The sequence below is a fragment of the Paenarthrobacter aurescens genome, from assembly GCF_041549525.1.
Taxonomy (GTDB): Bacteria; Actinomycetota; Actinomycetes; order Actinomycetales; family Micrococcaceae; genus Arthrobacter; species Arthrobacter aurescens.
Map to the genome: position 1 here is coordinate 4291292 of NZ_CP157456.1, position 57671 is coordinate 4348962.

Here is a 57671-nt window from a genome sequence, read left to right on the forward strand (position 1 = left end):
TACCTTGCTCGATGACCTCGACGGTACGGATGCGGAGGAGACCGTGGTGTTTTCCGTTGACGGAAATGACTACGAAATTGATCTCAACAGTTCCCACACCAATGAACTCAGGGATGCCCTGCGACCCTTCATTGCCGCAGCCCGAACCGTAAAGCGGACCAGAAGATCCCGTGGTGGGACCAATTCTCTCCGGGGAACCGTCCACCGCTGAGCCTGGCCCGATGGCACCCATCCCGCCGGTAGGGTTGCCTCATGGGGACAGTCTTGGAGGCCGAAGGCCTGTTGGTTGGCTACGCCGGGGCTCCGGTGTGCGGAGAAGTTTCCGCGTCCGTTGAAGCCGGTGAAGTCCTGGGAATCGTGGGAGTGAACGGCGCCGGAAAATCCACGGTAGCCCGAACCATTGCAGGACGCCAGGCTGCCCTTTCCGGTGATGTGAAGGTCCACGGCCTCCTCATCGATCCGGACGCCGTGCCCTTCCGCCGGCAGGTCTCTGCCGTCTTTGACGATGACCTCTTCTTCCCGTCCCTCACCGTCCGTGAGCACCTGCTCCTCATCGCCCGCGGGCACTCCTTGGAGCACCCCGAAGCCCGCGTTGAGGAAGAGTTGGAATTCTTCGGGCTATTAGGCAGGGCCCACGCCATCCCCGATGCATTGTCTTCCGGCCAGCGCCGCAGGCTGCTGCTTGCCGCCGGACTCATCCGCCCGTCGTCGCTCCTGATCCTGGACGAGCCGGAACAGCGGCTCGATCCCCGGATGCGCGCAGCGATGGGTGAGCGGATCGCAGCGCACGCACAGGACGGTGGCGCCGTTGTCCTGGTGACCCACGATCCTCAACTGCTGTTGGCCACAGCCTCCACATGTTTGGTCATTGATGAAGAAGTCCAGGCGTTCGATCCGGAGCAGGGGGCCTCGATCATTGCCGGCTCCTGACATGCTCACCGCAGCACACTCCGCGCAGGACCGGCAGCTGGCCTCCGAAATTGTCCGCTTCACCCGCCAATCCGCCAAGCGCTACAAACGCAGCAGGATTTCGTGGGGAACCCGCTTTGTTGACGCCTACAGTTGGGGACTGGGCATCGGGGTTTCCCTGACCATCGCGGCCTCGTTCGTCCTGGCGTTGCGCAATGAAATTGCGGACAGGGCATCCACACAGAAAAGCATCATCGGGGCACAGTGGCTGGTACTCCCGGAACCACTGCTGTGGACGTCCATCACGTTTGCTGCCCTCCTGGCCGTCAACAACCTCGCCCGGAAACTTGGACCGGTATCCACGAATGGAGCAGAGAGCTCCTGGTGGCTGGCCCTCCCCATCGACCGCCGGCCGATGGTCCTCCCGCCCTTCATCCGTAAAGCCGCCTTCACAGCAGCTGGCTCAGCCGTGATCTATCTGCCCTTCAGCATGGTTACAGCTGTTGACCGGGCTCCCCTCGAACACCTTCTTGCCTCACTCACCTTCGGCGCCGCAGGAGCCATCGCGCTGGTTCTGGCAGCCCTGCAGCAACTTGCCCTCTTAGGTCCGCGCTGGGGGACGGTAACAACTGCTGCAGCACTCCTGGCATGCTCTGTCCTGCCGATGTTCTCATCTGCACCTTGGGCCACCGCAGTGGTGACCGTTGCCGCCGTCGGACTCCTTGCTGTGGTGGTGCCGCGCGCCGGACAGGTGCGCGGCACCGAACTGGCCAGAGGCGGTGCCGTGGCGGGGCACGCCGGTGCCTCGCTGTTCATGATGGACGCCAACGAGGTGCTTCGAGCTCTCGGCGGCAATCGAAAAAGGATCGACGGCGGCCGCGCAGCCCGCTTGTACGCCCGCCCGGTCCGAGGGCCCCTGGCTGCGCTGATCCGTGCTGATGTGGTGGCCTTCATCAGGCTCAATCCGCCGCTGCTGCCATCCATTCTTTGGCTCGCCTCCTGCGTGGCCATATTGCTTGTGGAAGGTGGCCTTCCCGAGTTCGCCCAGTTGGCGGTGATCGTGATCTGCGGCTGTGCCACGGCGTCGGGTCTGGGCGGTGTTGCCCGCAAAACCGCGTTGGTCCCCGAGCTCGACGCTCTGTTGCCACTGCATCCGGCCCTGGTAAGGACCAGCCGCACGCTCATGCCGTGCCTGGCCATGGCTGTGTGGATGGCCATGCTCTGCAGTCTGTTGGCGCTGCTCGGGGCGGCGAACCCTGCCTTAATAGGCGTTGGTGCCCTGGCCGGGGTCGGCATGGGTGCCGGGACTCTCCGCGCAGCCACCAGGACCCCGCCGGACTGGACCGCGCCACCGGTTGAAACCCCGTTCGGTCCGGTCCCGCGGGCCCAACTGGGTTCCCTCATGCGCGGGCTGGACGTGACTATCCTGGCCATGGTTCCCCTGCTGGTGGCGCTGTACCTTGGCTACGTGCCGATGTCCGTTATCGCTGTGCAGGCGGCCTTCAGTGCCGGCATCTTCTTGCTGGTTATCCTCACCCGCCCCAAGCGCTCCTAATCGGCGTTTAGAGCAGCACCGTGCCTTCGATGCACGTGGCTGAGGCTCCGCCCACCCATATTTCGCCATCCTCCGCTTTGACGTGAATACGCCCACTCCTGCCCAGGACAGTTCCCTGAGCAACTAGGTACTCCTTGGGAGCCCTTCCGCTGCCAATCAGCCACTGAGCAGCACCGGCATTGAAACTTCCCGTCACAGGGTCCTCCACCATGGCGTCCCCGGGGATGAAGGTACGGACTTCAAAGTCGACGCCGGATCCCGGCTCATGGGGGCCAATCACCCCGACCTTGAGGTCACCCATCGCCACGAGGTCAGGCTCGATGGCCAGCACTTGTTCCGCAGAGCCGAGCAGCACGCCAATCCACGTGGGGCCGTTGACCAGCCACGACGCGTCCAGCAGGGCATCCTCCGGAAGCTGCAGGCCAGCCGCGAGCTGGGTTCGGATAGCGTCATCCACCGGGCCGAAGCGAGTCAGTGGCGGGGCAGCGAAAGCCAAGCGGCCGGCGTCGTGCTTAACGCTCACCAAACCCGCGCCGCATTCCTGGACCAGGACGCCTTCAGTCTTGGGCACTCCCCCGGCCTGCAACCACGTATGCGCCGAACCAAGCGTGGGGTGACCGGCGAACGGAAACTCCTCACTGCCGGTGAAAATGCGAACCCTGTAGTCCGCTTCGGCATGGGTGGGCGGCAACAAGAACGTGGTCTCCGAGAGGTTGGTCCAGTTGGCAAAGTGCTGCATGGCCTCCGTGCTGAGGCCTTCAGCATCAACCACAACAGCAAGCGGGTTGCCGAGGTAAGGCACCTCGGAGAAGACGTCCACTTGGTGGAACGGACGGGTGCGCAGGGGTTCTGAGGTCACCGCTGAAGGCTATCACCGGGCGCTGGCAGGCCTGTCCCGCGTCTGCCAAACTACCCCTATGGCAGAGAACAAGACCCAGCCCACGGACGTTTCCGTGGAAGAATTCCTGGCTGCAGTGGAGCATCCCACCCGGCGCGCAGACGGCTTTGAATTACTGGATATGATGCGTCAGGCAACCGGCCAGGAACCCGTCATGTGGGGGCCATCGATTATTGGTTTCGGCCGGTACCACTACAAGTACGAGACCGGACGCGAAGGTGATTCGGCCGCCGTCGGATTCTCTCCCCGGAAGGCCAACCTGGCCCTGTATGGACTGACCTACGGGCCGGATGCCGATCGTTTGCTTCCCGAGCTCGGCAAACACAAAACCGGTGCTGCGTGCCTCTACGTCAACAATCTTGACGACGTGGACCGCGGCATCCTGGCCGAGATGATCCGCACCGGCTACAAGCACATCATGGAGGAGCTCCACTCGCAGTAAGTCCCGCACCGAGCTTGAGGGTGGGGGAAAGCAAAAGGCCCCCACCACCGGAATCCGGTAGCGGGGGCCTTCTTTGCAGTCAGAGACTACTTGCTTGCAACGACCTCGAGGTCGATGACAGCAGAAACATCCTCGTGCAGGCGAACGTTGGCCGTGTACGAACCGACAGACTTGATGTGGTTCGGCAGTTCAACGTTGCGCTTGTCGATTGCGCCGAGGCCAGCGGCCTCAACAGCAGCAGCGACATCAGCAGGCTTGACGGTGCCGAAGAGACGACCGGACTCGCCGGCCTTCACCTCGAGCTTGACCTTCTTGGAGGACAGAGCCTGGGCCTGTGCCTGTGCAGCTTCAACAGAAGCGTGCGCACGAGCGGCGCGGGCAGCCTTGATGGACTCAACCTGCTTCTCGCCACCCTTGGACCAGGTCAGAGCGAAGCCGCGGGGGAGCAGGAAGTTACGTGCGTAACCGTCCTTGACCTCCACAACATCGCCAGCAGCACCGAGACCGGTTACTTCGTGGGTCAGAATGAGCTTTGCCATGTTAGTTAATCCCTTCCCTTAGCCGCGGCCAGCGCCGGAGTAAGGCAGCAGAGCAACTTCGCGGGCGTTCTTGATTGCCTGGGCGATCTTGCGCTGTTCCTGAACGGTAACGCCAGTGACGCGACGAGCGCGGATCTTTCCGCGGTCGGAGATGAACTTGCGCAGCAGTGCTACGTCCTTGTAGTCGATGACAGTGATGTCAGCGGCCTTCAAGGGGTTGGACTTTGGTTTGGGCTTACGGAGTTCAGCCTTAGCCATCGTGGAGCTCCTTTTCTATGGAGCCCGTGGATATTGATCCACGGGATGGTGGTGTTCGACGGCGGTTGTCACCATGGTGCCTTGCGGCAGTTCCGGTGGGTGTCCGGCGTCGGACGTTTATTTGGTGTTTAGAAGGGAGGTTCGGAATCCGGGCCGTTGCCCCAACCGCCAGCATTGCTGACACCGGGCGTAGCCCAGGGGTCATCCTGCTGTTGTGCGGGCTGGTTGCCGCCCCAGGTTCCACCGGAGTTGCCGCCGCCCTGGTTTCCACCAGGAGCGCCACCTCCGAAGCCACCGGAATTACCGGCGTTACCGCCACCGAAGCCACCCTGGCCACCGCCGGAGCGCTGGGTACGGTTGACCTTGGCGTTGGCGTAACGCAGGCTCGGGCCGATTTCATCGACCTCAAGCTCGATTACGGTGCGCTTTTCGCCTTCTTTTGTTTCGTAAGAACGGCTCTTCAAACGGCCGGAAACGATGACGCGCATGCCCTTGGTGAGGGACTCGGCCACGTTCTCGGCTGCTTCGCGCCATACCGATGCGCGGAGGAACAGGGTTTCCCCGTCCTTCCACTCATTGGACTGGCGGTCAAAGGTCCGGGGAGTAGAAGCGATGGTGAAGTTCGCTACTGCTGAGCCAGACGGGGTGAACCGCAGCTCGGGGTCATTGGTGAGATTACCGATGACCGTAATAGTGGTTTCGCCTGCCATCTACTGCCTCCTTGTTCGTTCCTTCGGGGTAAAGACTTGGAAGGGGCTGATTACTCAGCAACGACCTTCTGGTCTTCAGGGCGGATGATCTTGGTGCGCATGATCGTCTCGTTGAGAGACAGCTGGCGATCAAGTTCCTTGGCGGTAGCCGGAGCTGCGGTGAAGTTCACCACGGCGTAGATACCTTCGGACTTCTTCTTGATGTCGTACGCCAGACGGCGACGGCCCCAGATGTCAACCTTTTCGATGGTTCCACCATCGGTGGTGATGACATTGAGGAACTTCTGAAGCGACGACTCTACGGTACGCTCTTCGACCTCGGGGTCGATGATTACCATCAATTCGTAAGGACGCATATGTGAACCCACCTCCTTTGGGCTAAGCGGTTACGGTATTTCCGTAACAGGAGGTTCATTTGCGATGCTGCGTTGGCGCTCCCCGGCCTAAAACACGGCAAGAGGGCGTAACACAGACTTCAATATCTTAGTGCATCTCCTGCACCCAAAGCTATTCGGCGGAATCTCCGGCCGGAACCCGCCACATTGCGTATGTGGATAACCCGGGTCCACAGCACGCGATACTGAGGTTATGACTGTGCTGAAGTCCATCATTCTCTTCGTTTTCGCCGCCATCGCAGAGATCGGCGGAGCCTGGCTGATCTGGCAGTCCGTCCGCGAAGGCAAAGCCTGGTGGTGGGCAGGACTGGGCATCATTGCATTGGGTATCTACGGATTCTTCGCAGCCTTCCAACCCGAGGCCCATTTTGGCCGGGTCCTGGCGGCCTACGGCGGCGTGTTCATCGCGGGCTCGCTTGCGTGGGGAATGCTGATGGACGGGTTCCGCCCGGACCGTTGGGATGTGATCGGCGCGGCAATCTGCATTGTGGGCGTTGGCGTCATCATGTTCGCGCCGCGCACCGGCAGCTGAGGCCCGCGTAGCTTCACACCACGCCTGGACACGACAAAACCCCCGGAAGTTCAACTTCCGGGGGTTTCTTTGTGCGCGGAGGGGGACTTGAACCCCCACCCCCTTTCGAGGACTAGCACCTCAAGCTAGCGCGTCTGCCATTCCGCCACCCGCGCAAGGTGATCAGGAGAAACAATGTTTCTTTTTTCTCCTTGACAGCGTCAAAGACACTAACACGAAGAAGGGCAATCTGTGGATTCCTGTTGCCTCGCGAGTGGCCCGGGTGACTCGCCGCTAGGGTTGGGGCCATGGATGCCACACCTATAAGTGCCTTGGTTCTGACCGTTGTGTTCTCAGCAATCGCCCTCTATTTCCTGTACTACGTGGTCCGAGCAGGAGTACGCGACGGCATTTTGCAAGCGGACGAGAAGCGCAGCAAGCAATCGGAAGCGTCACGCCATACACACTCTTGAGCTCCCCCGGTTCGGCCACCCCTTGGAATCCAAGGGTTTCAGCCCCGGCGCACGGTAAACATTGCAGGGCGTGACGCCGCACGCCATCACGCACCATAAATGGAAACGGAACAGCCGCCGTCGAATATTGACGGCGGCTGTTCCGCATTGAGAAGTGACGACGCCGGTCAGGAACCGATCTTGCTCCGCTCGGCGTCTCCGCCAAGCACCGGAGTGGAAGGCGTCTGCGCCTTCTTGCGGTAGCGGAGCACACCGATTCCCACCACAACGGCGGCCAGCGCCAGCGAAAGGAACAGCGATTCGCGGGTGGACTCGATGATGACCATGCCGATGATCAACGCCACAATGGCGCCGATGGTGACCCAGGTGAGGGCGGGGAAGAGCCACATCTTGAGCTCAAGATCCTTGGCGGCCGCCCCCATTCGCTTGCGGAGGATCAACTGCGAGGTGGCAATGACCAACCAGACAAACAGTGCGATGGCACCCGAGGTGTTCACAAGGAACAGGAACACTGTGTCCGGGGCGATGTAGTTGGCTCCTACGGTGAGGAATCCCACCACGGTGGATGCGAGTACTGCCGCAGCCGGAACGCCGCGCTTGGAGATCTTCATCCAGGCCCGGGGTGCGTCGCCGCGCTGCGAGAGCGAGAAGAGCATGCGGCTGGCGGTGTAGAGGCCTGAGTTCAGGCAGGAGAGCACCGAGGTGAGGACAACGATGTCCATGATGGTGCCGGCGCCCGGGATTCCGTAGAGCTCAATAACAGCAACGTAAGGGCTCTTGGCCACCGAAGCATCGTTCCAAGGCAGCAGGGTTACCACAATCGCAATGGAGCCGATGTAGAAGATGAGGATGCGCCACACAGTGGACTTCACGGCCTTCTTGACCGCATCAACGGGATTCTCGGATTCGCCGGCGGCAATGGTGGCGATTTCAGCGCCGAAGAAGGAGAAGACCACCACGAGAATGCCTGCAAGAACAGCGCCCGGACCGTTGGGCATGAAGCCGCCCTGATCCAGGAGGTTGACCACGCCGGGGGCGGAAACACCCGGCATGAAGCCGAGGATGGCAACGATGCCTGCCAACAGGAAGATGACAATTGCCGCTACTTTGATGGAGGCGAACCAGAATTCGAATTCACCGTAGGACTTCACGGATCCCAGGTTGGTCAGAGTGAGGAGCACCATGAGGATGAGCGCCCATACCCACTGATCCACGCCGGGAACCCAGCGGTGCATGATGGCGGCACCGGCCGTGGCTTCAATGCCCAGGACGATGATCCAGAACCAGGCGTAGAGCCAGCCAATGCTGAATCCGGCCCAGCGGCCAAGTGCTTTGTCCGCATAGGTGGAGAACGAACCCGTTTCGGGGTTGGCCGCGGCCATCTCACCAAGCATGCGCATGACGAGGATGACCACGAGGCCGGCCGCAAGATAGGCCACGAGAATTCCGGGGCCCGCCTGCTGGATGGCTGCCCCGGAGCCAACGAACAGGCCAGCTCCAATGACGCCGGCGATGGCGATCATGGAGAGGTGTCGGGGCTTGAGGGACTTGGAAAGCTGTTGGTCAGCGTGCATGGTTCTGCGCCGTCCTTTATTTTGGGGTTGGCCACAGTGGTGTGCCACGGGCCACATGACTACATCACGCTAACCCGCCCCGGGACCCGCTTGGCTATGCAGATGGACAGTTTGAGCACCTCAGATCAGGGACAATGCACAAAATGTAACCCGTAGAGCATCCGATGTTTCCTATAGGAAACTTTTATTACAGCCCTGAAATGAGTGCTTGAGGCTTCTTCTACGCTGCGGTGCTGAAGAAGTGCTCAATCACCGAGCTTAGGCTCCTCGCATCCGCCACTCCGCACAGCTCGCGCGCAGAGTGCATGGACAGCAGCGGGATGCCCACATCCACAGTCCGGATCCCCAGCCGCGTGGCAGTCAGAGGCCCAATGGTGGAACCGCAGGGAAGATCGTTGTTGGAAACGTACTCTTGGTACGGAACGCCGGACTCATCGCATAGCCGTGCCCAGAATGCGGCCCCCGTAGCATCCGTGGCGTAGCGCTGGTTGGCGTTGATCTTGAGCAGCGGGCCACCGTTCAGCACCGGTTTGTTGGCGGGATCGTGCTTCTCGGCGTAGTTCGGGTGGACGGCGTGGCCGGCGTCCGCGGAAACACAGAACGACGCCGCCAACGCCTGCCGCCTTTGGCTCACCGAAGCACCAAGGCCATCGGAGATACGCACCAGGACGTCCTCGAGGATGGGGCCGCAGGCTCCCGAGCGGGAGTTTGAACCGATCTCTTCATGATCGAACGCCGCTAGGACGGCGATGGGACCCGTTGCCGGAGCAGCCGCTGCGTGGGCAATCAAAGCCACCAGGCCTGCATGTGTGGAGGACAGATTGTCCAGGCGGCCGGAGGCGAAGAACTCCCCCTTGGCACCGAAAACTGCAGGTTCCTGCGTGTCCGCAATGACGACGTCGTACCCGCCGATGTCCTCAGCATCAACGGCGGCGCCTTCCACGCGGGAGGCGAGCAGGGCCAGAAGATCCTCACCGGCAGGATCACCCTGACCAAAGATGGGATTCATGTGCTGCTGCTTGGACAGGTGCAGCCCGTTGTCGTTGACCCCCCGATCCAGATGAATGGCAAGTTGCGGGAAGCGAAGGAGCGGACCCGTTGCGGTCAAGTGCTCAGTACCGTCGCGCAGCACCAGTCGGCCGGCCAGTTGCAGCTCGCGGTCCAGCCAGGAGTTCAGCAACGGCCCGCCATAAACCTCGACGCCGGCCTGCAGCCAACCGAATTTGCCGGTGGTGGGCTTCGGTTTCAGTTTGAACGACGGAGAGTCCGTGTGCGCACCCAGGATGTTGAAAGCAGTGGTGGGGCCGGCGCCTTCCGGCGTTACCCACGCTATGAGTGCGCCGTCCCGGATCACGTAAAACTTGCCCGCTCCGCCATCCCAAGGCTGCAGTTCGTCCAATCCCGTGAAGCCTGCAGCATCCAATCGCCGCGCGGCCTCGTGGACCGCGTGGAAGCTGGAGGGGGACGCCGACACGTAGGCGCCAAGGTCCTTGATGTGGTCAATTGCGGCGGAGGCATTCGAAGGCATGCCCCCGAGTCTAGCCCCGCTTTATGTGCCGGCCGGGCTAAACAGTCACGTTCAGCGCAGCCGTGTAGCCACCAGCCACGGAGCCGGACATAGTCGCCAATTGGTATATTCCCCCGTCGCCCCCAAAGACGTTGTCCGAGGTCAGCGTGGTGTTGGGGAAGTTCCGGGCACTGGACTCGTACCCTTGGCTCGCGTAAACCTCCTTGCAGGCAGACTCAGTCAGGGCGATCTGCGAGACGGCGAGGACCTGGCCGGCGGCCGTGGTGTTGCTCATGGATTCAAATACCTCAAAGTGAATATGTGGCCAGCGGCCGTTGTACGCACCGGGGTAGATGGTGCTGAACGTGAGTTGCCCGTTGGCATCGGCCTCCTGCACACCACGGAGGTAGTTTTCATTCTCCAGGCCGGAATCGTAGAGCGAGTATTTACCGTCCTGATCGCAATGCCAGGCGTACACAGCGGCGCCGGCCAACGGAGCGCAACCGTTGGAATTGTCCAACAGCGTTAACGTAACCGTCAGGGGCACCCCTTCGGCCTTGGTAGTGGACCCGCCAAAGCTGGACCTGATATCCCGACGAACCACGCCGCTTGCCTCCAGCACATTGGGGCCATTGGAACCGTCCGCCGGATAGGGCCCCAGTGTCTCCTCCGGGATTTCCACTCCGCATTCCGCGAAGGCGCGGGTCACCGTGCTGGTGGCGGACGCGGAAGGTGATGCGGCCGCCGTCGTGCTCTCCGTAACTGCAGCGGAAGCGCTGGAAGTGCCCGACGGCGATGCGCCGCCGCCTCCGCCGGTTGGCGTACACGCCGCGAGGGCGGCGGCCGTGCCTGCACCGAACAGGATCCCCAGGCTGCGGCGCCGGCTAAGGAGGGTGGAGAGATCGAACTCGAGGCCGCGGTCATGGTTGGGGTGTGGAGTAGTCATGCATCCATGAAACGCGGCACGCCTATGGGTTGTATATGGGGAAACTGTGTCCTGGCTTAGAGATTCTTTACCTAGCGTGCAATATAAACATTTCCATATGCTTGTTATGCTCATCACATCATGGCACGATGTCTCGAAGACAACTGACGGAAGGGTCGCTGATATGAACATTGAACTCAAGACGGTGCGCAAGCTCCGCATCCACTGGCCCATTCCCACGGAAACCATGACTCGACTGGCCGCCGGCGACCTCCAGGCGTTGCACTCCGACGCCGGCATCAGCGTCCTGCTGAATACCCTCCAGGCCACGCCGGAACTGGGCGGTTTCGGCAACTATCACCACGTCTTCGAATCCTCGGCCGGCTACGAAGGGTTCACTGTGGCGGAAGGGGCCAACCCCACCCTCGGCACTGTGGGCCAGCGGACCATCTCACCCACGTTCGTGTTCACCACCTACTTTGACGACTCCCTGGATCACGGCACCGTCCAACGCCTTGTTCAACGGATTGTGGACATCCATCCGTGGGAAGTGCCGGTCATTGAAGTTTCAGGACCACTCAGCGTTTCCAGCAGTGCCGTAGCCGCTCACACCGAATCAAGGATGGCATCATGAGCTCTCCGCTGTGGCCGGACCTGGCGCCACTTCTCCTCAACAGAACATTCACGGACCTGACCCACGCCTTTCATCCAGGCCAGCCGCACTTTCCCGCCTTTCCCAATGAGACCAGGGAAACTCTCTTCGACCTCGAAAAAGGGGATGGATTTACTGCACACAGGTATTCGATTGTGGGCCAGTGGGGCACCCACGTGGATCCGCCGTCGCACTTTGTCCGCGGCGGGCGGACCCTTGATCAGCTCCCCGTTGAGGAGATGGTTTTGCCGCTGGTGGTCCTGGACATCAGCAGCCGGGTCTCTGCCGATCCGGACGCTACACCCCGTCTCAACGACGTCCTCGAGTGGGAATCGCGCAACGGAGAAATCCCGGCGGGTTCATTCGTGGCCCTTCGCACCGGGTGGAGCCGCAGGTGGCCGGATTCCGCAGCCATGGCCAACCGCGACGACGCCGGAATAAGCCACACCCCGGGATGGTCCCGCGAAGTGTTGGAGTACTTGATCGAAAAACGCGAAGTCACTGCCGTTGGGCACGAACAAACGGACACGGACCCAGGCATGGCCACCTCGCGGAACGATTTCAGCCTGGAAAGCTACGTTCTGGCACAGGACAAATGGCAGATCGAGCTGATGGCCAATCTGGAGCACGTTCCCGAGTCCGGAGCTGCGCTGATGGCAACATGGGCCAAGCCGTTGGAGGGCAGCGGCTTTCCGGCACGGGTCTTCTCCATCCACTAGGCCTGCATGGCACCAACGGGTGGCTAGAATCGACCCATGTCAAAGACCTCCAGCATGGGCCGCGGAATGCTGGCCCTCCTTGCCGTCGGGGAGCGTCACGCAGAAAATTTCGACGGCGGCACGGTGGCGGACATTTCCGCCAGGCTGGGCAAAGACCGCAGTCAAGTCTCCCGAAGCCTGAAAGGGGCCCAGCAGGAAGGTTTCCTGAGGCGGACCGGGCAGCGTGAGTACAGCCTGGACTGGTCAATCCTGACGGACGCTCAACTGGTGACTGAGCAGCGGCTGAAGACCGATGGCCTCACTGCTTTGGAGGGTTTGGCCTCCGAAACCAACGAGGCCTGCTTCCTGGGGGTGCTCAGCGGAAACAGCACCGTGACGATCGGGGAGCAGGTACCCGATAGCGCCAATCTTGTGGGTTCCTGGCTGGGCCGCCCCTACCCCGCCTACTGCAGCGATGCCGGCCAAGCACTCCTCTGGGATGCTTCGGACGAGGAGATCCGCAAGATCCTGGGTGACGTTGAATTCATCAACCACGGACCCAACACCCCGGTTTCAGTGGAAGATTTTCTGGACCGGCTCAACAGGGCGCGGGCGCGCGGATACTCAATAGTGGATGAGGAAGCCGAACCCGGGCTCTACTCCTTGGCAGCGCCCATCAGGGACTTTAAGGGAGAAGTTGCAGCCGCCCTGCAGATTGTTGGCCCCAAGGCCAGGATTGACCCCCAGCGGGAGGCATTTGCCGTAGCTCTGGGCTCATGGCGAGAGTGGCTGGAGGCCCAAGTGGGCGGGCGACCCCAGGCGCAGTGACGTTGCGTGGAGAACCGCGGCAATCTCCGGGGCAGACTCCTCAAGGCTTGACCGGCTTCCCAGGACGCTGAGGGCCGCCACAATCCCGCCGCCAGCCTCGCGCACAGGAACAGCCAACTCCCAAACACCGTGCTCGAACTCTTCGGCAGCCAACACAAAGCCCTGGCGACGGTCGCGTTCCATGAATTCAGCCACCTCCGCGGCCGAATGCGCGGCAGCCGGACCGCCGACGCCGATGAAGTTGACGTCGGCCAGCAGCGACTCAATGTCAGCGGCGGAAGAATCCCACAACAGCGCCCTGCCCGAGCCCGTGCACCACACCGGCGTCACCATGCCCGGCTTGGCGAATCCGCCCAGCACTGAGTTGTTGGTTGACGAGCGCACCAAGAGAACCCGGACGCCGTCGAGCACTGAAAGCCGGGCCCTCAGCCCGAAGGCTGACACCAGCTCCTCCAACTCCGCGCGTGACTGACGCACCCATCCCGCGTTGAGTGAGGCAGCCAGAGCGAAAAACCGCGGCCCGGTACGGAAGGGCCCCCGGTCCACACGCTCGAGCAGGCCCAGATCACACAGTTCCTGAGCCAGGCGGGACACTCGGCTTTGCTCCATGTCCAACTCGGCGGCCAGCTGCGAAACTCCCAGAAGTTGACGGCCCTGCTTCTCACGGTCCGTTACCAAGCGAACAAGACGAAGGCCCTGAGATAGGGACGACGCCTCAGGTGACATATCCACGGATCCGCTCCTTCCACCAAGCGCTCACGCAATTCTCACATGCCGGCGTGAGCGCAGGTCATCAGGGAGTCCTGACACAGCAAGTTCCGCGGCCGGACAGCAAGCCCGGCCGCGGAACTGATGGAAGCCCGGATCAGAGCTGGTTGGCTGCCGCAGACTTCCTGCCATACCGGAAGTGGAAGTACAGGTAACAGGCCGCCACAAAAGGAACACCGAAGTACAGTGCAGCAATCTGGGATGGGTCCAGGGCTATGCCAACGAGGGAGACCAGACAGAGCACAAAGGCCAGGATAGGCACCAAAGGATAGAGCGGTGCTTTGTAGGCAAGATCCGCCACCCGCCCGCCATTGCGGACGAATGCCCTGCGATGGAAGAAGTGGGATGCGGTGATGGACATCCACACACCCACCACGGCAAAACCTGCGATCGAAACGAGGGCCAGATACACAATCTCCGGTGCGGCCACACTGCTGACCAACGATGCCAAGCCGCCAACCATGCTCACGGAAAGGGCTATCAGGGGTATCCCCCGCCGGGTGAGTCGCCTGAAGGCCTTGGGCGCGTGCCCTTCGTCAGCCAATGAATAGAGCATGCGTGCGCACGAGAACAAACCGCTGTTTCCGGCGGACAGAAGCGCTGTGATGATGACGAAGTTCATGATGTCAGCTGCGAACGGGATACCTACGGAAGCAAAGACCGTGACGAAAGGGCTCTCGTCCAAACCCACCTGATCAAACGGTACGGTTGCGGCGATCACGGCGATGGCACCCACAAAGAAGATCAGGAGCCGGATCACCGTGCTGCGCATGGCCTTGGGGATGCTCCGGGCGGGATCCTTGGTTTCTCCGGCTGCCACACCAATAAGTTCCGAGCCGGAGAAGGCATAGAACACTGCCAGCGCCGTCACCAGGACGCCGGAGAATCCATGAGGGAACAGCCCGTCCGGAGTATTGAAGTTCTCAAAGAGGAACGGGTGGCTGGTGGATTCGGACATGGGGTGGAAGCCAAAGAGGGCGGCCCCGCCAAAGATGATCAGGGCGATGATGGCCCCCACCTTGACTATGGAGAACCAGAACTCGGATTCTCCGAAGAACTTGGAGGAAAAGGCGTTGAAGGCGAACAACATGGCAGCGAAGACGAGGCACCACACCCACACTTCAACATCCGGAAACCACCGCTGCATGAGCAATCCGGAGGCTGTGAACTCAGATCCGATTGCTACAGCCCAACAGAGCCAATAAAGCCAGGCCGTGGTAAAGCCGGTTGCCGGACCGATGGAGCGGGAAGCGTAGATGTGAAAAGCGCCGGACACAGGGTAGGCAATGGCCAGTTCACCGAGGCAGGCCATCACCAGGTAGACCACAAAGGCGCCCACCAGATAGGCAAGGACTGCTCCGAGCGGGCCTGCTTGGGAGATGGTGTAGCCGGAGCTGAGGAAGAGCCCTGAACCGATCACCCCGCCCATCGCGATCATGATCAGGTGCCGAGGGCCCATTGACCGGCGCAGCCCGGATTCTGCGGCGATGGGTAGGGCGTCCGAGGGGTGGTCCAGTTTGAGCGGTGCGGAAGATTCCATGTCTTGTCTCCGTTACGTGACAAATGCGAACGGTACGCCGCGGCTGCTGGAGGGAACCACGGCGCTTGTAGTGACGAAGGTAACACAGGATTCGCACTTTGTGAGCGTTAAATGCATTTATGAATGCATATAACGCACACCTCGCTGAAGCCGGTTTCAGTCCCTCCCATCCTGCGCGAGAACCCGCTTGAGTTCTTTCCGGGCCCTGGAATAGCGGGTCCGGGACGCTGTAGGCGAGAGTCCAAGGATCTTCCCAGCCTCGGCCACCCCGAACCCGTCCCAGATGATCAACATGACGAGTTCCCTGTCCATAGGACGAAGCCGGGAAAGCGCTCCGGAGATTGCGTCATCCTGATGATCGGGCGCCTGCGGCTCATGAACCAGCCCCTGACGCAGCTTCTCGGACAATGCTCCCCGGCGGATTTTTCCCCGCCGGTAATTGGCCAGCACGCCTTTGGCCACACCAAAGCTCCAGGCCCGGATTTCTGCAGGCTCCGCGGGCAAGCGGTCACGTTGCCGCCACAGGACCATGAGTAACTCAGAAACACAATCGGCTGCATCCTCCGCAGGGTCAACCCGGCGCACGAAGTAGGCCATGAGCGCCGGAGTCAGGGTGCGGACACAGTCCTCGAATCGGTCTTCCACGGCCACCGGCATTGCAATGTCCTCGCGGGCAGGGAACGGAGTCACTGCTTCAGACCTTTGATCAAGTCCAGGCAGCCCAAAGTCCGGTGGTACTCCTCAACGGTTTCAGCATCACCTGATTCGGCAGCCGCAACGGAGACTTTCATTCGTACCACCACGCCACCTCCGTCAGTGGCTACCGTGGCAGGCCAACTGAGTGACTTCTGGAGAACGGAAACCGCGGCGACTTGTCCTGGCTGATCGCCTTCGGAGTGCCGGTCCAGCCATTCCTCTTCCCAAAGGCACCGGACCACCCACTCATACCGGACAGTTGGCGCTATGTCCTGGGTGATAGTGCCGCTGCCCTGATTATTCTCCTGATACATCTCTGCTTCCTTCAGGGCAGAAGCATCCTTGAGCCGCTCTTCGTCATAGCCCGGAGGCAACGGCAGCGAACCGTACTTGGTTTTGGCGAAGCGCGCGTAGTCAGAAGCAAGCGGGTTGATCCATCGTGAATCCGGGATGTCCAGGTTCCCGGTGGTGCCATCCCCGCTTGATGAAGGAACGGGTGGCGCGTTCTCCACTTCTTCGGTTACGAACCCCATGAACTGCGCTACGGCCGGGGAAGCCACTCCCGCGCCGGCCACAGCTACGGCCCCGGCCACCAGCAGCGAAATCCACCTCCGCCGCCCCTTGTTCATCGACTGACCCTCATCTGCGGCCCGTAAATGCCTTAGGACGTTGTGGGCTGTCTCGGGCTCAAAAGCCCACTTGTTTGCTGGATCTGCCCGGCGCAGCTGCGCATCCAGTTGCTCATCGTCCATCATTCGCCCAACAGTGCGTTCCCGTCCCTAACACCCAATACATGTCCGGACAGGCAGCAAACGTGGCAAGGAAATAAGGACGGGTTGGTTCAGCGTCAGTAATCCGGGTTGCTGGGCACCACGAGCCCGGTTTCGTAGGCGTAAACCACTACCTGCACCCTGTCCCTCAGTTGGAGCTTGCTCAGGATCCGCCGCACGTGCGTCTTCACCGTAGCCTCCGAAAGGAAGAACTTATGCGCTATCTCAGCGTTGGAAAGACCCTCGGCAATGGTGGTGAGGATTTCCGTTTCACGCGGTGTGAGTTCATCCAGAAGCGGGTCGCGGTGCGGAGCAGGCGAATTCCCCGGGACCACGCCGCCGCGAACATACGTTTCCAGCAGACGTTGAGTGACACGCGGTGCCACCACCGCGTCTCCGCTGGCTACAAGGCGCACAGCATGCACCAGTTCGGAAGGGGCAACGTCCTTCAGGAGGAACGCCGATGCCCCGGCCTGCAAGCCGCTGAAGGCGTACTCATCCAAGTCAAAGGTGGTCAGGATGATGACCCTGGCATCGGAGCCTGAATCCGAAATTCGCCGCGTAGCCTCAATGCCGTCCATGCCCGGCATGCGGACGTCCATCAAAACAACGTCCGGTTGCAAGGCCTCCGTTTGGCGAACGGCCTCTATGCCGTCCGAAGCCTCTCCCACAACGTGGAAGTCGTCTTCGCCTTCAAGAATGAGCCGGAAGCCCATCCGCAAGAGCGGCTGATCGTCTACGAGCAGCACTTTGATGGTCTCTTCGGTCATGATTCCCCCTTTTCGCCGTTCCAGCGGAGCTCAGCGTGGACCGCCCAGCCTCCCCTTTTTGCCGGACCGGCAGTAACGATTCCAGCATAAATTCCAGCACGTTCATTCATTCCGGCAATGCCCTGCCCGGTCCCCAGGCTGCCCACGGGTTCACTGCCGCCCTCACGGGTTCCCCGGCCGTCGTCGTAAACGTCAATGGTGACCAAATCGCCGTCGCGAGCCACTTGAACGTCAACGCGGCTGAGCGAGCGCCCGTACCGCAGGACGTTTGTCAGCGACTCCTGGACAATCCGGTAAACGGTCAGTTCAAAGGCCGGATCAGCCGGGAGACCCGGCCCCGTGTGCGCGTAGTGCAGGGGCAGGCCGGCGGTTCGGAAACCGTCCAGAAGTTTGGCCAGGTTTTGCCCGGATTCGAGCGGCGTCAGGGGAGCCGGCCTGCCTGAATCGTCCCGCAGAACGCCGAGTACCCTGCGCATGTCTGCCAAGGCGGCCCTGCCAGTTCTGGACAATTCGCCCAGAACGTCCCCGGCCCGCTGCGGATCCTTCCTCACCACCACTGCGGCACCGTCCGAGAGGCTGATCATCACCGTTAGCGAGTGAGCAACGACGTCGTGCATCTCGCGGGCTATCCTGTTGCGTTCGGTGACCTTGCCCAGCTGCGTTGTCCGCGCCGCCCACGCCGCGATCTCCGCTTCATGCTCCCTGCGTTGGCGCACGGAGATGCCGATGCCCGTTGCAAGGAGATTGGAAAGCATGATGGTCACCGAAGTGGCGATGTTGTTGATGAGGTGGAAGTTCTCCGGAACGTCCTGAAGGGTGTCCATCTGGCTGGGACTCGTCCACATGAACAAGTACAAGAGGCTCAGCGGCAGGCTGGCTGCGGCAAAGACCATCAGTGTCAGAGCGCGCTTCCTGAGCGATGCCACTGCGTAGAGCGCGAACCAAAGACCTGCGGAAACGTTCGAACCCCAGGGGTTGAGGATGGTGGCCGAAATTTCCAGAAGTGCCACCGCAAGAACTACCTGAAGCGGGAATTGCCGCCTGAAGAACAAAGCGGCGGCAATCATCAGGAGTATGGCCACCACAAACCATTTGCCATCAATGGCCGAAGTGATGATGGTGGGCAGCGCCAACAGAACGTAGCAAAGGATCACCACCGCATCCATTGCGCGGGGTCGCTTGTAGAAGTAGCGCCGGATCCGGCCTCTGCGACGCTGGGCGATTTCAGCAAAGGACGCATCGGCCGTGGTGGCCGATGCGTCCCTCATCTGTGGAGCTTCAGTCATGAATTGAGCCTAGACGGCACCCCGTCCTAGACGTCCCGCTTCTGGAGCAAAATCATGGCCAGTGCAACCGGGACAACTACCCAGGCTCCCAGGACCAAGCCTGCCTGCCACGCTTCCAGCGTTTCCGGGACATGCTCGACGGCGGTCAGCGGGCTGATGGTGTTACCGGGAAGGTACTTGCTGGCTTCCTTGAAGAAGTCGCCCGGAATGAGCTGGAAAGCAATCGGTGCCACGAAGAACAGCCCAACGAGGCTCATGATTCCGCCCGCTGAATTGCGAACGATGGTTCCCAGGGCCATACCAATGGCGGCCACGGCTGCTACATAGATGCTGTTGACCAGGAGAAGCTTGACTGATTGGGAGCTGCCCAGATCCAGTTTGAGGTCATAGTTGTCAAGGATGGGCAATGCAACCAAACCTGCGATGTAAGTAGACAAAGCAGTGAGGATGAATGCGCTGACCATGACCACAATGAGCTTGGCCAGGAACGGGATCACTCGCTTGGGAACGGCAGCAAAAGTGGAACGTGCCATGCCCGTAGTGAACTCGGAGCTCATCAGGAGGACGCCCAAGGAGCCGAGGATGAGCTGGGCAAAGACGATGCCTGAGGTTGGAATGGAGACCGCGAGGTCACCACCCTGGGCTGCCACGGCGGCCGCGGCTTCAGGATCGGAGGCCACCTGCTCAGCGAATGACCCTGTGCCCCACGCCCCGAGGGCCGCAAAGCCCACCATCACAAGAGCGGTGCAGGCCAGGAGGATCACGGTGGACATCAGCGTGCGGAACTTGATGAATTCGGAGTTGAGTACGCGGTGGAATGCCGGTCCGGGACCGACGGAGTTACGGATGGACTTGCGGTCCAAAGTGGTGGTGCTCATGTCTATTTCCCTCCGGCCTGAGCGGGTACCGAGGCCCCGGTGGTGATGTGCGAGTGGTATTCGACCTCGTCCTTGGTCAGTTCCATGTAAGCCTCTTCCAGGCTTGCCTGGAGCGGGGTCAGCTCATAGACCATGACCTGGTTCTCCAAGGCCGTCCGGGCAATGCCGCGCGGATCGATCCCCGAGACCTCCAGCAGTTCGCGCTCGTGTGCCTCCACGGAAACGCCGGTTCCGGCAAGGAGCTGCATGAGGCGTTCCGGCTGATCGGTCCGGACGCGGGTGCGTGCCTGTCCCTTGCCGGTGATGATTTCCGCTATGGGCGCGTCTGCGATGATCCGGCCGCGGCCGATCACGATCAGGTGGTCTGCCGTCAGCGCCATCTCGCTCATGAGGTGGCTGGACAGGAACACCGTGCGGCCTTCAGAAGCCAGGTACTTGACGAGGTTGCGGACCCACACCACGCCTTCGGGATCAAGCCCGTTGACCGGCTCATCAAGGATGATGGTTTGCGGATCGCCCAGCAGCGCGGCGGCGATTCCGAGGCGTTGGCCCATTCCAAGTGAGAAGCCCTTGACCTTCTTCTTGGCGACGTCGCCCAGGCCGGTCATCTCGATGACTTCCCGGACACGGCTCTTGGGGATGCTGTGCGTTGCTGCCATGGCAAGAAGATGGTTGTACGCGGTGCGGCTCGTGTGGACAGCCTTTGCATCCAGGAGGGCACCGATCTCCCGCAGTGGCGCCTTGTGTTGCGCGAAAGGCTCACCGTTCACGGTTACCGAGCCCGATGTAGGAGCGTCCAGCCCCATGATCATGCGCATGGTGGTTGACTTGCCGGCACCGTTCGGACCCAGGAAGCCCGTCACCCGTCCAGCTTGGACTGTGAAACTGACGCCGCCCACGGCGGTCTTCTCGCCGTAGACCTTGGTCAGGCCTTTTGCTTCGATCATGGAAGCGTTCCCTCCTCGGAGCACATGTGTGTGCAAGTGAGTTTCGAATGTACTGACAACGCTACTCACGGAAGGGACGCAAATCGCCTGTCTCAGGGATGATTCAGGGTTCAGTCAGGGTAGTCCTAGCGGATGATCCGCGGTGCTCAGGCCTCCGGCAGCGGCGAGTACACCGTGAGCTCCCGGGGCTTTACCGTGAACGTGGCACGACGCACCCCTGGCTTCGGCTCCCCATCGACCGCCAGAACCAACGGCTGCCCTATCGCTTCCACGGTGACCGTAGTGGCCTCGGTCAGATGGGTGACCTTGGACGCGGCAACGGTGCCGGTCACCACTGCCCAGAGCAACCGGGCCCGTGCGAACGGCTCATCCGCAGTGATCATACGGAGATCGAAAACGCCGTCGTCCAGTACCGGCCTGCGCAGAGGTGCATGGTCACTGGGATAGAACCGGCCCCGCCCCATGTAAAGAATCCAGAGCTTGTGCTTCACCCCATCCACCAGGAGCGTGGTGGGGGAGTTCACTCCGAAGGTGCGCAGCGATGCCACAACGCCGGCCAACGGCTTACCCATGGCCGGCTGAAGCCGTTCACGCCGGCGGACCATGTTGGGATAGACGCCCACGCTGGCTGTATTGAGCATCGCCATCTCGCTGGTTTCCGGCGTCTCAGGCAGTCCGCGTTGAACCTCCACATGCCCCAGGTCAACGGAGGCAGCGTGTCCCTTGGTCACGGCATCAATGGCATCCTCGATCGAGCTGGTGCCGAGGTCGCGGGCGAAGTGGTTAAGGGTCCCGCCCGGAAGAACCACGAGCGGCAGTGAATGTTCGACGGCGGCAGCCGCCGCAGAGCCAACCGTTCCGTCACCGCCCCAAACACCTAGCGCCACGGTCCCCGCCCGGGTGGCTGCGGCCTCAATCTCCGCGGCAACGTCTTCCCCTTCGGCTATTTCACGAATATACGCCTTAGGGAATATCTCCTTCAGCAGCTCACCGGTTTCGGGAGTGTAAGAACCGCCCAGGGTGTTCACCGCGATACTCAGCCCCTCGCCGTCGTGAATCGCGGGAGCGTCCGCCGGCGTCCGGCGCGGCTTTGGCTCTGCGGGCCTCGCGGGCCACCATTTACGGGTAAGGAATGCCGCGCCGGCACCCAGGGCCGAGCCGAAGAAGACATCCGAAGGCCAATGGGCACCAGTATGGACGCGGGAGTACGCCACGCCAGCCGCAACGGGGGCCAAAGCCACGCCGGACGCCGGCGAAACTATTCCAGCCCCGACGGCGAATGCCACAGCGGAGGCCGAATGACCCGAGGGCATGGATGAACTGGTGGGCTGTGGATCCACAAAGCGGAACAGCGGCAGATGTTCCGGAAGGGGCCGGGCCCGCGGAAGAGCCTTCTTGAAGATCAGGTTGGTAACCGCCGAGGCTACGCCTAAGGCCAGCACACCATGAAGGGCCGCCCTGCGGGGTTTACCGGGAAAGGTTGCCATAATCCCGGCTATGCCAAACCACAGCTTCCCCTTGGTAGCGGCCGCGGAGAGTCTGCGGAAAAACACATCGTGGTCACCCTGGGGTTGCCGGGATACGGCACGAACCAGGAAATGATCGAATCTGGCAACCCGTTTGGGGCCTTTACCCAAGAAGCCTCGCATCCCATCACCCTAGCGCCTGGCGTTGCCTCTCATCTGCCATGGCTACCATGAATGGATGATTCGCGTACTCCGTCCACAACCACGGCCCGGTTGGCAGTTGATCACGCCTGGAATACTCCTGCTGTGTGCCTTCGCGGTTCCAGGGGCACTGATCATGGCGGGCCAGGGCGAGCCGGCTTTCAACCGGGTGGACACCGGCTGGCAGTCCTACGTCTTCAGCATGCGCTCCACTTTCTGGGACGGAGTAAACGTAGTCCTCAACTGGGCCGGCTATGCGGGGATGCTTGCCTTCCACGCTGTGCTCGCGGTTTCCCTGGTCATCTGGCAGCGACCTAAAGCAGCAATTTTTGCCGCCACAAGCGGCATTCTGGTGCTGGCGTTGACGCAACTCGCCAAAGCCGTGGTGGGCAGAGACAGGCCGGAGGGGGCCAGGGTACTCAGCGACACAGGCTCATACCCCTCGGGGCATGTATCTGCTACCACGGCTTTCTTGTTGGTGCTGGCACTGCTGATGGGTCGTTGGTGGATGGGGCTCATAGCTGCGGTGGGTGTGGTGTCCATGATGATCAGCCGCACCTATCTCTCCGCTCACTGGTTGAGCGACGTCCTGGGAGGTGCCTGCCTTGCCGCCGGGGTTGTTCTCCTGATGTGGTGGCGCTTTCGCGATATATGCATCAAGGAGAATGACTTGGCCGGGGGTCAAACTATTTGGTCGGCAAAGGCTTTGCGACGCCGGCAAGCAGCAGAGCAAGCAAAATAGGCGCTCCAATGGCCAGCAATGCCATGTGGATTCCGGTGTGGTCGCCAAGGTAGCCCAGGAGGGGCGGCCCTGCCAGGAAGGCGACATAACCGATGGTGGAAACCACGGATACGCGGGCTGCAGCATGCTTGGGATCGTCCGCTGCGGCTGACATTCCCATGGGGAAGGCCAACGCCGCGCCGACGCCCCACAGTGCGGCGCCGATGCCCGCCAGCACCACGTTCCCGGCAAAGACGAACAACGCCAGTCCCATGGCAGCTGCGGCCATGCTGGCCCGGAGGACGTTTACACGCCCGAACTTGTCAATCGCTTTGCCACCGAGGAACCGCATGACAGTCATGGCAAGGACGAACAACGCAAACAGCAACGCTCCGGTGGACTCGGAGGCACCAAGTCCGTCCACTGCCGCCTTCGCGATCCAGTCATTGCCCGCGCCTTCGGTGAGCGTGGCGCCGAGGACAACCACGCCGATGAGCAGCGTCCTGCCATCCCGCCAAGCTGTGGGGCCCTTCTCAGCCGCCACCCCGCCGTCGTGAATTTCTTCTACCTGGTGCGGCAGGAAGTATTTGGGAACCGTCAGCGCCAAGACGACAGCAATGGCTGCGATGACCAACAAGTGCTCCGGCAAGCCCACGCCCAGCTGTGATAGGCCGGCGCCGATCAGCGCGCCCAGGAACGCGCCACCACTGAAGGCGGCGTGGAACTGCGGCATGATGGTGCGCTTGAGCCGGTGCTCAACATCCGCGCCCTCGATGTTCTGTGCGACATCCCATAGGCCGATGCCGATGCCGAAGAAGAACAGGGCAATGGCCGTGGCCGGAACCGAGGCAGCCATGAGCGAGAAGGCAATGGCTGCTCCTGCGGCACCCGCCACGATGCCGGCAAGGCGGACCGTGTTGGCTGTACCGATCCGGCCCACAACCCATCCGGCTGATGGCAGTGCCAGCAGGGAGCCCACGGCGGTGCAGAGCAGCAGGGTGCCCATCTGGCCGGACGTGAGACTCAGCGCTTCCGTCACGGCAGGGATGCGGGCGGCCCAGCTGGCGAACACCAAACCGTTCATGCCGAAGATCAGGAACGTTGCCACGGCTGCGGCGTTGACGCTGGTGGTGCTTCTGGTGCTGGTGGTCATGCAATCACAACTTCCACAGAGAGTTTGTTGAGCCGGGCGAGATCTTCGGGGGAGGGTTCCTGGTCTGTCACTATGGTGTCCACGGCGTCCAAGGCTGCAACCAGGGCTACTGCGCTGGCGTGCCACTTGCTGCCTGCCGATGCCACGATCACCCGCGCTGCGGACTCCAGCCCGGCGCGTTTGACTGCCGCGTCTTCAAGATCGTGGGCCAAGAGGCCATCCTTGAGGTTGAGCGCGCAGGGGGTTACGACGGCGGCGTCGAACCTCAGCGACCGAACGTTGGCTTCAGTCATGGGTCCCCTGAAGGACTGTTCTCCAGCGATGAGCCGACCTCCGGGGAGAATGAGCTCCGGCGCGCGGCCGTCCTTCGCTTGAGCCAGAGCATCAACGGCATGAAGTGACATGGGCATCACCGTCAGTTCCCGGTTGCCCAGGCGGCGTGCGATTTCGGTTGCCGTGGAACCACTGTCCAACCACACGTATTCGCGGTCCTTGATCAGCTGGTCCACAGCTTTGGCGATGCGGACCTTGACCTCGTGGTCCTCGAGTTCGCGCTGGCCGTAGCCCGGATTGTCTCCCCGCGCCAGCAAGCTGCGGGCACCGCCGTGGATGCGCTTCAGCACTCCGTTGGCCGCGAGGATTTCCAGATCCCGCCGGACAGTGGCCCCGGAGGCGCCCGTAGCGTGGACGAGCTCGTCCACTGTTGCTTCCTCGCGGGCGCGCAGCAGCTCGCCAATGAGCCGGTGGCGGTCAGCAGTTCCCATGCCACAACCCTAGCAACATTTGAGCAAATAATCACGTGGCGTGATCATTTGATCACCATCCCTCTCTCGCGTCCCGCGCCCTTAAACCAAACGCTCTTCCAGTGAGTGGAAGAGCGTTGGCCGAAAGGGGCGGTTATGTGAGAGAGCGTTTGGGGTTAGCGGGCGCGCTCCACGCGCTTCTCGTCCCAGACTGGTTCCTCGGACTCGTAGACCTTGCCGTCAGAACCAAAGATGAGGAAGCGGTCAAAGGACTTGGCGAACCAGCGGTCGTGCGTGACAGCAAGGACAGTGCCTTCGAAAGAGTCGATGGCACGCTCCAATGCCTCGCCCGAGTGAAGGTCCAAGTTGTCCGTGGGCTCGTCCAGCAACAAGAGGGTAGCGCCGGACAGCTGCAGGAGCAGGATTTGGAAACGTGCCTGTTGGCCACCGGACAGCGACTCGTACTTCTGCTCGGACTGACCGGCCAGGCCATAGGAATCAAGGGCGCCGGCTGCGGCCTCACGGGCGAGCCCGGACCGGTGCTCGTCGCCTCGATGCAGGATCTCCAGCAGGGTTCGGCCCAGGAGGTCGGGACGGACGTGGGTCTGCGCGAAGAACCCAGGCCGGATGCGGGCGCCCAGTTTCACAGTCCCTTCGTGCGGTACTTCCGCGATCACGACGTCGGACACCGGCAGGTGCTCCCGCTCGGGATCGGTGCCACCGGTGGCGAGCAGGCGCAGGAAGTGGCTCTTCCCTGAACCGTTGGAACCCAGTACGCCAACGCGGTCGCCAAACCAGATTTCCGTAGAGAATGGCTTCATAAGCCCTGTCAGTTCAAGCTTCTGGGCCACGACAGCCCGCTTGGCGGTACGTCCACCCTTGAGCCGCATCTTGACGTTCTGCTCGATCGGCAGTGCCTCAGGCGGACCAACTTCCAAGAACTTGGCAAGGCGGGTCTGCGCTGCCTGGTACCTGTTAGCCATGTCGGAGCGGAACGCAGCCTTGTTCTTGTACATATTGACGAGTTCCTTGAGCTTGATGTGCTCCTCGTCCCAGCGTTTCCGGAGTTCCTCAAAACGGGCGTTGCGGTCGGCACGCGCCTCGACGTATGTGCCGAAGCCGCCACCATGGATCCATGCTGAAGCGCCATTGATACCGGGCTCGAGTGTGACGATACGGCTGGCCGCGTTGTTGAGCAGCTCGCGGTCGTGGCTGATGAACAGGACGGTCTTTTTGGACTCGTTGAGCTTGCTTTCCAGCCAGCGCTTGCCGGGAACGTCCAGGTAGTTGTCCGGTTCGTCGAGCAGGAGGAGCTCGTCCGGGCCGGCGAACAGGGCTTCCAGGACCAGGCGCTTCTGCTCGCCACCGGACAGGGTGGAGGCGCGGCGGAACTGCGCTTTGTCGAACGAAATCCCCAAGGCTGCCATGCACACCTCGTCCCAGACCGTCTCGAGGTCATAGCCGCCGGCGTCTCCCCAATCCACAATCGCCTGCGCGTACTTCATCTGGGTTGGTTCGTCGTCGTGCTCCATCATGGCCAGCTCGGTTTCTTCCACCGCCTTGGCAGCTGCCGCGAGGCCTGCCTGGGCCGTGGACACCAAGAGATCGCGGACCGTGGATTCATCGCGGACCTGGCCCACGAACTGCCGCATGATGCCCATGTTTCCGGACCGGCCCACTACTCCTTCGTCGGGAGTGAGATCGCCGGAAATGATCTTGAACAGGGTGGTCTTGCCCGTTCCGTTGGGCCCGATCAGCGCCGTCTTGGTGCCGTCGGGGACCTTGAAGGTCACCCCGTTGAGCAGCTGGGTGCCGTCGGAGAGGAAGTAGTCGATGCCGGAAACGTCAATATGGGCCACGTTTCAATCCTCCCACGGCGGCGTTACTGGTCAGCCCGCCGCGGCAGTAAGGAACGTCTTCAGCAGCGGCCCACTGACCGTTGCACCCAGGCCGCCTTCTTCCACGAACACGGCAACAGCCAGATCCCCATGCGTTGCGACGATCCAGGCGTGGGTCTTGGGCGGATTGTCATTGCCGAATTCCGCGGTGCCGGTCTTGGCGCCAACCGGTGTGCCCGGGACTTCGGCCAGGAAGCCTGCGTGGCCTGACGTCACCACGGCCCGCATCATGTCAGCCAGGGATGCAGCCTCTTCCTTGGTAATGGGCTTGGTGGATGCCGGTGAGGCGGGAAGCGCTGAAGCAGAAGCGGACGACGGCGGCGCGCTGCCACTTTCGGTGGGCGTGGCACCGGCGCTGGGGTTCTGGGTGGCCCCGGACCCCTGTGCGGCGTCGGCGTTCAGCACGAGCTGCGGAGAGACGGGCGCACCATTGGCGACGGAAGCAGCCATGACCGCGGCCGAGAGCGGGGAAAAGAGCACCTTGCCCTGGCCAATCATGGAAGCTGCGTGCTCAGTGCCTTCGGCAGCACCGGGAACCGAACCAAGGAATGCATCAGCGCCAAGCTTGGGAGCCTCAACCGCCACGCCCAGGGCTTGGGCTGCGGATTCGAGCTGGTCCTGGCTAACGGCATCGCGGGCGTTGATGAAGGCCGTGTTGCAGGAGTGTGCAAAAGCGTCGCGGAGGGCCACCGAGCCAAGGGAGCTTTCCGGGTAGCCCTCGGCATTTTTGAACGTGCGGCCGTCCACCGTCAGCGTTGAGGGGCACTCAACCTTCGAGTCCGGGGTGGCACCATTGCGGAACATCGCCAGGGAATCAACAATTTTGAACGTGGAACCTGGAGCGTACTGACCCAGCAAGGCGGTGTTGTAACCGTTGCTGCCTGGTCCGGAGGCGGCAGCAAGGACGGCCCCGGTTGAAGGTTTGAGGGCAACAATGGCCGACGCTGGCCCCACCTTCGCCAGCGTCTCTTCCGCCAGCTGCTGCAGCTTGAGGTCCAGCGTGGTTTTGAGCGTAGTGCCGGGGGACGGCAGGGAAGAGAAGAACACCTTGGTACCGGGTGTCTCGCCTTCGGACTTCACCTCAGGGGTGGCGAGAACTTCCACACCGTCTTTACCGCGGAGCAAAGAGTCGTACTTCTGCTGCAGACCGCCAGTACCCGTGGTGTCCCCGGCGCGCAGGGCACCATTGGAGTTCTCAATTTGTTCAGCACTGGCTTGGCCAACGCTGCCGAGCAATGCCCGCGCGAAGGTGCGGGTGGGGGCCAAAGCCATGGAGTCCAGGATGCTCGATCCGCCCGGGATGGCCTCAATCTTCGCTTCAGTGATTTCCGGAGTGTAGGCCCGCAGCACAAGGCCCTCCACAAAAGCCTGCGGACCTGAGGCGGCAACCTGCTTGGCGTACTCTTCCGCATCCAGTCCGAGCAACGCAGCCATGGCACGCGCAGAAGCGTCCGCTTGCTCAGCCGGAACCTTGGTTTTGTCGATGCCTACCCGGAAGACCGGACGGTCCTCAACAATGGGAGCGTCTCCGGCGCCCAGGATCTGACCCCGCTGGGCAGGAACGGTTTTGACGGAGAGGGTCTCGCCTTCGGAGAGTTCCGGGGCGAGGAGGGCAGGGGTCCATTGGACAGCCCATTTGTCGCCGGACTTCTTCAGTGTGGCTTCGGAGCTGTATTCCCACTTGGCCGAGCCGATGTTCCAGCTGTAGTTCAGGGGGAAAGTTGCGGTGTCGCCGTCGAGCTTCACATCGCCGGACTCCACCGCAGGCTTGGCGTCCAGTCCCTCGAACACTGCTTTGAGTTGTTCGTTGGCCGCGGCAGCGTCCTTACCCTCAACGGCGATCTGGCCGACGTCGAGCGCCGCAAGCGAGGAGGCCAGCTGCTTCGCTGCCCCTTCCGCACCCGCGCGGCCGTCATCGCAGGCGGTCAGTGAACCCGCCATCACCAGCGACACGAGACCAAGGACAAGACGATGCTTTTTCAATTTCCCCATTTGCGACATTATGCCCGGTTCCCCTGACAGTTTCTTCCGATGCCCGTTAAACGGACAGCCGCCGCCCGCCACCCCTGGGGAGTTGGCGGGCGACGGCCGTCTGCCAACTTACGCTACGGAGCGCAGGTGAACTTCGCATCACCCCAAACACCGTGAGCGCCGTTGATGGAGCCGGAGGGGTCAACCACCAATTCCACGTATGCGGCACCAGTGAGGTCCACGGATACCGACTCCGGCGCGAAGCCCGGCGTGTAGGTGCGGGACTGATACTTGTTCACGCCATCGGCATTGACCTTGAAGATGATGTTGCCGCCGAAGCCACTCTCAAGGCCCACCTGGGAAGTGAATGAGCTGCACTTTCCACCCAGGTAATAGGTGATCTTTGAGGGAGCGTGGACGCCAAGGCCCTTGCTGAACACAGGCTGCTGACCGGTGGCGGGATCGGTGTAGTTGATGGCCAGCGCCTTGTCCGGGGACGATGCCGAGTCCTTGTTTGCCACGTTTTTGCCGATCACGCCGTAGCCGTTCAATGCCTGGACCCACGGAGTTTCAGAGGCGTACACCGAGCCAACCGGCACCTCGGGCAAGGGCTGAGTGGTCACCTTCCAGTCGAAGAACTTCACCCGGGTGTCAGTGGGCAGGGTGACCGATGCCAGCTCTTTGGTGGGATTGAGCCGGACCGTATTGGAGAAGGCCTGGTACTTGTACTGCGTGTACTCCGGCGACGGTCCGTTGGCGTTGTTCCTGCCCTGCTCCGAAACGGCCACCACTGCCCCGTTGAGGACGGAGGGCTGCAACCAGTTGGGGAAGAAGATGGATTGCTGCTCGGTGGTCCCGTCCGCGTAGCTCAGCGTCAAAACCGGGCTGGTTCCATTGCCTACCGCGGCGGATCCGAGCACAGCCAAGTGCGTTCCCTTGCCCTGGACGGCGATGGTCTGAGCGGAGAGTGCCACGGAGTTGGGAACGTCCGGGCCAACGGCAGGCCACGTGTAGTCAACCTGGGTCGGCTTTCCGGCATCCACGGTCACGGTGCTGCCCGGCCGGACACCGCCTGCCGGTACCGTAGCGGCCGCCAGCTGTTCGGCAGCGAAGGTGGCCCCTCCGCCGTCGAAGTTTCCAAGCGCCTTGCCGGCCACGGTGGTGATTGAGACGGTGTTGTAGGCCGAGGCCAAGGAACCGTAAGCCACATAGATCTGGTTGCCGCCTGTCACGGTCTGCAGCGAACCGGAAGAAACGTACGACGCCGATACCCGCACGGTCTGTTGGCCCGCCTTCGCGCTGGTGCCCGGCTTGATGACGAACGTGGCGGTTACCGTGGCGCCGCCTTCAACCTTGGCTGCGGTTGCTCCGGAGGAAGAGACCACAGTCCAGCCCTCAGGGAGCACCGGAGTCAGCACCACGTTGCTCTTGGCCTTGGCACCAGTGTTCACAAAGGCCGCGGTGACCGTGGTTTCCTGATCCTGGAAGACCTGCTGACCGGTGGTTACACGAACTTCAGCAGCTGAGTCCTCCTGGCTCTTGCCACCCAACGGCCCTGCTTGCTGGAGCTGGACTGTGGCGGTCTGGTTTGACGCAATGGACCCTGTCTTGACCCAGATAGTGCCGTTGTTGGCCTCATCGAAGAACCAGCCGGTTGCTGCTGCGGCGTAGGCGGCCTGGGTAGAGTGCTGGGCGAGCTTGGTGCCGCCGATCTTCACGTCCTTGGGTGCTGCGCCGGCGTGGACCTTCAGCTCGTAGGGACGGGCAGCGGCCTTGCCGGTGTACTCACCCTTCCGCTCACCGATGGAGACCATCACACTGCTGTTGCCGGTGCCCGGAGCGTCTACGGTGAAGAGCTGGCTGGAGGACTTGCCGTCCTTGAATTCGCGGGTGACTTTGTCATCCTCGTACAGCGTGAAGGTGTCCTGGCCCTGAGCGTAAACGTCCAAAGTGATCATGGAATCCTCGGGAACCAAGGACGCGTTGCGCGCCACGATGCCTTGCGGGATCACTGCACCTGCACGAACGAAGACCGGCAGCTTGTCCAGAGGGGCGTTGTAACCGTTGAGGATCTGACCACCCTGGTAGAGCTTGCCTGTCCAGTAATCCACCCACTGCTGGCCCGCCGGGAGGAAGATGCCGTTGCGGACGTCGGTCTGGGTGAAGACCGGGGCCACCAGGAAGTCGGAGCCGAGCATGAACTGGTTGTTTGCCTCGGCACCGTAGGACCATTCCTGATCAGGGAATTCCAGGGCCATGGAGCGCATCATGGAAACGCCTGTTGCCGACGATTCCTGGGCGAGGGTGTAGATGAAGGGCATGAGTTTCTGGCGGAGCTGGAGGTACTGGCGGTTGATGGCCGTGGCTTCGTCACCGTAGAGCCACGGACGCTTGTCAGTGGCTGCCCAGCCGGACATGGAGTACAGCGCCGGAGCGAAGGCCTTCCACTGGAGATCGCGGACGTAGGACTCTGCCGAACCACCGAAGATCCCGTCAACGTCGCCCGTGGTGAACGCCAAACCTGAGTTGCCGGCACCGGTGAGGGCCGAGACCTGCCAGCGGACGGCGTCGAGGTTTCCTGAATGGTCCCCCGTCCATTGCATGCCGCAGCGCTGGGAGCCGGCCCAGCCTTCCACCATCAGCGAGGTACCGCGGGCATCGGAGTACTGCTCAATGCCGCCGTGGGCGGCCTCGCAACCGGTGAGTGCTTGGCGGTAGCCCTGACCCACCCACGCGACGTCGAGCTTCCGGAGGCGGACGCCGGCCTCGCCCACTTCGTACTCCTGGTTGGTCAGGGAACGCTGCGTCCACAGGCCAACTTTGAGGTCGGTTTCTTCCTCGATGTTGCTCACGGTTTCCGGGAGTTGCTGGTATTCGCAGCCGTAGCCGTCGTTGACCAGCATCCAGCCTGCAGGCATGTCGTTCTCAACAAATTTTCGCGCAGTCTTGATCGCATCCGGGGTACGTTGCTTGGCACCGTCCGGGTCACCGTAGCCGGAGGAGGAATAGCCCGGGTTGGAGCGGTTGTAGCAGTCAGCATCGCCGTACTCCAGGGCGTACACCGGGGGCATCATGGGCTTGCCGGTCAATGTGGTGTAGGCGCCGAGCGACTGCTTGTAGTCACCCACGAAGTAGTAGGCGTCAAAGCGCTTTTCCTCATGCGTGGTGGTGGGCTGGCCGGCAAAGTTATAGGACCCGCGGGCAAACGTGTCGCGGAGTACGCCGTAGCCCTTGGAGGACATGTAGTAAGGCACTGCGTTGGGGTAGCCGTCGTCATCCCAGTCGAAGTTCCTGGCAATGTTGATCAGGGCGCCTGTATGGACAGAACGGCCGTTTTGCATGCCGCCGCCAATGAACTGCTCACCGTCCTGTTGAGCCAGGTGCTGCGTGGCTGAGTTGGCGCCGAAAGTGATGGGCGCGGACTCTTCCAGCACCAACGAGCCGTCAGCCCTGAGAACGCGAAGTTGCGTGGTGGCCTTGTTGATCTCGACGCTGATTTTGGCGGTCTTTAGGACCAACCAGTCGCCGTCGGTAATGGTGGGGGCGACGCCCGGGAACTTGTCCTTGCCCACTACGATGTTGGCGGTCCTGGCGGGGTCGCCTTGGTCAGTGTTGGCGGGATCGGTGAAGTTTCCGCTGGGGTCAGCTTCCAGGCGGAAGTTGCCGTCGTCCAGGAACGTGACGCGGATGGCGCCCTTCTCCGCGGAAAGGTGGACGACGTTGCCGGACTGGGTGAACCCGGTCACCGCTCCGAGAGGTACTCCGGCGGCATCGACGGGGACTTCGGGGGTGACTGCTTTGATGGCGGCCGGATCGCCGGGAGCGGCATTGGCGGCGGTGAAGGAGAGCGCGGGGATGGTTCCTGCGAGGAGCAGCGAGGCCAAGCCAAGGGAGGCGGCCTTCCTGACTAGCTTTTTGGCTCGTCCGGGGCTGGTGGGGACAGCGCCGGATAAGCCCAATGCGGGTGCGGACATGTGAGGCCAACTTTCGACGAGTGACTTTTTGTGATCTAACCCATAGCGAAACGTGCACTAATCGTCACCGCAAAAAGGCCAAAGGTCAACCGTTTCACCAAAATTGCTTAGGGCAGTCAGCGCCCGCGGATGATCCTTCGCTGCGTCGCCACAGCGATGGCAGCAGTCCGGTTGTCCACCCCGAGCTTCGAGTAGATGTGCACCAAGTGGGTCTTCACCGTGGCCTCGGAAATGAAGAGTTGCTTGGCCATGGCACGGTTGCTCATGCCCGTGGCCAGAAGCTCCAACAGCTGCACTTCCCGGGCACTCAAAGCGGGCGAAGGATTCCGGATGCGGCCCATGAGCCGCGCCGCCACCTCCGGCGCAAGGGCAGTTTGCCCCGCCGCGGCGGACAGGACGGCCTGCCTGATCTGCTCGGGCGGGGCGTCTTTGAGCATGTAGCCGCTCGCGCCGGCCTCCACTGCGGCGAGGATGTCGGCGTCGGTGTCGTACGTGGTCAGAATCAGCACGGGCGGCGGGGGAGTCCCGGCCTCGCCCGCCTTGATCTTCTCCGTGGCCGTCACCCCGTCCATTCCGCTGCCCATCTGCAGGTCCATGAGCACCAGATCCACCGGCTGGCCCAGCGTGTGCAGCTTGCGGAGTTCGGTCAGCGCGGCATCACCATCAGCGGCCTCCGCAACCACGGTCACACCCGGGAAATCGGCGAGCATTGCCCGCAAACCCGCCCGAACCACCGGGTGATCATCCACCAGCAACACGCGAATCCCACTCACGCAGCACCCTCCGCCGGAAGCGGTACCCGGACAGCAACCACAGTCCCCTCCCCAGGGGCTGACTCAATTTCCATTCGACCATCCAACGCCGCCAGCCGCTCGCGCAAACTCTGAAGCCCGACGCCGGTTCCGTCGCCACGCGCCGTACCGGCCGCCGTCGACGGCTCGAATCCTATGCCGTCGTCAAAAACGTCCAAGGTCACTTCCCCTCCAAGGAAGGACAGGGTCACGACGGCTGCGCGCGCGTGGGCGTGTGCCCACACGTTTGCGAGGGAAGCCTGGGCGGCCCGGAGCAGGGTGGTCTGGTACGTATTCGGCAGCTCAACAGGCGTACCCACCAGTTCGAAGCGACAGCGCAACGCGGACCCCCGGGCTGCAGCTTCCGTCTCCGTTTTCGCGCACAGCCTCCGCAGCGTGTCCACAAGTCCGGACTCTTCAAGATCCGGGGAACGCAGGCCGCGAACAAAGCTGCGGGCCTCGGCAAGGTTGGTGGAGGCCGTGTCCTGAACCGTCCTCAGCCGCTCCTTCGCAGCCGTGGTGTTGCCTTGGTCCAAGGCTTTCGCCGCCGATCTGCCCATCAGAATGATGCTTGAGAAGCCCTGGGCCAAAGTGTCGTGAATTTCCCGGGCGAGCCGTTCACGTTCGGCGAGCATTCCGGCGTCGTGCTGGGTCTTGGCGAGTTCGGCGCGCGTCCTGCGAAGCTCGTCTGCCACAGCACGCTGGTTTTCCGCTTCGAGGAACAGGGCACGGTAAGCCAGGCCGGTGACCACGGCGAAGACTGCCCCAAACACTGGCCCCAGGACCATGGCAAGCTGCAAACCGCCGTCGGACGCGCCCCTGCTGTGGAACCAAAGCGTGCCCACCAGAAGCGCAGTGCTCACGGCAATAACTGACAACGCTGGGCCACGGGGGAGCAGGTGCAGTTGCAGGAAGAACAACGGGAAGGCCACCCATGCGAAGTCGCTGCTGACCAGGAGGAGCAGCAACCACAGGAGCATCACCGCTCCCAGCCACCAGCGTGCATAGGGTGCCGGGTTGAACCGGGTGGGAACAGTCGCGTGGCGTTTCTCCAGGAGAGTCCCGCCGAGGTACACCAGCGCCAGCAGGGCAGAAAGCCCCAGACCGGCGGCCAGGGCCACAGCCGACGCCGCACCACTGGTTCCCATTCCCGTCATCAAACGGACCACGGCCACCAGCAACAGAACCGCGAAACCTACATGCAGGCTCACGCGCAGCACGCGGAGGATAGTGGCTGCGCCAGCGGGAGACTGCATGCTTCACAGCGTATCCCCGGCGTGAAGTAAACCGCCCCGAACCCGGCCCTGTGCGGCCTGAATCAACCATTCGGATGATCTCTGGCTCAACCCCACGATGCCAGCCAATCCACCCGGCTCCCGATGCCCCTCAGGCCTATCGCCGGAAGAGTTGATATAGCCGGGATCAAGCCCGCATTGAATCGAAGGAATCCGATGTTTCTTGCCATCCGCGACATCCGTTTCGCCAAGGGCCGCTTTGCGCTCATGGGCAGCGTGGTCGCCCTGATCACCTTGCTGCTGGTCATGCTGTCCGGGCTGACGGCGGGCTTGGGCAACCAGTCGACGTCGGCCCTTGGGGCCCTGCCTGTGCAGCAGATTGCCTTCGGCGCACCCGCTGGGGCCGAGCCAAAGGCTTCGTACACCGAGTCCGAAGTTTCCGCTGGTCAGCTCGCGGCATGGCGGGATCAGCCGGGCGTTGCCTCCGCGGAGGCGCTGGGAATCAGCCAAACCCGTTTTCAGTCACTGAGTGATGGCGGGACTCCGGCTGGAACCGCCAATGTTGCAGTCTTTGGCGGCGGCCTGGCACCGTCAGCGGTGGAGGACGGGACGGTGGCGGTGGGTGAATCGCTGGCCAAGGAACTGGCGTTGGACGTCGGCAGCCGTGTCCGTGCGGGAGGGACAGACCTGAGGGTTTCAGCTGTTGTGGAGGACCAGTGGTACTCCCACACCGGCGTGGTGTGGACCTCCCTGGACACGTGGCGGTCCATCGCCCACGCGGCACCTGGCTCTGCCACGGTGATCGCCGCAACCTTCGACGATGGCGCTTCCGTGGACGTCGACGCCGCCAACGCAGCGGCCGGCACAGTCAGCACGGATCCGGTGGGCTCATTCCAGGCGCTGGCCTCCTACAAAAGCGAGAACGGCTCACTCATGCTGATGCAGGCATTTCTCTATGGAATCTCGGCCTTGGTGATCGTGGCCTTCCTGACTGTGTGGACTGTGCAGCGCACACGTGACATCGCTGTCCTCAAAGCCTTGGGTGCATCATCGGCCTACGTGCTGCGCGATGCCCTTACCCAGGCGGCCATGGTGCTGCTGGCGGGAGCGTTTGTGGGTGGTCTCCTCGGCCTTGCCGGCGGGTTTTTTGCGTCCCAGGCAGCCCCCTTCCTGATCACGCCTTTAACCACTCTTGTCCCGATGGTGGGGATTATTCTCCTCGGCCTGGCAGGCGCTGTACTGGCAGTTAGAAGCGTCACCAAGGTGGATCCGCTGTTGGCCCTCGGCGGCAACTAATACATTCCTAGAAAGGCATGCATCGTGAGTGCAGCATTGAACCTGATCAACGTCTCCCTCGAATACCCGGACGGCACCTCAACTCTCAAGGCACTGGACGCCGTCAACCTCAGCGTCCGCCCTGGTGAATACCTCTCCCTCGTTGGTCCTTCCGGGTCCGGCAAATCCTCGCTTCTGGCAGTGGCCGCAACCCTCGTAAAGCCCACGGCCGGGCAAGTCATCATCGACCAGCAGGACGCCTCAGCCCTTTCGCAGGCCGAACGCACAAGCCTTCGCCGGGACAAGGTGGGCATCATCTTCCAGCAACCCAACCTGCTGCCGGCACTGACCGCCGTCGAGCAGTTGCTGATCCGCGAGCACCTGCGGGGAAGGAGAGGCCGCGGGGAACGGGAGAGGGCCGCTGAGCTGCTGGACGTCGTCGGACTTTCAGAAGCTGCACACAAGAGGCCGCACCAGTTGTCCGGGGGCCAACGTCAGCGGGTCAACATTGCCAGGGCCCTGATGGGCAAACCCACCGTTCTTCTGGTCGATGAGCCCACGGCCGCGCTCGACCATGAACGGAGCGAGTCCATTGTCCGGCTACTGCGGCGGGTGACCGATGAGTTCCGGACTGCCACCGTCATGGTCACGCACGACACGGAGTTCCTGGCCCTCACTGATGCAGTGGCCACCATGAGGGACGGACGCATCAGCCGCGCCCTGGTCCCGTCCGCGTAGCCCAGCTCAAGCAGCCGATCAGTTGGATGGGCCCAGGAGGGCTTCGTCCTGCGCTTCGTCGTAGGCGTCGCGGGCTTCCAGGATGGTGGGCACGTGGCTCTCGGCCCAATGCCGCAACATGGTCAGCGGCTGCAGCAGGGACTCGCCCAGAGCCGTCAGCTCATACTCCACCCGGGGCGGTACCTGCGCGTACACGGTCCGTGTAATCAAACCGTCCCGCTCCAGGGCGCGAAGGGTTTGCGTCAGAACCTTCGGAGTAACAACGTTCACCATTTTGCGCAGTTCTGAGAACCGAACAGGCCCGTCACCCAGCACCTGGATCACCAGGGACGCCCATTTGTCTCCGATGCGCTGGAACACCACCCGCGACGGGCAGTTGGGGTCGAGGATATTGCCTGGGAGATCTTTAGTATCCAAAAGGTAACTCGGTTCCTTTGAAGCTATCAGTATCCAATGGATACCGTGGGGGATGTTGCAAGGATACCAATCTCAAGGAGAGCTATGAAAATCGCAGTCTACGGCGCCACGGGCATGGTCGGCAGCCAGATCGTCAACGAGTCCCTCACCCGCGGCCACGAGGTCACGGCCATCTCCCGCAAGGGCGCAGAGGTTCCCGGCGCTGCCGCTCAAGCAGCTGATCAGGCTGACGCTGAGATCTTCGCCTCCATCGCCAAAGAGCACGACGTCGTGGTGCTGGCTACGGGACCCAGCCGCACCGGCGGCGATCATTCAGAATGGCTCGACGCCATGGCTACTGCGTACAGCAACGCCGAAGGCACCCGCCTGATGATCGTTGGAGGCGCCGGAACCCTTGAGGTGGACGGCGTCCGCCTGCTCGACTCTCCGGACTTCCCGGAGGCCTACAAGGCTGAAGCCACCACCGCGGCCAAGGCCCTGGAAACCGTGAGGAAATCCCCGGAATCCCTGGACTGGACGGTCCTGGCCCCCGCCCCCGTCATCCAGCCGGGCGAGCGTACAGGAGAGTACGCGGTGGCCAAGGATTCACCCGCCGGCGGCAGCATCTCCACCCAGGACTACGCTGTGGCCATGTTGGACGAGATCGAACGCCCGGCTCACCGGCGCGCCCGCTTCACGGCCGCCAACTAAGGGCAGCTACAGTCCTACCCCCAGCCCGGGTACCCGCATCTTGAATATGTCTTTCAAGGCATATCTTGCTGCGTGGTACCCGGGCATACCCGTTACCCCGGGCCCCGGCGGCGTTGAAGAGGAACACAGATACACACCGGGCATGGGCGTTCGCCAAGGCACGTTGGACACTACGGGCCGTTGCACCAGACCTCGTAGATCCAGCAGGCCTGCACTGAAGTCTCCACCCACATAATTCTCGTTGTACGCGGACAGTTCCGCCGCCGTCGTGGTCTTTGAAGCCACCACCAGATCACGGAAACCGGGCGCGTAGCGCTCAATCCGGGCCATAACAGCTTCAGCCATGTCCACACTGGAATTGGCGGGCACATGACAGTAGGTCCACAGCACATGGCGGCCCTCGGGAGCCCGTGACGGGTCTACAACGGATGGCTGCGACACCAAAACATATGGCTCCCTTGGATGCTTGCCCATGTCCACGAGGTTCTCTGACTCTGCCATCGCCAACCTGGAACCGCCCACGTGGACGGTACCGGCCTTGGCCAATCCCGGGTCACGCCACGGAACGGGTCCGGACAGGATGAAGTCCACTTTGCACGCTGCATTCCCAAAGCGGAATGCTTCGAGCGCCTTGCGGTAGCGGTCCGGGACCTCGGAACCACCCAGGCGCGCCAAAGTTGGCGGGGCCACATCCAAGAGGATGGCTTTTGCGGGCCGTACCTGGTCCAGGGAGTTCACGCGCTCACCAACCTGGATGGTGCCGCCATGCGCTGTGAGGTCATCAGCCATTGCTTTGGCGATGGACATGGAACCGCCCACGGGGATCACCCAACCGCCCGCATGGGCAAGGACGCTGAGCAATAGTCCGGCACCGGTTGAACTGAGGGACGGCTGCGAGCCCAGGGCGTGTGACATGACACCCGTCAAGAGCGCGGGCGCCGCGTCTTCGCGGAATCGTCGCATCCACAGCGGGGTCCCTTGATCCAGGGTGGCCAGACCAAACCTGACAGCGGCCAGAGGATCCTTCGGAACGCGCAGGAGTTGGTTGGACGTAAAGTCCACCACCCCATCCACCCGCTGCAGCAAAGGTTGGAGCAGCCGACGGTAAGCCGGCCCATCCACTCCCAGCTCCTCCACCGTCCGGTCCAGGGATTGGTAGGCCAGGGCCGCGCCTCCACTGTCCAACGGGGTACCGTGCTGGACTTCGGGCACCCGCAGGTCCACGCGCTGTGACAACTCAAAAGCGCGGAAGAAGGGGGACGCCACAGCCATGGGGTGCACTGCCGAGCAAACATCGTAAAGGTAGCCGGGTTCAATCAACTCGCTGGTCCGGGAACCACCGCCGATCGCCTCGCCTGCCTCATACAGGCGGACACTCAGGCCTGCGCGGGCCATAACCACTGCAGCGGCCAGCCCGTTGGGACCGGCGCCGACGACGGCGACATCAACCATCGCTGTTTACCTCCGTACGCTGGGGTGCTTTCGCTTCGGTAGTCTCCACCGTAGCCCGGGGACGCCAGGGCAGCACTGACCGTGAAGGATGGAATACGTCGAATCGCAGCCAGTCCCGTGCGGCGTTGAACGGACCGCCGTGAGGATCATCCCCGCCATGCGCGCGGAGTGGGTCCTGGGCGGGATCCCATATGTCCATAACCACCCGTGCCATGAGATAGGCCGTTGCCACCATGTGCAACCCCACGGCCAGCACGTAGTACGACATATCGATGTTGTGCTGGACGGAGCCGCCGCTGGTGGTTTGGCCCAGGTACATCCACACCGCTGCCCAGTGCAGACCTTCAGCCGCTTGCCAGATGAGGAAGTCCCGCCAGCGGGGTCTGGCCAGGGCAAGGAGCGGTATGAGCCAAATGACGAACTGCGGGGAGTAGACCTTGTTGGTCAGGATGAATGCGGCAACTATGAGGAACAAAAGTTGTGCCAGGCGGGGTCGTCGTGGGGCACACAGGGCCAAGGCGCCAACCAGCACGCACGCCAGGACGAAGAGAACCAGGGCCAGAGTGTTGATGGTTGCTCCATCAAGCTGCATCCAACGAACCCTGTCCGCCACAAGGTTGTAGGCAAACCAGGGTGAGCTGTACCCGGCAGGGCGATTTTGGCTGAACTCGAAGAAGTAGCGCCAGCCTGATGGGTTCAGTGCTGCGATGGGCAGATTCACGGCCAGCCAGGACACCAATGCTGTACCGGCGGTAATGAAGAACGCGCGCAGCTTTCCGGTGCGCAGCGCCAGGACCACTATGGCACCCAAAATCAGGACGGGGTACATCTTGGTGGCGGCTCCCAGCCCAATGAATACTCCGGCCAGGACCAGCTTGTCCCGGGAGAAGAAATACATGGCCAGGGCCAGCAACGCCACGGCCCACATGTCCCAGTTGATAAAGCCCGCAAGGATGATCCCGGGAGCCACGGCCACCATGGCGGCATCCCATGGGCGGTGCTTGTTGATCCTTGCGGTCAGGAGCACCGTGACGATCCATACTGCGACGATCAGTGTGGCATTGACGTCAAAGTAACCCAGTACGCGTTCGCTTCCTGCGCCCTGCCCCGGTACCAGCAAAGCCGTAATCCCTGCAATGACGCCTATGAGCACCGGATACTCGAACAGGCTGCCTTGGCTGAAGAAGGGAAAGATGCCCTCGCCCAAGCCCCGGTTCCGGAATAGCTCAGGAAAGTCCGAGTAGCAGGTGGCATAGAACTGACCGGGAGTTTCCCAACCGCGAACACGGCAGTAATCCTTGGCCAGCACGGCCAGTAGCGCGGCGAAGACGGTGAGGATGATCAGGACACGTTCAACGGTGAAAGGACCTGATCTCATCTCACCCGGCGAGGAGTGTTTGCCCAACGGACCGCCCACAAGCTCCGTGAAATTGCGAAGCAGGGAATCACTGCGGCTCGGAACCACAAAGCGGGCACGGTTTTGCAGCCGGTGAGGCTTCGTCTCCTGCATGGGATCGAGCTTACAGTCCTGCCCGGTTCCACTGGTGAGGCGCGGTTCAGTTGCTCTGGAGCTTCCGCCTGCCTGGTCCCGGCTCGGCCGGCTTAAAGGGGAGGAGCCCACGCGTAGCCGCGTGGGCTCCTCGAGGTTCAGCATGAATGTGTGGCATCTGAACTCCTTCGGGGTCAGCTGAAGAGGAGTCAGCGGATGAGTCCCAGCTGGTGCAGGACAACGTAGACGTCTTCACGGCGCTGATCGAGCAGCTGGCCGTTGAACAGAGTGCGGTCCTTGGGAGCATCAGTGCTCTTGAAGAAGCGCATGTCTTCCGGGCGTTTGCGCATGGTTCACCTCCTTTCCGTGGAAACTCATCGGTATTTAGGCACAACAATTAAAGCCCTGTGAATTCAAAAGAATTCATAACTAAAAAGGGCATAAATTACCGAGGCTAATATGGGGTTGCGGACCGAATCCAAATGGGATTCGTTGTGCAATAGCGCGTGCTTCCGGCAGTCGACCCAACAAGAAGCTGGTTCCGAACTATGGGGAAACTGCGCACCCGCGGCATGCTGCGTGGGTCCGCGCCTACAACTGACTTCTCAGCCGTCCAGAGAAAGGAGGGCTGTCCGGAATATCGCCGGCATCAAGCCGGTCCGATGGTTCAGGAGTGGGTCAGAGAGCAAAAATGGCGTCGATCATCAGCAGAGGCCGGGGCAGCATTGACGGTCAACTTCCGTCCGCTAGTCAAAGTAATCATTTTTCCCAACCTCCTTTTCTGGTCACAGGGACCTGCTGTGGCATTCACATGGCTGACTGAACCAAGGAATGCGCGCCTTGTTCCCGGCGGGTCGCTCTGGGAACGAGATATAAGCTACCTCATGAAGAAGGAGTTTGACCAGCTAAATTAGCTAATTCGCCAAAAGTTTTTCCAAATTAGAGTTTTAGAGTCCCCACCGCACAATTGCGGGCGTCCTCTTATCCCAGCCGAGCGTGCACACCTTTGCCGTTCCCAGAATGAAGTGCCGGCCTTCGCGGGCGTCCATTTCAAGCCAGCGGGCGGTAAGGATTCTGGAGAAGTGACCGTGCGCCACAATCAGGACGTTGTCCATTCCGGATTCCAGGACCCGTCCAATAATCTTGTCCGCCCGGGCAGCTACTTCGTCCAGGGTTTCCCCATTGGGAACGCCATCAGTCCAGATGAGGTAGTCCGGGTTGTCCTTGCGGATCAGGTCCGAGCTGATGCCTTCGTAGTCGCCATAGTTCCATTCCACGGCCAGCGGCTCATGGACAGCCTCCGGGTAGCCTGCGAGCTCGGCTGTTCGCCGTGCCCGGCGGAGCGGCGAGGTCAACACAAGGTCAAAGTCGATGTTTTCCAGGACCTTGCGGGCTTCAACGGCCTGCTGCTCGCCCTCGACAGTGAGGGGAAGATCCGTCAGTCCGGTGTACTGGCCGCTCTTGGACCATTCAGTTTCGCCATGGCGAAGGATCCAGAGTTGCGGACGCGGTGAAATGGCAGCGTTCATGAAGGCTCCTCAGTTTCGGTCAATGGCTCAACGACGACGGCGGACTCGGGTTGCGCTTCCCACCACGCCAAGAGTTTCTGCTCGGCTTCTTCGGGGGACAGGGGTCCGTGTTCCATGCGTTCTTCCAGAAGGAATTTGTAGGCCCGCCCCACCACCGGGCCAGGCTTGAGTCCCAGGAGTGCCATGATCTGGGCGCCGTCAAGGTCTGGGCGGACGGCAGCCAATGATTCCTGTTCCAGAAGCGCCGAGATGCGATTCTCAAGGTCATCGTAGGCGAAGGACAGACGGTCGGCCTTGCGCTGGTTACGTGTGGTGACATCGGAGCGTGTGAGGCGGTGCAGTCGCTCCAAGAGGGGGCCGGCGTCGGTGACATAGCGGCGGACTGCGGAATCACTCCAACCGGCATCACCGTAGCCGTAGAACCGCATGTGCAGTTCAACCAGCCGGGAGACTGCTTTGATCGACTCATTGTCGAACCGCAGTGCCTTCATCCGCTTGGCCGTCAGTTTTGCACCTACAACATCGTGGTGTCGGAAGCTCACCGCGCCGCCCGGTTCAAAACGGCGCGTAGCCGGCTTGCCGACGTCGTGCATCAACGCGGCGAACCGCAACACAAAGTCGGGGCCCGGCACGGCACCGTCAGGGCCTGTCTCCAGAGCAGCGGCCTGTTCCAGCACCTGCAGTGAGTGCTGGTAGACGTCCTTGTGCCGGTGGTGCTCATCGGCTTCGAGACGCAGTGCGGAGACTTCGGGGAGCACGAATTCGGCCAGGCCCGTGTCCACCAGGAGATCGATGCCGACGCGCGGGTGCGCTCCGTTGATGAGCTTGACCAGTTCCTCCCGGACGCGCTCCGCGGAAATGATCTTGATGCGGTCAGCCATCTGCGACATCGCGAGCCGGACGTCGTCGTGAACCGACACGCCCAACTGGGAAGCGAATCTGGCCGCGCGCATCATGCGCAGGGGATCGTCGGAGAAGGATGCCTCCGGGGCACCCGGCGTGGCGAGCTCCGAAGCGTGGAGGTCGCGCACGCCGCCGAACGGATCCACGAGTTCAAGGCTGGGCAGCCGCAGCGCCATGGCATTGATAGTGAAGTCGCGGCGCAGGAGATCGTCCGTCAGGGAGTTGCCGAAAGCCACCACGGGCTTGCGCGAGTCGGGGTCGTAGGCCTCCGCGCGATACGTGGTGATTTCAATCTGGAACCCACTCTTCTTCATCCCGATGGTGCCGAATGCGCGGCCGATTTCCCAGAAGTTGTCCGCCCACTTCCTGATGACGCCAATGGTTTGGTCGGGCGTGGCGTCAGTGGTGAAATCCAGGTCCGGGGATGTCCTCCCCAGGAAGAGGTCCCGTACAGGCCCGCCCACAAGGGACAGCTCGAAGCCGGCATCAACAAAGCGCTGCCCGAGGTCGAGCACCACCGGATCGATGGTGAAGTTAACTGAAGAGCTGTCCAATACGTGCGCCATAGTCCCTTAAGCTTGGCAGATTTTTACTCAGCATTGGGCCACTGTTCCATGCGAAATCAGGCATGTGTCCACTGACCATCGCCTGCAGTCCATCTTGTGGCCATGTCCCGGTCATCACTCGAGGGCAAGAGTCGTTAGAGTGGACCTCATGGCCAACCCGATCCCGAGCGCTCCTGGCAGGAGGACAAACGCACCGTTGCCGTCGGCAATCGGTGCTCACGTCGCGCCTGCCCAGCAGCACCCGGTGCAGGCCTCGCTTCCCACTGTGGAGGAAGTTTCAGCCGGTGGCGTTGTAGTAGACACGTCCGACGGCGAACTCCGGGTTGCGATCATCGCCCGCCTTAATAGGGGTGGCCGGCTTGAATGGTGCCTCCCGAAGGGACATCCGGAAGGCCGGGAGAACAATGAGGAAGCCGCTGTCCGCGAGATTGCCGAGGAAACCGGGATCGAAGGCAGCATCCTGGCCCCCTTGGGCAGCATCGACTACTGGTTCACCGTGAGTGGCCACCGCGTCCACAAAACCGTGCACCATTTCCTGCTCCGGGCAACGGGTGGCGAGCTCACAATCGAGAATGATCCGGACCAGGAAGCCGTGGACGCCGCATGGGTCCCCATCCAGGAACTGGCCCGGAAATTGTCCTTCCCGAATGAACGCCGCATTGCCGATTTGGCGCGGGAAGTGTTGCCCGAACATCTCTGACCCGGCTGCATGGGACGATTAAGGCGATGTCTGAAGCCAAAACAACCCAGTCCGTTCAGTCCGGAGAAGCACGTTCCAGCGCCATCATGGCAGCAGGAACCCTCGTTTCCCGGTTCCTTGGCTTCGCCAAAACGTGGATGCTCGGCGCCGCCCTCGGCCTGGGCTCCACCATCAATGACACGTTCATCAACGCGAACAACCTGCCCAACCTGATCTTCCTGCTGGTTGCCGGCGGCGTGTTCAACGCGGTCCTTGTCCCGCAGATCATCAAAGCCAGCAAAGCCCCGGACCGTGGTGCGGACTACATCAGCCGCCTGCTGACACTGGCAGTCCTGGTGCTTCTGGCACTCACGGCGCTGGTGACACTCGCCGCGCCCCTGGTCATAGACCTCACCACCCAGGGCTACTCCGAGCAACAGAAAGCCCTGGCAGTCACTTTCGCCTTCTGGTGCCTGCCGCAGATCTTCTTCTACGGGCTCTATGCCCTCCTCACGCAGGTGCTGAACGCCCACGGAGCGTTCGGGCCCGCCATGTGGGCCCCCATCCTGAACAACCTGGTGGCCATCGCCGGTCTGGGCATGTTCATTTGGATCCTCGGCGAGAACGTTTACAACCCGCACACCTTGGACAATTGGGGCCCCACCCAGACGCTCCTGATCGCCGGTTTCTCCACGTTTGGTGTGGTGGCCCAAACCGCCATCCTGCTGATTCCGGTCTTCCGTTTGCGCCTCGGACTGCGCCCCCGGTTCGGTTGGCGCGGCGTTGGACTTGGCCAGGCCGCGAAGCTGAGCGTCTGGACGTTGGCCACTGCCGCCGTCGGGCAGTTGGCGTTCCTGTACGTCATGAGGATCGCCACCATTCCCGGTGCTGAACGCCTTCGCCTGGACAATGCGGGGGACAAGGCCGCCGCGGCTGTCCTTCCCGGTAACGCCGTCCTGGAAGTCGCGAGCCAGCTGTACCTGCTGCCGCACTCCATCATCGCCCTGTCACTGGCAACGGTCCTCTTCAACCGCATGACACGTGCCTCGCAGGACGGCAACAAAGCCGAGCTGCGCGACGCCCTTTCCCACGGTCTTCGCACCATGGCCGTGGCCACAGTTTTCGGCGCCCTGGCCCTGTTTGCGCTGGCCGGGCCGTTGGGCATGTTCTTCTCCGGCGGTGAGCCGCAGGACGGCGTCATGCTGGCCCAGACACTGACCATCCTTGCCCTCAGCACTCCTTTCCTGAGTGCCAACTTCATGATGTCCCGCGTGTTCTACGCCAACGAGGACGCCCGCACGCCCCTGTATGTTCAGCTGTGGCTGGCCGTCATATACGTGGTGGGCGCGTTCTTCATCCAGTTCCTCCCCGTGGGCCAGATCATCTATGCGATCGCCATTCTCTACACGCTGGGCAACATCCTTTCCGTAGTCATCAGCGTGGTGTTCCTGCGCCGCCTCCTGGGTCACCTCGACGGTCCCCGGATCGCCAACTCCTACATCCGGATGGGGTACGCGGGCCTGGGTTCTGCGCTGGCTGGCGCAGGAGCCCTGTGGCTTCTGGGCAGCTACCGTGCCGACGGTTTCGCATGGAGCAGCCGCCCTGCCGCTTTGGTGACGGTAGTCGTCGTCGGGCCGGTCATGCTGCTTGCGTACCTGGTCCTCCTGCGCGTCTTCCACGTCACCGAGTTGCGTGACCTCCTGCGGCCGCTCATGGGTCGCCTGGGTAGGGGCATCCCCGCGCCTGCCGGCGCCCCCGCGGAACCCACGACGCCGGCACGCGCCACGGTCTCGGACGATACCGGTCTGATTCCGCGCATCTCCGGAGAGTTCGATGCTGCCTCGTTCAGGGCCGGACCGGCCCTTGCACCCCAGCGCTCCAACCACCCCTCCGAGCCGTCCGCTGAGCACCTACCCGAGGCACCCAAGACGTACTTGCCTGAGGAAGATGCACCCAGCACGGCTCGTGGCGGCAAGTTCAAACCCCAGGTCCCGCTTCCGGGCCGTCGCACGTACCAGGGCGACGCCGGACAGAATCCGTACTTCCCCACACGTGGCAACCACAAGAAGTAGGCCGGTGCCGCCAACGTGGGCGGCGGGCCTCAATCCGCTAGGCTAGAAACGAATATAGGTAGTTGCAAAAGAGGTTCAACCGGCCAGCCGGGTGAGCCGGAAGCAGGACCGCAGCTCCCGGACAGCCTAGGAGGAACACGTGTCCCACCCGATCGACGTCGGATCAGTACTTGGCGGCCGCTACAAGGTCACGGCCAATGTATTGACCTCGCATGACCAAGATCAGGTGCTCGACGGCGTGGACCAGGTCCTCAACCGTCCCGTGAGCATCCTTGTTGCCGGTCCCGGAAATGCCGAGCAGGTGGCCCAGAGCGCCCGCGAAGTAGCCACAGGGGAGCGGCCGGGCCACGTTCAGATCCTGGACCTTGGCATCAGCGAAAACACCACCTACCTGATCACCAACCACAGCACCGCACCGGACCTCCTGGACCTGGTGGTAGCCACCAACCCGCCGTACATTGAGCCCTTCTTTACGGAGACGCTCGGCAGCGAGATCTTCGGCCAGCCGCGTACCTACGAGCCCGAGACGTACGACGGCCTGTATGAGGATGACGAGCACGACGCCGAGTACATCCAGTACGACGAAAACGGCTACCCCATCCCGTCGGAATATGACGAGCCTGCGTCCGAGCCCGCCACACCCGCACGCACCGCGCCGCACGTGCCGCCTATGCCTTCTTCCAGCCCGTCTGCGCCCAAGAGCGGCATAGCAGGCAAGCTGGCTGCAGCGGCTGCCGGCGCGGGAGCAGCGGGTATTGCCGCCGCCGCTGCACTGAAGAACTCCAGCTCCAAGAACAACGACGCCGGTGCTGGCGCCGCTTCCACGGACGCCGCTTCCGGCGGTGGAGCCTCACCTGCTGCTGCGTCCCAGCCACCTACGCAGGCCGTTTCTTCGCAGCCGATCAGCCGCGAGCCTGCTGCACCGGAGCCTTCGATCCGCGAATCAGCCAGCCGGGAATCTGCAAGCCGGGAATCTGCAAGCCGTGATTCGGCCGGACGCGATTCGGCTGCGGAGCCGAAGGTTTCACTGTGGTCCGAAGAGGACTACGGCTTCAGGGATCGAGGGGCAGGTGCCGCTGCCGGCGCCGCTGCCTCGGCAGGTGCGGGTGGTCTCGGAAACCGCGGCAATGACTCCACCTTCGATCGCAACGCAAGCAACTTCCCGGCGTCGTCCGCTGCCACGGGCAACTATGGCGATGAATACGCTGAAGAAGAAGTCTACGAAGACGAGGCTCCTGAGAAGGAACCCCGTTCCCTGCGCTGGCTCGTTGGTGGACTCCTTGCTGCCGTGTTGGTGGTGGGACTCGTCCTGGCGGTGACCAACCTCGGCAGCCTCCTGCCCAGTGGTACTCCGGCTGCGACTCAAAGCACGCCTGCCCCACAAACCACCCCGGCGGAAACCGAAGAGCCCGCGCCCACAGAGGCTCCGGCTCCTGCTACTCCGCCGGAAATTGAAGAGATTACCCGCCTCGGTGACTTCCCCTTCGCCGCTACCTACGACAAGGATCTTGCCAAGGCGTTTGATGGCAACGCTGCCAGCTATTGGTCTTACATGGAGTTTGCTACCGCCGACTGGGGCGGACTGGCAAAGGAAGTGCCTCTGATGATCAAGCTGAAGGAAGCCACTGAGGTCAAGTCCGTTGTACTGAACCAGTTGGGTGGTTCCGGCGGTAGCATCAGCGTCTACACCAATGATCGTCCTGCCATGGACGGTGCAAAGCTGGTGGGCACCAACAGCTTTACATCACCGGAACTGACCATGCCGCTTGCCGCACCGACGCAAGCCCAGTACGTCATGGTGGTCATCACCACGCTGCCTAAGCTGGCCGCACCCAAGACACAGTACGGCTTCGGTCTCCGCCTCGCCGAGGTCACCGTTCAGTAGCCACTCGACTCAAGTAGAAGCAGAGGCCGTTTTGATTCATCAGGACGGCCTCTGCTGTTCTCTCCTTTGCGTCACCGCTTAGATTCGGCACGCGTGCAGACGGTACCCTGAATGATGGTGGCTTTTAGGGTCCCCATCTCCAACGGAATATTTGGAACACAACAGGGGTTGAGTCAGATGGCTGCCCCGAAAGCAGCAGCATCGACCAAGGAAGAGGTTCACGCCAAGTGAGCATTGCAGAAAACAGCGCATCGCAGGTGCGTGACGTCATCATCGTAGGTTCAGGCCCCGCCGGCTACACAGCCGCTGTTTACACCGCCCGAGCCAACATGAAGCCTCTGCTCATTGCCGGTTCCGTCACTGCTGGTGGCGAACTGATGAACACCACAGACGTGGAAAACTACCCCGGATTCCCGGACGGCATCATGGGCCCGGACCTCATGGAGAACTTCGAAAAGCAGGCCGCCCGCTTCGGCACCGAGATCCTGTTCGAGGATGTCACCGAGCTGGACCTCGACGGCGATATCAAGACTGTAACCATCGGAACGGGGGAGACCTTCCAGGCGAAGGCCATCATCCTGTCCACTGGTTCGGCCTACCGCGAGCTCGGCCTTGCCAACGAAAAGCGCCTCTCAGGCCACGGTGTTAGCTGGTGTGCAACCTGCGATGGTTTCTTCTTCAAGGACCAGGACATCGCCGTCATCGGTGGTGGCGACTCCGCCATGGAGGAAGCACTGTTCCTCACCAAGTTCGCAAAGTCCGTCACCGTTGTCCACCGACGCGACACCCTGAAGGCTTCCAAGATCATGGGCGACCGCGCCCAAGCCCACGAGAAGATCAACTTCGTTTGGAACACCGCCGTCGAAGATGTTCTCGGCGGGGACAAAGTCACTGGCCTGAAATTGAAGAACCTGGTGGACGGCACCGAGTCTGAACTCGCTGTCACCGGCGTGTTCGTCGCTATCGGCAACGATCCCCGCACTGACCTCATCAAGGGCAAGGTGGATCTGACCCCCGAGGGAACCATCGCTGTGGAAGGCCGTAGCTCCCGTACCAACATCAAGGGTGTCTTCGCTGCCGGCGATGTCATTGATCCCACGTACCGCCAGGCCATCACGGCTTCGGGCTACGGTTGTGTGGCTGCCCTTGACGTTGAGCACTACCTCGCAGACCTGCACTCCTAAAGCTGCATCCAAGCAACCATACGAAGGGAAAAGTTATGAGCAACGCAAAAGACGTAACTGACGCAAGCTTCAGCACGGATGTCCTGGCTTCCGAGAAGCCGGTCATCGTGGATTTCTGGGCAGAGTGGTGTGGCCCCTGCCGCAAGCTCGGTCCCATCCTCGACGAGATCTCCGTTGAGTACAGTGACAAGGTTGAAGTTGTGAAGCTCAACGTTGACGACAACCCTGCCATTGCCGCCGAGTACGGCATCACGTCCATCCCGGCCGTGTACCTGTTCAGCGGGGGAGAAGTTAAGAGCACTGTCATCGGTGCCAAGCCCAAGCAGTTCTTCGAAAAGGAATTCGCGGACGTCCTGTCCTAGGCATCAGTCTTAGCTGAATTTCTCAGAAGCCGGCGGTTTCCGTTCCTCAAGGAGCGGGAGACCGCCGGCTTTTTGTTGCTTCCATTGAAATGAACCTCTATCGGTCGCTTGGCAGGCTCTTTTGCTCTGAAGCGGGTTCTGCAGCCTCTGGACCGAGTGAGTGGCTTGTCCTTACCTGGGGTAGGGGAACTTTCTGTAGTTGCTGCACTTTCTGCAGTAGTTGCACTTTCTGTAGTAGTTGCGACCTTGCTGGTCTGAACATGTCCGCGCATCCCCGGACTATCAGCTGGTTCTTTCCTTTGGACCCGCAGGCCGCTCAAGCGCGCCCAGCCCCTCGGCCGCCGGCCCACGTACCGAGTACCGAGCATCTAGTGCCCCGCCCTGCTGAAACGAGCCCGCCGTGATTGGTGTCCAGCCTTCCAATTCGTCCAGCCTCCAAGTCGTCCAGCAGCCAATCCAGCCAGCCAGGCGCGCTGATCGGGCAAAGACCGTAGCTTCCAAAACCGGTTCATCATGGCGGGGAAGTCGGGTAATCAGGAGTCAGGCTGACACCGCTGAGTTTTGGTTTCGTTTCACGTGAAACATCGTGGGTATGTTCGAAGGTCTTGTCCAGCATCCAGGGTATGCTTCAGATATCCCTTTCCATCCGGATTTGGAGGCACGTAGCCCTGAGTCCAGATGCCTTGGAGCGGCTACGCAGTGCCTGGCGCGCGGGAACACGCGCCCCGCCTGGGAGCCAGTCCACGGACTGGTAAACCGTTCCGGTGCCACTCGATGCGTCGTGCCATGTCAGGTGCAGGGCAATCAGGCGGCGACTGGCGCCCAAGTGTCTATGACGCCACCAGGTTGATAGAGGAATTCTTCAACTCTCATCAGGAACATTTCGCGCCTACCGAATACTGCCTCGCTCAGCCTCTAAGTACGCAGTTGAAGTCAATGGATCAACACGTCTACGCCGTGGTGCTTTCCCGGCGCCAGCCCTCAAGCCGTTCCGCGTTCAGACAGTCCGCGATCCACACTAGGGCCCACACCAAGCCGGTCAGCACCTCGGGTACCCCCGACTAAATGAACTTCGGCAGATTCCTGGCTGGCTGACCATGGCATTCATTGCAGACTGGTTCGCGGCCCCCTCTGCCATTGGTGCCATGCTGAGTCGCCTGGAGTACCCATACAGCGGCTTCGCGGTCTCCTCAGAGGCCCACGGCTTCCCTGCGGGGCACCAATGCGCCTGCGAAACGATGAAGGCGCTGTGAGGGGCGTGGGCTCTGCGGCACCATCAAAGGGCATGACGCCGGCCCCTTCTGAAAGTCTTGAGCCCCGGCCCCGCTCAGATAGGTAGCTCTTTCATCACCACGCGCCATTTCCAGCCCTGAACCGCCAAACGGGAGGTGTATCCGCGGTTGCAGTAGTCACCCTGAGTCATCCCAGGGACGCCCTGGCACTGGAGTTGCAGGCAAGACTCACCTCGACGAACTGTTCGCATTTCAGCTCCCAACGCGTCAGCATGAAGACAACTCCGTCCCTTAGGCGTGTCTTGTATGCGTCTACCCGGCTCCAGGCAACAAAACCAGAAAGTAAGCCGGCAGGAAGACCATTCTCAAGGTCCCTTCTGTACTGCGCCTAGTGGTCATCAAGCTCACCGAATCAGCGGAAGGCCTTCATGCGACCCAACAAGGAACCCCGGAACCCAGCCAGCGTGGGTAGGGAATAGTCTTCTGTGGGGCGAGACGAAGAGCCTGACGCTCTCTGTTTCACGTGAAACACTGGCGAAGAATGCAACACGGCTTTGAAGGCGCTTCCTCCTGATGCGCCAATGTGATGCCCGTATGACCAATAGCTGATTTGCGGCGAAGAGGCTTTTCCTACGGGGAGTTCGACGGACGTATCGAATAGTCGAACAAGGGTTTTCACCAGGCCCAATCCACATACTTCACAGCGAAAGCTGCCTGCTACGGGCTCCTTGTGCCCAACTAATCTAACTGATGCACCTATATAAGTCCGGCCAATCGACGAAAGGTCGATGCAATAGCTGGCGCCGACGTGCTTGACCCTTGTTCAATAGACTCCGAGATAGACGCAGAACAACCTCGTCAAGCCAACCAGTCGATGCAACGGCCAGCTCTGCTTGTGATGCTCACTGTTTCACGTGAAACAGCAACTGAGTTGGCTCCGCGGCTAGTAGACACATTGACCCGAAGTTATGGGAAACCGTTCGGGAATACGGTATTGCGCGCCGACCTTCTGCCCATCAGTTCATCAGCAGCCAGTCCGCCAGTCCGCCAGTCCGTCAGCCCGTCAGCCCGTCAGTCCGTCAGTCCGTCAGTCCGTCAGCCTATCTCAGAAGGTCACTTCTACCTGCCGCATGCGTAGAGGCGCCCTTTATCCACATAAGTTCCCACGGAAGAATCCGCCGAGTGGGTCGTCACTGCGTTGCACACCCCCAAGCCCCGGCATAGACCTCAAAGGAAGTGCCACTACCGATCACGCGAGCGACGTTCACTCAGCTCCCGCCCTGGAAGTGGATCTAGCCCGCTCTTCGAGCATCTGCTTGGCGTAACCCTGTGGCCTCTCCGCGGAGTGCAATGCGCCGTAAACCGTCGCCAGGTTCCTTGGCTCACCAGCTGCCAGCTGCCAGCCAAGATTCCCCGTCGTGCCCGGGGGACTGCGAGGACTACACCCTTCGCCCGCAGCTCACAGAGCACCTGCACGGACCAACAGCTCAGCCCCAACTGCGTCCCAACTGTTCGGAACGCCTATGCGGTCCAACTGCCCCTCCCATTCCCATGGGTGGTGCGCATCCAATGAGGGCGACAACCACCCGCAGGCAGTCATTCCCGCGCTGCCCAGTCGCGGGATGCAACAGTTCGGCCAGCCTGTCGCTCCAACCGCCCTTGCGCCTCCATGGAGGTGCTCAGTCTGCGGGGCGACACCCGCCTCCCTTATTTGGGGACCTGGATGGAGCGTACGCCACCTCCGGCGAGCTCACCAGATGCTCCTCATATCCGTTTGGCCAGGACGGCAAACACTCTCGGATACGCCTCATCTTCGGTCCCTTAGAACGGTGAGGACGGTCCCATGGTGAGCGCAGGTTTGTCCAGCGACAGAGGGGCACGAATGACCCATGCACAACCATGAAGTCCATTTGAGGCACATTCCACCCGGCCACCCTTCTTGCCAGTGAATCCCTCATTCGGGGAGGGGCTTGCACCTTCGGCCAGCTCAGGTAGATCCCATGGAATCATCCGGCCGCCACCAGTCGAGCATCCCCGGCGCTCCCTCGGGCACGGCATCGGTGAGCCTCTGTTTCACGTGAAACACTCCAAACCACCGTCCGCCGGCCCTGCTCTTTCGGCGCATCACACACCCGAGGTGCCAGGGATGGACTGCAGTGGACAATAGGCGGGCACGATCCGGTCCCAGTCGTATCACCATGTTTGAAAGCCAGGCACCCCTTTCCTGCAGATACTGGAGGCAGGGACAGTCTGTGAACAGCTCAATTGCCGCCCCCGCGCGATGTCCGAGCTCAACCACTCATCACTGAGACATCGGATGAATAGCACACCACACCAGCCTGGTGGGTCGCGTCCATCTCAAGACTCAGCAGGCACGCTAACTGAAGGTCGGTATGTGTTGTACCCAAACCTGTCACACTGAAGGGCAGTCCGCGACAAGAGGGACGGCTGGGTACAACATCACCCCGTTAGCCACGGCGGGCGACGTTGGCACCCTCTCACGATGGGCCGCCAGCACCACTGAACGTCGGACACACTCAGGTACATCCAATCGGATTATCCACCAACTTATGCACAGCGTTATCCACAGGCTTATCCACCGGCCATGATCTTACACACACTACGGATCTAGTGATGGCTGTACGAGACGTATCTGCATCATTGCCGCGTCCGATGGCGGACTGTGAATCTGGATCTGGGGCATTCGCTATTTCCAGCCGAAGGGATGGTCATAAACCCGCAAAATCAATGGAAACTGAGCTGTTTGCACCTGTCATGACGCGGCGAGTCACACGCCTCGGTAGGCCACTCAGTCGTGGCAAACCAAGGGTTCTAAGTTCTCGCTCCGGCGGTCAGGCGGAGGAGAGTCCCGCGAAGCAGGCGCGTGCTGAATCCACATAGTTATCCCCAAAGTTATCCACAGAGATATCCACTGGCTTATCCACCGCGCAAGCAAGCTCACCCGGTGCGACTTCAAAGCTTTCTCCGGGCAGAGGGAGCGACCGTTTCACGTGAAACATAGCCAGGCATGTTTATGTGACATTCGACGGTTCACCGGCTATCGCGAATGCTTATGTGTCACGCACCTTCCCTTGAACCCCGGATAGTGGGGACCCACCGGAATCAAGTCAGTGATCACCACATTGAAAACAGCGACATCAGACCAATTGTCGTCTGGGTCACTTGCGAATTCCAGGATGGATGGAGGTACGCCGGTCCTAGCTGATCCTGAGAGTGGGATACTCATCGCCACCGGGGGAGCCCCGGGCATGATCGATGGCTGGCAATGGCGTGGTCAAGGCTGGGCTGCTTCGAGCCAGCCAGCTGTCCTGGTTGGTGTGTCCAGTCGGACTGCTGGATCTGCGATACCTCATTTCGTGTTGGCACCACCCAAGGGATCATTGGACGAGGCTAGTGTGCTGGACTCACCTCTGCGGGGAGGCAGAGCGCATTTACGCCAACAAGAACAAGTGTTCGCTCCCGCCGCGAGCCCAGCCCGATCGACACGCAGCACATTCACATGGACACCTGAGCAATCTGTATTGAATCCTCACAGCTCACTGACGGGCAGCGACTCGAGACAGCCTCCACATACGCATAAATTCAAAGACAGGGGGTCGAGGCATGGCAATGAACACAAGGGTCGTGTCGGTGTCAGGACGCACCGCCTATCTGACCATCTCCCGGCCGACTTCCGTTGCCGAAGCACCCTCCACTCAGGGGAGTGACGCCCCCACTGACCACTGTTGGAGAACGTCAGCCCCCTTTCTGTCCATCGCCGCATGGAGCTCGTAACGTCCCCCGATCACTGGGACTAGCGCCAGGACATGCAGCGACCCCGCCATGTCAGGAGTGTCGAATGGAAGGAGTGTCGAATGGAAATGGGCGTTTGCTTGTACTTCATCTGTGGCGAGAGACAGCCCAGCTTCAGGAACAGTGAGAGGGCCGGGGAAGATAATGATCACCTGCCAGGTCCCAGGCCCAATCTACTCCAGTCCACAAAGGCGGAACGGAGTCAGAGGCCAGCAGTAGGGGAGGCAGTTGAAATCGTCACAAGATTACTGCGGGACTATGGACGAGTACACCTCAACCCGCGCACGGACTCCGGCTGATAAAACCCCTGGGAACTCGTTCATGTCTCTTATTCACTTTAGGCGTGCATGACTGAGCTCTTGAGCCTCCTGGAATGATCGCGACATGTTTCACGTGAAACGGTACCTAGACAGTAGTCAGAGTCGTCGATTCCCAAGGAGAACGATCAACACAGCTGGCCGGCCTCCAATACTCAGGGTCGCTGGCCCCAGTGCTTTAAGCAATGGAACCAGAGCCTCTAAGACATGGCCTGGTTCCCGAGTTTCACGTGAAACATAGAGAACATTCACGCTGATAGAGCTGAATGCACGCTCGCCATGGCTCAGGTGAGGGACTTGCCGGGTTTCCTGACATCAATTGGAAGACTATTCCGGCCTACTCCATGCACCCGGACTGCTCCCTACGCTTATGAACTCTACGGAGAGGTGCAGTGTCGCAGAAGCTGATCAGCCAGTTTGGGAATCTTATCGATAGCCGCTGAAATGGCAGAAGTCCGCATAATCCGCTATTCGGGGGAGCGGCCTCCTCCTCACTGGGCGCGGACAGTCCGAAATGGCCTAAGAGCGCGGAAGGCCTCCAAGAGGCCGCCAAAAGCCCACCCAAGGCCAGCTTGAGGCTGCCTCACTGCTAACCAGGAACCACAACTGACCCAAAAAGGTTCTGAAGCAATGCTCATTTCAAAATTTCCCACTGCAGCCGAAGTGTACTCGCAACGTTTCACGTGAAACGGGAAGTAGCGCTTGAGCGCCTGTACCCGAAAGCGGTGAAAACCCTCAACACACATAACCGATCGAATCGCAGCCTAAGGGGCCGAACAACCGCCACTGGGAGCCTTCTCACCCGCGCGACGACGAAGAAGAAGTCCATCAGCTCGAAGGCTCTTGGACGCGGGCTCAAGGCCCGTCGCCCGCCCTTACACACTTGGCGCCTGGGAGAAGCTCCAGTACCGATTTCCCGTGTAAACACGCAAAATGATCCCCGATGACGGGTCTGTTCGTCTGCAGGCCCTAAACTCGATACGCGCGAGAGGAGTAGTGCCTTCCAGGGATGCAGGAGCGCATGCAAAGAGCTTCGCGGAACCATCCATTCTCCTATTTCACGGGCTCTCCCACATGGACAAACAAGAGCGCTACCGGAAATGGGCAGGCACCCCTCAACAGCCTAGCTTTGCCTCAAACGCAAGCATTGGAGCCGGGACAAGCAACAAGCTACCTTGTTTCACGTGAAACAAGCAGGTGAGAAGCGCCACGCCAACGAGTAAGTCCGTAAGACATGGACCGCAAGCGAGAGCGAGGCCATGAGACAACAAAAAATGGGGCCCACTGAAACGTGAGCCCCATTTATGTCTGTCTTGAGAGTTAGTCGCCGGCGCCCGGGCCGAGAACATCCATAATTCGGTTGAGATCCTCCACGCTGGCAAACTCGATGCTGACGCGTCCTTTACGAGCACCAAGAGTGATCTTCACATTTGTATCCAACCGGTCTGACAATGACGACGCCAGGTAGTCCAAACGCTCGTGCCGCGCATTCGGCTTCGGGATGCTGCTCTTGGCCGGTGTTGCGGGGTCTTGGTACATGGCAACCGACTCTTCGGTGGCACGAACGGACATTCCCTCCGCAACAATCTTCTGTGCCATCCGTTCCATAGCAGCAGAATCCGGAAGAGCAAGCAGGGCGCGTGCATGCCCTGCCGACAAGACACCTGCAGCTACCCGGCGCTGAACGAGCGGCGGGAGCTTGAGAAGTCGCAGCGTGTTGGAAACCTGAGGGCGGGAACGGCCAATTCGGTCCGCTAGCTGCTCATGCGTGGTGCCGAAGTCTTCCAAAAGCTGCTGGTAGGCCGCGGCTTCTTCCAAGGGGTTCAGCTGGCTTCGGTGAAGGTTTTCAAGGAGCGCATCGCGGAGAAGGTCATCATCCGTGGTATCTCGAACAATTGCGGGGATCGTTTCGAGTCCGGCGGCCTGCACTGCACGCCACCGACGTTCGCCCATAACCAGCTCGTACGGTTCTCCACCCTTTTCGGTTGAAGTACGTACAACAATTGGCTGAAGGACGCCGATTTCGCGAACGGAGTGTACAAGCTCCGCCATGTCGTCTTCATCGAAGACGGAACGAGGCTGTTTGCGGTTCGGATGGATGTCACCCACCGGAATTTCTGCAAACCTGGCTCCGGGGACCTCCACCAACTCCACCTCTGGGGTGGATTTGGGGGCGGGGGCAGTAACTGCGGCAGACGCCGTCGACTCTTCTGCGTCTGATGCTTTCTTGCTCGCAGATGAACGTGAGCCGGTCGCTTTGGAAGCTGGCCTTGAGGGCGCAGCAGATTTGGCGCCTGTTGACTTGGTCGCCGTCGTTTTGGTGCGTGACTTGACCTCGGCACCATCCGCTGCGGATGCGGATGCTGATTCTTCAACAGTCGGCTTC

Annotated in this window: 49 protein-coding genes and 1 tRNA gene (2 of these 50 running past the window's edge); 18 read left to right on the forward strand and 32 right to left on the reverse strand. The window is 61.5% G+C overall.

Translation table 11 applies throughout. The annotated features are described in order from the left end of the window. The 3 genes in view from ABI796_RS19975 to ABI796_RS19985 are tightly spaced (at most 41 nt apart) and all read left to right on the forward strand, a layout consistent with a single transcriptional unit that may run on beyond the window. Window positions 1–211, forward strand: partial view of a histone-like nucleoid-structuring protein Lsr2 gene (locus ABI796_RS19975; protein ID WP_141284450.1) — the 3' portion only. Its footprint begins 20 nt before the window's first position; 211 of the gene's 231 nt are visible here — the last part of the coding sequence; the start codon falls outside the window, past its left edge; the stop codon is at window positions 209–211. Between the two features lie 41 nt (window positions 212–252). After that, window positions 253–930, forward strand: a complete 678-nt coding sequence (locus tag ABI796_RS19980; protein ID WP_141284452.1) for an ABC transporter ATP-binding protein — start codon at window positions 253–255, stop codon at window positions 928–930. 1 nt (window position 931) lies between these two features. Next, complete coding sequence (locus tag ABI796_RS19985) at window positions 932–2464, forward strand: DUF6297 family protein (protein WP_141284454.1); 1533 nt, start codon at window positions 932–934, stop codon at window positions 2462–2464. A 7-nt stretch (window positions 2465–2471) separates the two neighbouring features. On the opposite strand, the gene ABI796_RS19990 is transcribed toward ABI796_RS19985, so the two are convergent. After that, a complete protein-coding gene (locus ABI796_RS19990) occupies window positions 2472–3323 on the reverse strand; it encodes a PhzF family phenazine biosynthesis protein (RefSeq protein ID WP_141284456.1) in 852 nt (283 codons plus the stop codon). A gap of 58 nt (window positions 3324–3381) precedes the next feature. Between ABI796_RS19990 and ABI796_RS19995 the strand changes: the two genes are divergently transcribed. Further along, window positions 3382–3804, forward strand: a complete 423-nt coding sequence (locus ABI796_RS19995) for a DUF1801 domain-containing protein (protein ID WP_141284458.1) — start codon at window positions 3382–3384, stop codon at window positions 3802–3804. Window positions 3805–3890: 86 nt separating this feature from the next. Here the strand turns inward: ABI796_RS19995 and rplI are convergent, their stop codons facing one another. The 4 genes from rplI to rpsF form a co-directional block, all read right to left on the reverse strand. Then, window positions 3891–4343 carry a 50S ribosomal protein L9 gene (rplI, locus tag ABI796_RS20000; RefSeq protein ID WP_024818808.1) on the reverse strand — a complete coding sequence of 151 codons (453 nt, stop codon included), beginning with the start codon at window positions 4341–4343 and terminating at the stop codon, window positions 3891–3893. A gap of 18 nt (window positions 4344–4361) precedes the next feature. Continuing rightward, window positions 4362–4601 (reverse strand): 30S ribosomal protein S18, encoded by a 240-nt coding sequence (gene rpsR / locus ABI796_RS20005; protein ID WP_003800144.1) that lies wholly within the window; start codon window positions 4599–4601, stop codon window positions 4362–4364. A gap of 128 nt (window positions 4602–4729) precedes the next feature. Next, window positions 4730–5311, reverse strand: a complete 582-nt coding sequence (locus ABI796_RS20010) for a single-stranded DNA-binding protein (RefSeq protein ID WP_011776754.1) — start codon at window positions 5309–5311, stop codon at window positions 4730–4732. A 50-nt stretch (window positions 5312–5361) separates the two neighbouring features. Further along, window positions 5362–5667, reverse strand: a complete 306-nt coding sequence (rpsF, locus tag ABI796_RS20015; protein WP_011776755.1) for a 30S ribosomal protein S6 — start codon at window positions 5665–5667, stop codon at window positions 5362–5364. Window positions 5668–5899: 232 nt separating this feature from the next. Between rpsF and ABI796_RS20020 the strand changes: the two genes are divergently transcribed. Further along, window positions 5900–6238: a YnfA family protein gene (locus tag ABI796_RS20020; RefSeq protein WP_141284460.1), complete on the forward strand. Its 339-nt coding sequence runs from the start codon at window positions 5900–5902 to the stop codon at window positions 6236–6238. Window positions 6239–6310: 72 nt separating this feature from the next. Here ABI796_RS20020 and ABI796_RS20025 read toward each other — a convergent pair. From ABI796_RS20025 to ABI796_RS20040, 4 genes are all read right to left on the reverse strand, one after another. Continuing rightward, window positions 6311–6393 (reverse strand) — tRNA-Leu (locus tag ABI796_RS20025). A 464-nt stretch (window positions 6394–6857) separates the two neighbouring features. Next, complete coding sequence (locus ABI796_RS20030) at window positions 6858–8264, reverse strand: amino acid permease (protein ID WP_141282991.1); 1407 nt, start codon at window positions 8262–8264, stop codon at window positions 6858–6860. Between the two features lie 220 nt (window positions 8265–8484). Further along, window positions 8485–9792: a M18 family aminopeptidase gene (locus ABI796_RS20035; protein ID WP_141282990.1), complete on the reverse strand. Its 1308-nt coding sequence runs from the start codon at window positions 9790–9792 to the stop codon at window positions 8485–8487. 37 nt (window positions 9793–9829) lie between these two features. Further along, a complete protein-coding gene (locus tag ABI796_RS20040) occupies window positions 9830–10717 on the reverse strand; it encodes an intradiol ring-cleavage dioxygenase (protein ID WP_141282989.1) in 888 nt (295 codons plus the stop codon). A gap of 163 nt (window positions 10718–10880) precedes the next feature. Between ABI796_RS20040 and ABI796_RS20045 the strand changes: the two genes are divergently transcribed. From ABI796_RS20045 to ABI796_RS20055, 3 genes are read left to right on the forward strand one after another with little or no spacing between them, the layout of a single operon-like run. Next, on the forward strand, window positions 10881–11330 hold the full coding sequence (locus tag ABI796_RS20045) for a hypothetical protein (RefSeq protein WP_141282988.1): 450 nt from the start codon (window positions 10881–10883) through the stop codon (window positions 11328–11330). Continuing rightward, window positions 11327–12067 (forward strand): cyclase family protein, encoded by a 741-nt coding sequence (locus ABI796_RS20050; protein WP_141282987.1) that lies wholly within the window; start codon window positions 11327–11329, stop codon window positions 12065–12067. The genes ABI796_RS20045 and ABI796_RS20050 overlap by 4 nt, the downstream gene beginning before the upstream one ends. 36 nt (window positions 12068–12103) lie before the next feature. Continuing rightward, the gene (locus ABI796_RS20055; RefSeq protein WP_141282986.1) at window positions 12104–12874 is read left to right on the forward strand and encodes an IclR family transcriptional regulator; all 771 of its coding nucleotides are present in this window, start codon (window positions 12104–12106) and stop codon (window positions 12872–12874) included. On the opposite strand, the gene ABI796_RS20060 is transcribed toward ABI796_RS20055, so the two are convergent. The 9 genes from ABI796_RS20060 to ABI796_RS20100 all read right to left on the reverse strand — a co-directional run bounded on the left by ABI796_RS20060 (window position 12821) and on the right by ABI796_RS20100 (window position 22178). Next, window positions 12821–13606 carry an IclR family transcriptional regulator gene (locus ABI796_RS20060; protein ID WP_141282985.1) on the reverse strand — a complete coding sequence of 262 codons (786 nt, stop codon included), beginning with the start codon at window positions 13604–13606 and terminating at the stop codon, window positions 12821–12823. The genes ABI796_RS20055 and ABI796_RS20060 overlap by 54 nt on opposite strands. Window positions 13607–13739: 133 nt before the next feature. Then, window positions 13740–15182: an amino acid permease gene (locus ABI796_RS20065; RefSeq protein WP_141282984.1), complete on the reverse strand. Its 1443-nt coding sequence runs from the start codon at window positions 15180–15182 to the stop codon at window positions 13740–13742. 156 nt (window positions 15183–15338) lie between these two features. Further along, window positions 15339–15872, reverse strand: a complete 534-nt coding sequence (locus tag ABI796_RS20070) for an RNA polymerase sigma factor (protein ID WP_141282983.1) — start codon at window positions 15870–15872, stop codon at window positions 15339–15341. Then, a complete protein-coding gene (locus tag ABI796_RS20075) occupies window positions 15869–16633 on the reverse strand; it encodes a hypothetical protein (RefSeq protein WP_141282982.1) in 765 nt (254 codons plus the stop codon). The genes ABI796_RS20070 and ABI796_RS20075 overlap by 4 nt, the downstream gene beginning before the upstream one ends. Window positions 16634–16725: 92 nt before the next feature. Then, on the reverse strand, window positions 16726–17418 hold the full coding sequence (locus ABI796_RS20080) for a response regulator transcription factor (RefSeq protein WP_141282981.1): 693 nt from the start codon (window positions 17416–17418) through the stop codon (window positions 16726–16728). After that, complete coding sequence (locus ABI796_RS20085) at window positions 17415–18704, reverse strand: histidine kinase (protein WP_141282980.1); 1290 nt, start codon at window positions 18702–18704, stop codon at window positions 17415–17417. The genes ABI796_RS20080 and ABI796_RS20085 overlap by 4 nt, the downstream gene beginning before the upstream one ends. A 26-nt stretch (window positions 18705–18730) precedes the next feature. Next, complete coding sequence (locus tag ABI796_RS20090) at window positions 18731–19582, reverse strand: ABC transporter permease (RefSeq protein WP_141282979.1); 852 nt, start codon at window positions 19580–19582, stop codon at window positions 18731–18733. A gap of 2 nt (window positions 19583–19584) precedes the next feature. Continuing rightward, a complete protein-coding gene (locus tag ABI796_RS20095) occupies window positions 19585–20529 on the reverse strand; it encodes an ABC transporter ATP-binding protein (RefSeq protein ID WP_141282978.1) in 945 nt (314 codons plus the stop codon). Between the two features lie 146 nt (window positions 20530–20675). Beyond that, the gene (locus tag ABI796_RS20100) at window positions 20676–22178 is read right to left on the reverse strand and encodes a bifunctional phosphatase PAP2/diacylglycerol kinase family protein (protein ID WP_141282977.1); all 1503 of its coding nucleotides are present in this window, start codon (window positions 22176–22178) and stop codon (window positions 20676–20678) included. Window positions 22179–22233: 55 nt separating this feature from the next. Here ABI796_RS20100 and ABI796_RS20105 point away from each other — a divergent pair, with 55 nt between their 5' ends. Beyond that, a complete protein-coding gene (locus ABI796_RS20105) occupies window positions 22234–22938 on the forward strand; it encodes a phosphatase PAP2 family protein (RefSeq protein WP_141282976.1) in 705 nt (234 codons plus the stop codon). On the opposite strand, the gene ABI796_RS20110 is transcribed toward ABI796_RS20105, so the two are convergent. From ABI796_RS20110 to ABI796_RS20140, 7 genes are all read right to left on the reverse strand, one after another. After that, a complete protein-coding gene (locus ABI796_RS20110; RefSeq protein WP_141282975.1) occupies window positions 22883–24070 on the reverse strand; it encodes an MFS transporter in 1188 nt (395 codons plus the stop codon). The genes ABI796_RS20105 and ABI796_RS20110 overlap by 56 nt on opposite strands. Next, the gene (locus tag ABI796_RS20115; protein ID WP_141282974.1) at window positions 24067–24834 is read right to left on the reverse strand and encodes a DeoR/GlpR family DNA-binding transcription regulator; all 768 of its coding nucleotides are present in this window, start codon (window positions 24832–24834) and stop codon (window positions 24067–24069) included. Before ABI796_RS20115 ends, ABI796_RS20110 begins: the two co-directional genes overlap by 4 nt. 155 nt (window positions 24835–24989) lie before the next feature. Then, a complete protein-coding gene (locus ABI796_RS20120) occupies window positions 24990–26672 on the reverse strand; it encodes an ABC-F family ATP-binding cassette domain-containing protein (RefSeq protein ID WP_141282973.1) in 1683 nt (560 codons plus the stop codon). A 30-nt stretch (window positions 26673–26702) separates the two neighbouring features. Further along, the gene (locus ABI796_RS20125; RefSeq protein ID WP_170224888.1) at window positions 26703–28703 is read right to left on the reverse strand and encodes a penicillin-binding transpeptidase domain-containing protein; all 2001 of its coding nucleotides are present in this window, start codon (window positions 28701–28703) and stop codon (window positions 26703–26705) included. A 113-nt stretch (window positions 28704–28816) separates the two neighbouring features. Next, a complete protein-coding gene (locus ABI796_RS20130) occupies window positions 28817–32656 on the reverse strand; it encodes an NPCBM/NEW2 domain-containing protein (RefSeq protein ID WP_141282971.1) in 3840 nt (1279 codons plus the stop codon). A gap of 116 nt (window positions 32657–32772) precedes the next feature. Beyond that, window positions 32773–33429, reverse strand: coding sequence for a response regulator transcription factor (locus tag ABI796_RS20135; RefSeq protein ID WP_141282970.1), 657 nt, complete (start codon window positions 33427–33429; stop codon window positions 32773–32775). Then, window positions 33426–34703, reverse strand: coding sequence for a sensor histidine kinase (locus ABI796_RS20140; RefSeq protein ID WP_141282969.1), 1278 nt, complete (start codon window positions 34701–34703; stop codon window positions 33426–33428). The genes ABI796_RS20135 and ABI796_RS20140 overlap by 4 nt, the downstream gene beginning before the upstream one ends. A 195-nt stretch (window positions 34704–34898) precedes the next feature. On the opposite strand from ABI796_RS20140, the gene ABI796_RS20145 reads away from it, so the two are divergent. Both ABI796_RS20145 and ABI796_RS20150 read left to right on the forward strand, forming a co-directional pair. Next, complete coding sequence (locus ABI796_RS20145) at window positions 34899–35978, forward strand: ABC transporter permease (RefSeq protein WP_141282968.1); 1080 nt, start codon at window positions 34899–34901, stop codon at window positions 35976–35978. A 24-nt stretch (window positions 35979–36002) separates the two neighbouring features. Continuing rightward, window positions 36003–36695 (forward strand): ABC transporter ATP-binding protein, encoded by a 693-nt coding sequence (locus ABI796_RS20150; protein WP_141282967.1) that lies wholly within the window; start codon window positions 36003–36005, stop codon window positions 36693–36695. Window positions 36696–36713: 18 nt separating this feature from the next. Here the strand turns inward: ABI796_RS20150 and ABI796_RS20155 are convergent, their stop codons facing one another. Beyond that, window positions 36714–37112 carry a helix-turn-helix domain-containing protein gene (locus ABI796_RS20155; protein WP_141282966.1) on the reverse strand — a complete coding sequence of 133 codons (399 nt, stop codon included), beginning with the start codon at window positions 37110–37112 and terminating at the stop codon, window positions 36714–36716. 84 nt (window positions 37113–37196) lie between these two features. On the opposite strand from ABI796_RS20155, the gene ABI796_RS20160 reads away from it, so the two are divergent. After that, window positions 37197–37802, forward strand: a complete 606-nt coding sequence (locus ABI796_RS20160) for an NAD(P)-dependent oxidoreductase (protein ID WP_141282965.1) — start codon at window positions 37197–37199, stop codon at window positions 37800–37802. Between the two features lie 6 nt (window positions 37803–37808). Here ABI796_RS20160 and ABI796_RS20165 read toward each other — a convergent pair whose 3' ends face one another. The 5 genes from ABI796_RS20165 to ABI796_RS20185 all read right to left on the reverse strand — a co-directional run bounded on the left by ABI796_RS20165 (window position 37809) and on the right by ABI796_RS20185 (window position 43741). Next, window positions 37809–39254, reverse strand: a complete 1446-nt coding sequence (locus ABI796_RS20165; protein ID WP_141282964.1) for a phytoene desaturase family protein — start codon at window positions 39252–39254, stop codon at window positions 37809–37811. Further along, window positions 39247–40764, reverse strand: coding sequence for a glycosyltransferase family 87 protein (locus ABI796_RS20170; RefSeq protein ID WP_174754497.1), 1518 nt, complete (start codon window positions 40762–40764; stop codon window positions 39247–39249). Before ABI796_RS20170 ends, ABI796_RS20165 begins: the two co-directional genes overlap by 8 nt. Window positions 40765–40952: 188 nt before the next feature. After that, entirely contained in the window at window positions 40953–41093 is a 141-nt protein-coding gene (locus tag ABI796_RS20175) for a hypothetical protein (protein ID WP_170224886.1), read from the reverse strand. Between the two features lie 597 nt (window positions 41094–41690). Next, a complete protein-coding gene (locus ABI796_RS20180; RefSeq protein ID WP_141282963.1) occupies window positions 41691–42272 on the reverse strand; it encodes a histidine phosphatase family protein in 582 nt (193 codons plus the stop codon). Then, window positions 42269–43741 carry a CCA tRNA nucleotidyltransferase gene (locus ABI796_RS20185; RefSeq protein ID WP_141282962.1) on the reverse strand — a complete coding sequence of 491 codons (1473 nt, stop codon included), beginning with the start codon at window positions 43739–43741 and terminating at the stop codon, window positions 42269–42271. The genes ABI796_RS20180 and ABI796_RS20185 overlap by 4 nt, the downstream gene beginning before the upstream one ends. 196 nt (window positions 43742–43937) lie before the next feature. Between ABI796_RS20185 and ABI796_RS20190 the strand changes: the two genes are divergently transcribed. The 6 genes from ABI796_RS20190 (at window position 43938) to ABI796_RS20215 (ending at window position 51176) form a co-directional block, all read left to right on the forward strand. Then, window positions 43938–44441, forward strand: a complete 504-nt coding sequence (locus ABI796_RS20190) for an NUDIX hydrolase (protein ID WP_026005276.1) — start codon at window positions 43938–43940, stop codon at window positions 44439–44441. 26 nt (window positions 44442–44467) lie between these two features. Next, entirely contained in the window at window positions 44468–46492 is a 2025-nt protein-coding gene (gene murJ, locus ABI796_RS20195; RefSeq protein ID WP_141282961.1) for a murein biosynthesis integral membrane protein MurJ, read from the forward strand. 139 nt (window positions 46493–46631) lie between these two features. Beyond that, entirely contained in the window at window positions 46632–48377 is a 1746-nt protein-coding gene (locus ABI796_RS20200; RefSeq protein WP_141282960.1) for an ABC transporter substrate-binding protein, read from the forward strand. 227 nt (window positions 48378–48604) lie between these two features. After that, on the forward strand, window positions 48605–49561 hold the full coding sequence (trxB, locus tag ABI796_RS20205) for a thioredoxin-disulfide reductase (RefSeq protein WP_141282959.1): 957 nt from the start codon (window positions 48605–48607) through the stop codon (window positions 49559–49561). Between the two features lie 35 nt (window positions 49562–49596). Beyond that, window positions 49597–49923, forward strand: a complete 327-nt coding sequence (gene trxA / locus ABI796_RS20210) for a thioredoxin (RefSeq protein WP_141282958.1) — start codon at window positions 49597–49599, stop codon at window positions 49921–49923. A 1097-nt stretch (window positions 49924–51020) separates the two neighbouring features. Then, complete coding sequence (locus ABI796_RS20215; RefSeq protein ID WP_170224885.1) at window positions 51021–51176, forward strand: hypothetical protein; 156 nt, start codon at window positions 51021–51023, stop codon at window positions 51174–51176. Between the two features lie 5429 nt (window positions 51177–56605). On the opposite strand, the gene ABI796_RS20220 is transcribed toward ABI796_RS20215, so the two are convergent. Then, window positions 56606–57671: the 3' portion of a ParB/RepB/Spo0J family partition protein gene (locus ABI796_RS20220; protein ID WP_141282957.1), read on the reverse strand. It continues 179 nt past the right edge of the window; only the last 1066 of its 1245 coding nucleotides appear in the window; the start codon falls outside the window, past its right edge — the gene reads right to left on this strand; the stop codon is at window positions 56606–56608.

What these genes read in the sequence shown, in the direction of transcription:
- ABI796_RS20080 (WP_141282981.1), bottom strand. Translation starts at nt 17,418, where the DNA reads ATGACCGAAGAGACCATCAAAGTGCTGCTCGTAGACGATCAGCCGCTC.
- ABI796_RS20050 (WP_141282987.1), top strand. Translation starts at nt 11,327, where the DNA reads ATGAGCTCTCCGCTGTGGCCGGACCTGGCGCCACTTCTCCTCAACAGA.
- ABI796_RS20055 (WP_141282986.1), top strand. Translation starts at nt 12,104, where the DNA reads ATGTCAAAGACCTCCAGCATGGGCCGCGGAATGCTGGCCCTCCTTGCC.
- ABI796_RS19995 (WP_141284458.1), top strand. Translation starts at nt 3,382, where the DNA reads ATGGCAGAGAACAAGACCCAGCCCACGGACGTTTCCGTGGAAGAATTC.
- ABI796_RS20100 (WP_141282977.1), bottom strand. Translation starts at nt 22,178, where the DNA reads ATGCGAGGCTTCTTGGGTAAAGGCCCCAAACGGGTTGCCAGATTCGAT.
- ABI796_RS20095 (WP_141282978.1), bottom strand. Translation starts at nt 20,529, where the DNA reads ATGATCGAAGCAAAAGGCCTGACCAAGGTCTACGGCGAGAAGACCGCC.
- ABI796_RS20065 (WP_141282984.1), bottom strand. Translation starts at nt 15,182, where the DNA reads ATGGAATCTTCCGCACCGCTCAAACTGGACCACCCCTCGGACGCCCTA.
- rpsR (WP_003800144.1), bottom strand. Translation starts at nt 4,601, where the DNA reads ATGGCTAAGGCTGAACTCCGTAAGCCCAAACCAAAGTCCAACCCCTTG.
- ABI796_RS20090 (WP_141282979.1), bottom strand. Translation starts at nt 19,582, where the DNA reads ATGAGCACCACCACTTTGGACCGCAAGTCCATCCGTAACTCCGTCGGT.
- ABI796_RS20180 (WP_141282963.1), bottom strand. Translation starts at nt 42,272, where the DNA reads ATGAACGCTGCCATTTCACCGCGTCCGCAACTCTGGATCCTTCGCCAT.
- ABI796_RS20125 (WP_170224888.1), bottom strand. Translation starts at nt 28,703, where the DNA reads ATGGGGAAATTGAAAAAGCATCGTCTTGTCCTTGGTCTCGTGTCGCTG.
- ABI796_RS20020 (WP_141284460.1), top strand. Translation starts at nt 5,900, where the DNA reads ATGACTGTGCTGAAGTCCATCATTCTCTTCGTTTTCGCCGCCATCGCA.
- ABI796_RS20030 (WP_141282991.1), bottom strand. Translation starts at nt 8,264, where the DNA reads ATGCACGCTGACCAACAGCTTTCCAAGTCCCTCAAGCCCCGACACCTC.
- ABI796_RS20145 (WP_141282968.1), top strand. Translation starts at nt 34,899, where the DNA reads ATGTTTCTTGCCATCCGCGACATCCGTTTCGCCAAGGGCCGCTTTGCG.
- ABI796_RS20185 (WP_141282962.1), bottom strand. Translation starts at nt 43,741, where the DNA reads ATGGCGCACGTATTGGACAGCTCTTCAGTTAACTTCACCATCGATCCG.
- ABI796_RS19980 (WP_141284452.1), top strand. Translation starts at nt 253, where the DNA reads ATGGGGACAGTCTTGGAGGCCGAAGGCCTGTTGGTTGGCTACGCCGGG.
- rpsF (WP_011776755.1), bottom strand. Translation starts at nt 5,667, where the DNA reads ATGCGTCCTTACGAATTGATGGTAATCATCGACCCCGAGGTCGAAGAG.
- ABI796_RS20215 (WP_170224885.1), top strand. Translation starts at nt 51,021, where the DNA reads ATGGCATTCATTGCAGACTGGTTCGCGGCCCCCTCTGCCATTGGTGCC.
- ABI796_RS20085 (WP_141282980.1), bottom strand. Translation starts at nt 18,704, where the DNA reads ATGACTGAAGCTCCACAGATGAGGGACGCATCGGCCACCACGGCCGAT.
- ABI796_RS20075 (WP_141282982.1), bottom strand. Translation starts at nt 16,633, where the DNA reads ATGATGGACGATGAGCAACTGGATGCGCAGCTGCGCCGGGCAGATCCA.
- rplI (WP_024818808.1), bottom strand. Translation starts at nt 4,343, where the DNA reads ATGGCAAAGCTCATTCTGACCCACGAAGTAACCGGTCTCGGTGCTGCT.
- ABI796_RS20010 (WP_011776754.1), bottom strand. Translation starts at nt 5,311, where the DNA reads ATGGCAGGCGAAACCACTATTACGGTCATCGGTAATCTCACCAATGAC.
- ABI796_RS20115 (WP_141282974.1), bottom strand. Translation starts at nt 24,834, where the DNA reads ATGGGAACTGCTGACCGCCACCGGCTCATTGGCGAGCTGCTGCGCGCC.
- trxA (WP_141282958.1), top strand. Translation starts at nt 49,597, where the DNA reads ATGAGCAACGCAAAAGACGTAACTGACGCAAGCTTCAGCACGGATGTC.
- ABI796_RS20140 (WP_141282969.1), bottom strand. Translation starts at nt 34,703, where the DNA reads ATGCAGTCTCCCGCTGGCGCAGCCACTATCCTCCGCGTGCTGCGCGTG.
- ABI796_RS20110 (WP_141282975.1), bottom strand. Translation starts at nt 24,070, where the DNA reads ATGACCACCAGCACCAGAAGCACCACCAGCGTCAACGCCGCAGCCGTG.
- ABI796_RS20165 (WP_141282964.1), bottom strand. Translation starts at nt 39,254, where the DNA reads ATGGTTGATGTCGCCGTCGTCGGCGCCGGTCCCAACGGGCTGGCCGCT.
- ABI796_RS20040 (WP_141282989.1), bottom strand. Translation starts at nt 10,717, where the DNA reads ATGACTACTCCACACCCCAACCATGACCGCGGCCTCGAGTTCGATCTC.
- ABI796_RS20170 (WP_174754497.1), bottom strand. Translation starts at nt 40,764, where the DNA reads ATGCAGGAGACGAAGCCTCACCGGCTGCAAAACCGTGCCCGCTTTGTG.
- ABI796_RS20175 (WP_170224886.1), bottom strand. Translation starts at nt 41,093, where the DNA reads ATGCGCAAACGCCCGGAAGACATGCGCTTCTTCAAGAGCACTGATGCT.
- ABI796_RS20045 (WP_141282988.1), top strand. Translation starts at nt 10,881, where the DNA reads ATGAACATTGAACTCAAGACGGTGCGCAAGCTCCGCATCCACTGGCCC.
- ABI796_RS20130 (WP_141282971.1), bottom strand. Translation starts at nt 32,656, where the DNA reads ATGTCCGCACCCGCATTGGGCTTATCCGGCGCTGTCCCCACCAGCCCC.
- ABI796_RS20160 (WP_141282965.1), top strand. Translation starts at nt 37,197, where the DNA reads ATGAAAATCGCAGTCTACGGCGCCACGGGCATGGTCGGCAGCCAGATC.
- murJ (WP_141282961.1), top strand. Translation starts at nt 44,468, where the DNA reads ATGTCTGAAGCCAAAACAACCCAGTCCGTTCAGTCCGGAGAAGCACGT.
- ABI796_RS19985 (WP_141284454.1), top strand. Translation starts at nt 932, where the DNA reads ATGCTCACCGCAGCACACTCCGCGCAGGACCGGCAGCTGGCCTCCGAA.
- ABI796_RS20105 (WP_141282976.1), top strand. Translation starts at nt 22,234, where the DNA reads ATGATTCGCGTACTCCGTCCACAACCACGGCCCGGTTGGCAGTTGATC.
- ABI796_RS20035 (WP_141282990.1), bottom strand. Translation starts at nt 9,792, where the DNA reads ATGCCTTCGAATGCCTCCGCCGCAATTGACCACATCAAGGACCTTGGC.